Source organism: Kocuria varians, from assembly GCF_006539885.1.
In the GTDB taxonomy this organism is placed as follows: Bacteria; Actinomycetota; Actinomycetes; order Actinomycetales; family Micrococcaceae; genus Kocuria; species Kocuria varians.
Genome location: NZ_BJNW01000010.1, coordinates 57,672 through 105,229, shown reverse-complemented (window position 1 = coordinate 105,229; position 47,558 = coordinate 57,672). Strand labels below are relative to the sequence as shown.

42 protein-coding genes, 2 tRNA genes, 1 other RNA gene and 1 pseudogene (1 of these 46 only partly in view) are annotated in these 47,558 nt (G+C 71.5%); 8 read left to right on the top strand and 38 right to left on the bottom strand.

From position 1 onward, the window contains the following. Positions 1–224: 224 nt before the first annotated feature. From KVA01_RS07055 to KVA01_RS07040, 4 genes are read right to left on the bottom strand one after another with little or no spacing between them, the layout of a single operon-like run. Positions 225–878 carry a response regulator transcription factor gene (locus KVA01_RS07055; protein ID WP_068468956.1) on the bottom strand — a complete coding sequence of 218 codons (654 nt, stop codon included), beginning with the start codon at positions 876–878 and terminating at the stop codon, positions 225–227. A gap of 21 nt (positions 879–899) precedes the next feature. Further along, a complete protein-coding gene (locus tag KVA01_RS07050; RefSeq protein WP_068468936.1) occupies positions 900–1,745 on the bottom strand; it encodes a glycosyltransferase family 2 protein in 846 nt (281 codons plus the stop codon). Further along, on the bottom strand, positions 1,742–2,764 hold the full coding sequence (locus tag KVA01_RS07045; protein WP_068468935.1) for a glycosyltransferase: 1,023 nt from the start codon (positions 2,762–2,764) through the stop codon (positions 1,742–1,744). The genes KVA01_RS07050 and KVA01_RS07045 overlap by 4 nt, the downstream gene beginning before the upstream one ends. After that, the gene (locus KVA01_RS07040; protein ID WP_068468933.1) at positions 2,761–3,822 is read right to left on the bottom strand and encodes a glycosyltransferase; all 1,062 of its coding nucleotides are present in this window, start codon (positions 3,820–3,822) and stop codon (positions 2,761–2,763) included. The genes KVA01_RS07045 and KVA01_RS07040 overlap by 4 nt, the downstream gene beginning before the upstream one ends. Positions 3,823–5,186: 1,364 nt before the next feature. On the opposite strand from KVA01_RS07040, the gene def reads away from it, so the two are divergent. Beyond that, positions 5,187–5,756, top strand: coding sequence for a peptide deformylase (def, locus tag KVA01_RS07030; RefSeq protein WP_068468931.1), 570 nt, complete (start codon positions 5,187–5,189; stop codon positions 5,754–5,756). Between the two features lie 66 nt (positions 5,757–5,822). On the opposite strand, the gene KVA01_RS07025 is transcribed toward def, so the two are convergent. The 5 genes from KVA01_RS07025 to KVA01_RS07005 form a co-directional block, all read right to left on the bottom strand. After that, on the bottom strand, positions 5,823–6,605 hold the full coding sequence (locus KVA01_RS07025; RefSeq protein WP_068468951.1) for a YaaA family protein: 783 nt from the start codon (positions 6,603–6,605) through the stop codon (positions 5,823–5,825). A gap of 56 nt (positions 6,606–6,661) precedes the next feature. Next, positions 6,662–7,288 carry a hypothetical protein gene (locus KVA01_RS07020; RefSeq protein WP_068468929.1) on the bottom strand — a complete coding sequence of 209 codons (627 nt, stop codon included), beginning with the start codon at positions 7,286–7,288 and terminating at the stop codon, positions 6,662–6,664. Between the two features lie 70 nt (positions 7,289–7,358). Continuing rightward, an RNA gene (gene rnpB, locus KVA01_RS07015) (RNase P RNA component class A) lies at positions 7,359–7,734 on the bottom strand. Between the two features lie 32 nt (positions 7,735–7,766). Continuing rightward, a complete protein-coding gene (locus KVA01_RS07010) occupies positions 7,767–8,495 on the bottom strand; it encodes a zinc ribbon domain-containing protein (protein WP_068468926.1) in 729 nt (242 codons plus the stop codon). 43 nt (positions 8,496–8,538) lie between these two features. Beyond that, positions 8,539–9,423: a Nif3-like dinuclear metal center hexameric protein gene (locus tag KVA01_RS07005; RefSeq protein ID WP_068468924.1), complete on the bottom strand. Its 885-nt coding sequence runs from the start codon at positions 9,421–9,423 to the stop codon at positions 8,539–8,541. Positions 9,424–9,494: 71 nt separating this feature from the next. On the opposite strand from KVA01_RS07005, the gene msrA reads away from it, so the two are divergent. The 3 genes from msrA to epsC all read left to right on the top strand — a co-directional run bounded on the left by msrA (position 9,495) and on the right by epsC (position 11,838). Beyond that, positions 9,495–10,034 carry a peptide-methionine (S)-S-oxide reductase MsrA gene (msrA, locus tag KVA01_RS07000; RefSeq protein ID WP_068468922.1) on the top strand — a complete coding sequence of 180 codons (540 nt, stop codon included), beginning with the start codon at positions 9,495–9,497 and terminating at the stop codon, positions 10,032–10,034. A gap of 95 nt (positions 10,035–10,129) precedes the next feature. Next, positions 10,130–11,065: a cysteine synthase A gene (gene cysK, locus KVA01_RS06995; RefSeq protein ID WP_068468919.1), complete on the top strand. Its 936-nt coding sequence runs from the start codon at positions 10,130–10,132 to the stop codon at positions 11,063–11,065. 188 nt (positions 11,066–11,253) lie between these two features. Continuing rightward, positions 11,254–11,838 carry a serine O-acetyltransferase EpsC gene (epsC, locus tag KVA01_RS06990; RefSeq protein ID WP_068468917.1) on the top strand — a complete coding sequence of 195 codons (585 nt, stop codon included), beginning with the start codon at positions 11,254–11,256 and terminating at the stop codon, positions 11,836–11,838. Positions 11,839–12,010: 172 nt separating this feature from the next. Here the strand turns inward: epsC and gnd are convergent, their stop codons facing one another. Together gnd and KVA01_RS12590 are read right to left on the bottom strand one after the other, a co-directional pair. Next, positions 12,011–13,468, bottom strand: a complete 1,458-nt coding sequence (gene gnd, locus KVA01_RS06985) for an NADP-dependent phosphogluconate dehydrogenase (protein ID WP_068468915.1) — start codon at positions 13,466–13,468, stop codon at positions 12,011–12,013. Between the two features lie 112 nt (positions 13,469–13,580). Further along, a tRNA-OTHER gene (locus KVA01_RS12590) sits at positions 13,581–13,651 on the bottom strand. 192 nt (positions 13,652–13,843) lie between these two features. On the opposite strand from KVA01_RS12590, the gene KVA01_RS06980 reads away from it, so the two are divergent. Next, a tRNA-Val gene (locus tag KVA01_RS06980) sits at positions 13,844–13,916 on the top strand. Between the two features lie 324 nt (positions 13,917–14,240). On the opposite strand, the gene KVA01_RS06975 is transcribed toward KVA01_RS06980, so the two are convergent. The 26 genes and pseudogenes from KVA01_RS06975 to dinB form a co-directional block, all read right to left on the bottom strand. Next, positions 14,241–14,876, bottom strand: a complete 636-nt coding sequence (locus tag KVA01_RS06975) for a GNAT family N-acetyltransferase (protein ID WP_068468913.1) — start codon at positions 14,874–14,876, stop codon at positions 14,241–14,243. A 291-nt stretch (positions 14,877–15,167) separates the two neighbouring features. Next, positions 15,168–15,641 (bottom strand): annotated as a pseudogene (gene nrdR, locus KVA01_RS06970) (transcriptional regulator NrdR); the annotation flags it as partial. Positions 15,642–15,644: 3 nt separating this feature from the next. Further along, complete coding sequence (gene hisD / locus KVA01_RS06965; RefSeq protein ID WP_068468909.1) at positions 15,645–17,036, bottom strand: histidinol dehydrogenase; 1,392 nt, start codon at positions 17,034–17,036, stop codon at positions 15,645–15,647. Positions 17,037–17,194: 158 nt separating this feature from the next. Beyond that, positions 17,195–20,689: a DNA polymerase III subunit alpha gene (gene dnaE, locus KVA01_RS06960; RefSeq protein ID WP_233438798.1), complete on the bottom strand. Its 3,495-nt coding sequence runs from the start codon at positions 20,687–20,689 to the stop codon at positions 17,195–17,197. 115 nt (positions 20,690–20,804) lie between these two features. Beyond that, positions 20,805–21,782, bottom strand: a complete 978-nt coding sequence (locus KVA01_RS06955; protein WP_371858569.1) for an RluA family pseudouridine synthase — start codon at positions 21,780–21,782, stop codon at positions 20,805–20,807. After that, positions 21,772–22,302 carry a signal peptidase II gene (gene lspA / locus KVA01_RS06950; RefSeq protein WP_068468907.1) on the bottom strand — a complete coding sequence of 177 codons (531 nt, stop codon included), beginning with the start codon at positions 22,300–22,302 and terminating at the stop codon, positions 21,772–21,774. Before lspA ends, KVA01_RS06955 begins: the two co-directional genes overlap by 11 nt. Before the next feature lie 6 nt (positions 22,303–22,308). Continuing rightward, on the bottom strand, positions 22,309–23,091 hold the full coding sequence (locus KVA01_RS06945) for a DivIVA domain-containing protein (protein ID WP_141269476.1): 783 nt from the start codon (positions 23,089–23,091) through the stop codon (positions 22,309–22,311). 109 nt (positions 23,092–23,200) lie between these two features. Next, a complete protein-coding gene (locus tag KVA01_RS06940) occupies positions 23,201–23,497 on the bottom strand; it encodes a YggT family protein (protein ID WP_141269474.1) in 297 nt (98 codons plus the stop codon). 2 nt (positions 23,498–23,499) lie between these two features. Beyond that, positions 23,500–24,024, bottom strand: a complete 525-nt coding sequence (locus KVA01_RS06935; RefSeq protein WP_141269472.1) for a cell division protein SepF — start codon at positions 24,022–24,024, stop codon at positions 23,500–23,502. A gap of 62 nt (positions 24,025–24,086) precedes the next feature. Continuing rightward, positions 24,087–24,911, bottom strand: coding sequence for a YggS family pyridoxal phosphate-dependent enzyme (locus KVA01_RS06930; RefSeq protein ID WP_068467121.1), 825 nt, complete (start codon positions 24,909–24,911; stop codon positions 24,087–24,089). Next, entirely contained in the window at positions 24,904–25,641 is a 738-nt protein-coding gene (locus KVA01_RS06925; RefSeq protein WP_068467103.1) for a purine nucleoside phosphorylase YfiH/LACC1 family protein, read from the bottom strand. Before KVA01_RS06925 ends, KVA01_RS06930 begins: the two co-directional genes overlap by 8 nt. A gap of 215 nt (positions 25,642–25,856) precedes the next feature. Further along, positions 25,857–27,101: a cell division protein FtsZ gene (gene ftsZ, locus KVA01_RS06920; protein ID WP_068467101.1), complete on the bottom strand. Its 1,245-nt coding sequence runs from the start codon at positions 27,099–27,101 to the stop codon at positions 25,857–25,859. 242 nt (positions 27,102–27,343) lie between these two features. Beyond that, positions 27,344–28,399 carry a cell division protein FtsQ/DivIB gene (locus tag KVA01_RS06915; protein ID WP_068467100.1) on the bottom strand — a complete coding sequence of 352 codons (1,056 nt, stop codon included), beginning with the start codon at positions 28,397–28,399 and terminating at the stop codon, positions 27,344–27,346. Next, on the bottom strand, positions 28,399–29,805 hold the full coding sequence (murC, locus tag KVA01_RS06910; protein WP_068467098.1) for a UDP-N-acetylmuramate--L-alanine ligase: 1,407 nt from the start codon (positions 29,803–29,805) through the stop codon (positions 28,399–28,401). The genes KVA01_RS06915 and murC overlap by 1 nt, the downstream gene beginning before the upstream one ends. 31 nt (positions 29,806–29,836) lie before the next feature. Next, positions 29,837–30,970, bottom strand: coding sequence for an undecaprenyldiphospho-muramoylpentapeptide beta-N-acetylglucosaminyltransferase (murG, locus tag KVA01_RS06905; protein ID WP_068467096.1), 1,134 nt, complete (start codon positions 30,968–30,970; stop codon positions 29,837–29,839). Further along, positions 30,967–32,328 (bottom strand): putative lipid II flippase FtsW, encoded by a 1,362-nt coding sequence (gene ftsW, locus KVA01_RS06900; RefSeq protein WP_068467094.1) that lies wholly within the window; start codon positions 32,326–32,328, stop codon positions 30,967–30,969. The genes murG and ftsW overlap by 4 nt, the downstream gene beginning before the upstream one ends. Continuing rightward, the gene (gene murD, locus KVA01_RS06895; protein WP_068467092.1) at positions 32,325–33,887 is read right to left on the bottom strand and encodes a UDP-N-acetylmuramoyl-L-alanine--D-glutamate ligase; all 1,563 of its coding nucleotides are present in this window, start codon (positions 33,885–33,887) and stop codon (positions 32,325–32,327) included. Before murD ends, ftsW begins: the two co-directional genes overlap by 4 nt. Before the next feature lie 91 nt (positions 33,888–33,978). Then, on the bottom strand, positions 33,979–35,112 hold the full coding sequence (mraY, locus tag KVA01_RS06890) for a phospho-N-acetylmuramoyl-pentapeptide-transferase (protein WP_068467090.1): 1,134 nt from the start codon (positions 35,110–35,112) through the stop codon (positions 33,979–33,981). A 5-nt stretch (positions 35,113–35,117) separates the two neighbouring features. Next, positions 35,118–36,593: a UDP-N-acetylmuramoyl-tripeptide--D-alanyl-D-alanine ligase gene (locus KVA01_RS06885; protein ID WP_068467087.1), complete on the bottom strand. Its 1,476-nt coding sequence runs from the start codon at positions 36,591–36,593 to the stop codon at positions 35,118–35,120. After that, complete coding sequence (locus tag KVA01_RS06880; protein WP_068467085.1) at positions 36,590–38,233, bottom strand: UDP-N-acetylmuramoyl-L-alanyl-D-glutamate--2,6-diaminopimelate ligase; 1,644 nt, start codon at positions 38,231–38,233, stop codon at positions 36,590–36,592. Before KVA01_RS06880 ends, KVA01_RS06885 begins: the two co-directional genes overlap by 4 nt. Positions 38,234–38,329: 96 nt before the next feature. Then, positions 38,330–40,183, bottom strand: coding sequence for a peptidoglycan D,D-transpeptidase FtsI family protein (locus KVA01_RS06875; RefSeq protein ID WP_231860531.1), 1,854 nt, complete (start codon positions 40,181–40,183; stop codon positions 38,330–38,332). An 81-nt stretch (positions 40,184–40,264) separates the two neighbouring features. After that, positions 40,265–40,879, bottom strand: a complete 615-nt coding sequence (ftsL, locus tag KVA01_RS06870; protein ID WP_068467081.1) for a cell division protein FtsL — start codon at positions 40,877–40,879, stop codon at positions 40,265–40,267. Next, positions 40,876–41,859, bottom strand: a complete 984-nt coding sequence (gene rsmH, locus KVA01_RS06865) for a 16S rRNA (cytosine(1402)-N(4))-methyltransferase RsmH (protein WP_082810176.1) — start codon at positions 41,857–41,859, stop codon at positions 40,876–40,878. The genes ftsL and rsmH overlap by 4 nt, the downstream gene beginning before the upstream one ends. 208 nt (positions 41,860–42,067) lie before the next feature. After that, positions 42,068–42,499: a division/cell wall cluster transcriptional repressor MraZ gene (gene mraZ, locus KVA01_RS06860; RefSeq protein WP_068467117.1), complete on the bottom strand. Its 432-nt coding sequence runs from the start codon at positions 42,497–42,499 to the stop codon at positions 42,068–42,070. 276 nt (positions 42,500–42,775) lie between these two features. After that, the gene (locus KVA01_RS06855; protein ID WP_068467080.1) at positions 42,776–43,177 is read right to left on the bottom strand and encodes an SCO2097 family morphological protein; all 402 of its coding nucleotides are present in this window, start codon (positions 43,175–43,177) and stop codon (positions 42,776–42,778) included. Positions 43,178–43,230: 53 nt separating this feature from the next. After that, positions 43,231–44,469 (bottom strand): DNA polymerase IV, encoded by a 1,239-nt coding sequence (dinB, locus tag KVA01_RS06850; protein ID WP_068467078.1) that lies wholly within the window; start codon positions 44,467–44,469, stop codon positions 43,231–43,233. A gap of 195 nt (positions 44,470–44,664) precedes the next feature. Here dinB and KVA01_RS06845 point away from each other — a divergent pair, with 195 nt between their 5' ends. Further along, entirely contained in the window at positions 44,665–45,774 is a 1,110-nt protein-coding gene (locus KVA01_RS06845) for a polyprenyl synthetase family protein (protein WP_068467076.1), read from the top strand. A 21-nt stretch (positions 45,775–45,795) separates the two neighbouring features. Here KVA01_RS06845 and KVA01_RS06840 read toward each other — a convergent pair whose 3' ends face one another. Beyond that, positions 45,796–46,188, bottom strand: a complete 393-nt coding sequence (locus KVA01_RS06840; protein WP_082810175.1) for an Rv2175c family DNA-binding protein — start codon at positions 46,186–46,188, stop codon at positions 45,796–45,798. A gap of 140 nt (positions 46,189–46,328) precedes the next feature. Between KVA01_RS06840 and KVA01_RS06835 the strand changes: the two genes are divergently transcribed. Continuing rightward, on the top strand, positions 46,329–47,489 hold the full coding sequence (locus tag KVA01_RS06835; RefSeq protein ID WP_068467074.1) for a LysM peptidoglycan-binding domain-containing protein: 1,161 nt from the start codon (positions 46,329–46,331) through the stop codon (positions 47,487–47,489). Continuing rightward, a protein-coding gene (gene pknB, locus KVA01_RS06830; protein WP_068467072.1) for a Stk1 family PASTA domain-containing Ser/Thr kinase crosses the window boundary here: on the top strand, positions 47,479–47,558 show its beginning. It continues 1,732 nt past the right edge of the window; 80 of the gene's 1,812 nt are visible here — the first part of the coding sequence; its start codon is at positions 47,479–47,481; the stop codon falls past the right edge of the window. Before KVA01_RS06835 ends, pknB begins: the two co-directional genes overlap by 11 nt.

The following is a 47,558-nucleotide window of genomic DNA, read 5'->3' as shown; positions in this document are numbered from 1 at the left end:
CAGGCGGCCGCGGCCCACCCAGTTCTCCTCACCGTGGTCCGGGAAGGGCGTCAGATCCGTGGAGAGCCCCGGAGGGGTCTGCTCCTGCTCGGGGAAACCGCCCTGTTCACCGGCGAGTTCCTGGGCCTTCTTGTCTGCTGCGTACTTGTCCTCGGTCATGCCCCCATTGTGCTCCTCGCACCGGGGCTTGTCCCCCACCCGGGCGGGTGCGGAGGCGGCGTTCGTCAGGAGCTGACGGAACGATCCTCCTGGCCGCGTGGATCCATGCCGTGGTCGACACCCCACAGCACCGCCTGGCTGCGCCGCTCCACGCCCATCTTGCGGTACGCGGAACGGATGTAGGACTTCACCGAGTTGATGCTGAGGTAGCACGTGCGGGCGATCTCGTCGTTGGTCAGTCCCCGGGTGATCAGGGCGATCACCTCGGCCTCGCGCGCGGAGAGCCCCTCGGGGCGGCCGGGCCAGTCCGGGACCTTGATCTCCTGACGCGGCAGCTCGGGGCTGACCACCACCTCCCCCTCGTGCACCCGCACGAGCGAGTCCGCGAGCTCGTCCGCGGCCAGTTCTTTGGAGAGGCAGCCGTGCATGCCCAAACCGAGGGCCTCCTCCGCCTGCGTGACGCCCACGTGCCAGGTGTACATGACCACCTTGCCGCAGGCGGGATTCGCGAGCAGCCGACGGACGTCGTCGCGCCCCCGGTCCGTCGCCGCGAAGGCGTCGTAGAGGACCACGTCCGCTGGATACTCGAGCCGGTGCCCGGAGTCGAGCTCGACGACCCTCAGCCGGGGGTGGCCCTCGAACATGCGGGCGAGGCCCTCGACGACGACCGGATAGTCGTTGACGAGAGCGAGAGAGATGTCAGGGGAGCGCGAAATCACCACCCGAGCATAGTAGTAAGGTTACGAACCACTGTTCGAACGCGGTTCGACAAGATGCCACTGCGCCCCGTCCCGCGCCAGCACACCGCGCTCCTCCAGGGCGTGCAACCATCCCTCCATGGGGTCGAAACCCCAGGTGGCCCGGAAGAGGTTCGCGTTGCGGGCGATCGCCGCCGCGTGCTGCACCGGCGGGGACTGCGTGGGGTGGTACTGGTGGTGGACCGTGGCTCCGCCGAGCCACCAGAGGCCTCCACCCGCCGCCGCGAGACGCTGGCCGAAGTCGGTGTCCTCGCCCCCGTAGCCCACGTAGCGCTCGTCGAAGCCGCCCGCGGCGTCCCACGTCTGCACGGTCGTGGCCATGGACAGCGACCACAGCATCCTGGGATCCGCCTCCCGCAGCTCCCCCGGTGGCGGCAGGACGCGCGCCGCGTGGTCGCGGCCCAGCCGGGCGACACCGTCCGCGGTGTAGTCGCCCTCCGTCATCCCCTCGGGGAGGTACCGCACGCGTCCGCTCACGACGGCGCGGCGGCCGGTCAGGCGCACGAGGGCACCCCGGTAGTCGCGCAGGACGTCCCGGTGCGGGAGGCAGTCCACGTCCAGCAGGACGACGCTCTCCGCGCCCAGGTGGGCGGCGCGCGCCACTCCCGCGTTGCGCGCCGCCGCGAGGGGAAGCTCTGCCGCGGCGGGCAGTGCCACGAGCTCCGTGGGGATCCCAGGGTGCAGGGCGAGGACACCCTCGATCTGGGGGTCGCCCATGCTCACGACCACGTGGCTCAGGGGCGGATCGCTCTGCACGGCCACCCACTCCCGCTGCCTGCGCAGGTGGGTGTGCCGCCCGCTCACGATTGTCACGAGCGCCGTGCTCACGCCGCTCCCCCGCTCACCATGTCCCGCAGGGCACGCGCGGCACGCTGGGAACCGTCCCCGTGGCGCCACGCGTCCCAGCGCGAGCCGCCGAGAAGCTGGGCACGGTCCAGCAGCGCGGGCCACGCTGTGGGCTCGGGCCACTCCTGCAGCCCTACGCAGATGCCCGCACGGTCCAGGGCGGCCACCGTGTACGCCTGCTCCTCGTGGGGCCGCGGCTGCGCGACGACGACCGCGTGCGCGCCGGCCGCGGAGAGCTCCGCCACCGCGTTGTTCCCGCCGTGGGAGACGACCACGGTGGCCTCGGTGATCTCGCGCCACAGGTCCGGTGAGGGTGCGTCCGGGGTGCGCACGGTCCAGGACCAGCCGGGAGTGGCCGCCCGGGCGGCGTCGACGTCGTCCTCCCCCACCACGGTGCCGCCGCGGCCCCACACGACGAGCACCGAGCGATCAGGTGAGGCGGTATCCGCGGCGTCCCGCGCCGGCCGAGGTGCGGCGGGTTCCGGCCGGGCGCCGCCCGGGGCGTCGAAGCGCGAAATGGCTCCGGTGAACGTGGTCTTCCGGTTCCACGCCTCGGGCCAGTACGGTTCCGCGGTCTGCCGCGACCACGGCGCGATCAGAGCGGTGGCGGCGTCGTACGCGGCGCGGTGCGTCCGGTCCGTGCGGTCCCCGCGCATCGCCATGACCACGGTGGGGACGCCCATCAGGCGCGCCAGCAGCGTCACCTCCGCGGAGGTGTCCGTGACCATCAGGTCCAGGCTCCGCCGCAGGTGCCCCGCCATGATCCCCATGCGCTCGCGGTAGCCGGGGTGCCCCAGCGGCGCCCAGTGCAGCACGCCGTTCGCGGTCGGGTCCACCGGCTCGGAGGTCACGTCCGGGGGCAGCTGGACCCAGTCCCCCGGCCATCCCTCCGGCCGCTCCAGGCTGCTGAATCCCGTCACGGGCACATCGAGCTCGCGGGCGATCTGGGTGGCACGGTTGCGGTGCCCCAGCCCGTGGTGGTGGACGTAGTAGCCGATCACGATCGCATCAACTCCTGGTAGAGGGCCACGTACGCGTCCACCGTGGCGGTCAGGGAACAGGTCTCCAGCGCGTAGGACCGCACGCGCTCGCGGTCCATCGCCACCACGCTCGGCAGCAGGCGCGTGGCCCCAGCGACGGTTGCGGCCTCGTCCGCGCCCGGCTGGCTCGTCAGCCCGCCGGGTGCCCGGACCACCTCGCTGAGCCCGCCGCGTGCGACCGCGAGCACGGGAGTGCCACAGGCCATGGCCTCGGCCGCCACCAGACCGTAGGGCTCCTCCCACGCGGGCGTCACGAGGCACGCCGCGCTCTGCCCCACGAGGGTGCGCAGGGCGCGCGTCCCCAGGTGGCCCACGTGGGTGACCTGCTCGCCGAGCAGCGGGGCGAGCCGGGTCTCGTAGTAGTGCCGGTCCGAGACCGGGCCGGCGATGCGCAGCTTCCACCCGGCACGCAGCGCGATCAGCGCGGCCACGTGCGGCGCCTTCTCCGGCACGATCCGACCCGACCACACCAGGCTGTCCCCGCCCGGACCCGGGCTCCACTCCAGGGCGTCCACGCCGTTGCGGATCACCCGGGCCGGCGTCAGCGTGCTCCACAGCTGTGCCACGGAGTCGCTCACGGCCACGGTGTGCGCCGCAGGGTTCAGCCGCAGGGCCGGTTCGAGCCACGGGGTCACGGGGGTGTGCAGGGTCGTGACCAGCGGCTGCGGGATGGCCGAGGACATCACGACGGGCAGGTAGTGCAGCGTGTTGTTGTGCACCACGTCGATGTCCGGGCGCACGGCGAACGCCCGCATCACCTGCAGGTAGGAGAACGTCTCCCGCACCTGGGCCTCCGGCGGCATCGAGACGTCGCTGCGGGCGGCGTCACTGAGCACCAGCGGCTCGACGTCCAGCTCCTCCACGCCCAGGGACGGATCGGAACCCGGAGCCGCGAAGACCACGACGTCGATCCCCCGCCGCTTCAGCCCCCGCGCCAGGTGCCATGTGAAGGACTCCAGGCCGCCCGAGAAGGGTGGGGCGATGGGGAACCGGTCGTGCGCGAGCAGCGCGACCTTCATGCGACGCCCCGCCCTCGGTGGTTCCCCGACCGGCGACCGTGCGCCCGCCCCCGGTCCGCGTGCACGGCTTCCGGGCCCCGTCCGGGACGCCCTCCCGCGCCGACGACGCCGCGGCACCCGCCGCGCGCCGGTACACCTCCGCGTGGGCGGCGGCAATGCGGCGTCGCTGCCCGGTGCGCACCTGCGCGCTGGCCTGCCACGGCCGGCGTCCCGGAAGGCCCGCGAGCGCCGCCAGGACCTGGGCCCGGTTCGGTTCCCCGGAGCCCTCCCAGTCGAAGGCGAGGACCCCGGGGTGCTGGTCGTGGTAGAAGCCCACCGTGGGCGCGAGCACGTGGGTGCCCAGGTCGTGGCACAGCTCCAGCCACCCGGAGTGCGTGCCGAAGCCGTAGGTGAGCACGGAGAGGTCGAGACCTCGCAGGTAGTCCTCCAGCTCGGCGTTGTCGTAGATTTCGTGGACGTGCACCCGCACGTTCGGCGTCTGCTCGGCCTCGGCGAGGAGATCCGCAACCCGTGCGTCGAAGTGGCGCTCGCCCGGGGTCACGACGTCCGGGTGGGCGTCCAGGACCAGATGGATCTCCCCCAGTGCCGCGCGGGTCATCAGGAGCCGGGCGACAGGCAGCGGGTTCATGTTGGGCCGCATGCTCTTCAGGTGCAGCCCCACCATGGGAATCTCCCCGACGGGAGGGTGCCCGCGCCACCGGTCCAGGGGCAGCAGGTGCGGGTGCGGGATGACCGTCGCACTGCTGCCCCACCGGCGCTCGATCTCCCGCGCGGCGCCCCCAGTGAGCGTAATCAGCTCGTCCGCCCCGGGGACGAGGACGTCCAGCGCGGCGTCCTGGATGGTGGGATCCGGCTGGTGGGGGTTGCGCAGGTCGTGGACCGTGTAGACGAAGCCCTTGCCCAGCTCGTGCAGGGTGGCCACGATCTCCCGCAGCTGCTCCGGCGGGGTCTGGTCGAATCCGAAGTGAAGGTGGTAGACGTCGAACTCGTCCGCGTGCTCACGCACCCACGCGGCGTCGAGCATCACGAGCGGCCACCACGGCGCACCCGGAACGGGATGCTCCGGCACCGGGTCCGCCAGCCGGTGGACGCCGTGGTCTCCGGCGGGGTCACTGAGGTGGCGGACGTACACGTGACCGTGGGGCAGGGACGCGACCCTCACTCGGTGGAACCTCCTGCGCTCGACGGACGACGGTGGTGGGCGGAACGGTGACGACGATACACACCCTGCTGATGATCGGGACAGGATATATTGTCCTGCGGTCGTGCGGACGCACCGCGCGGCCGCGGCACAGCGTCGGACCCGACGCGTCGCCCGCACACCCCGCACGAAGACCCCTCCCGCAGACCCGAGGTACCCCCGCATGAGCATCCGTCCCATTGTGATCACCGGCAACCCCGTGCTGCACCGCCCGGCCGCGAGGGTCACGAAGTTCGACGACTCGCTGCGCGAACTGATCGCGGACATGCACGAGACCATGGACGCCTCGCACGGCGTGGGACTCGCGGCACCGCAGATCGGTGTGGGACTGCGGATCTTCACCTACATCTTCGAGAACGAGGACGGCGTGGCCCCGCGCGGCACGCTCGTGAACCCCGTGCTCACCACGGGCAAGATCTCCGAGAAGGCACCGGACCCGGATGAGGAGTCGGAGGGCTGCCTCTCCGTGCCCAGCCAGGCCTGGCCTCTCAAGCGCGCGGGCTGGATCCGGATCGCCGGTCAGGACGGCAACGGCGATCCGGTGGCGTTCGAGGCCACCGGCTGGTTCGCACGCGTGATGCAGCACGAGTACGACCACCTGGACGGCAAGCTCTACGTGGACCGTCTCAATCCCAAGTGGACGAAGAAGGCGCGCAAGGCCATCGCCAAGGAGCAGTGGGGCACGGACTCGTCCTGGCTGCCGGGCGTGGACGAGGACCCGTTCGGGCACTGAGCCAACATCTCGCTCCCGCCGCGGGTCGATCATCACGAGAGCGCGGTCCCGGCCAGTCCTCGACCTCTAGTCGTGGGCCGGCGCAAGAACGACCGTCAGGACGCCGGCGGCCCGGCTGGTGGGTTCCTTCAGCTCGACGGTCCACCGCTCGGCCAGTGCATCCAGGACCCGTTCGACCGTGTCGAGCGCAGCCCCTGCGGCCCGGGCCTCGCACAGGTCGTGCGCCACCAGTCCGCGGGTGTGCTTGGCGTGGTGGGAGACCACCGTTCGCTTCCCGTCAGCCCGCTGCTGCTCCACGCGCACGGTCACGGTCCGCGGGGCGGGCGCCTTCCAGGCGGCGGCGTACGCCGAGGACCGGCAGTCCACCACGATCTCCTCCGCCGCGAGCTCGTCCAGCACGGGCGTGAGGCGCGGCTTCCACCATGTGCTCATCTTGCCGACACCCGGAAGTGTGGAGCCCATGGACAGCCGGTAGGCGGGAATCCTGTCGGTCGGGCGCACCGCACCCCACAGCGCGGAGATCACGAGAAGAGACTCGTCTGCGACGCGCCGCGCGGCGTCGGAGAGGCTGTCCGCGTCCAGGGCGTCGTAGAGCACCCCGGAGTAGATCTGCAGCGCCGGCCCCGCCGGTGCGGTGCGCAGCGAACGGTTGCGGGCGACGTCGTCGGCCAGTGAGGGCCCCACGCCCAGCACGTCGAGTGCATCGGGCCGTGCGCTCACCTCCGCGAGCAGGTCCGCGAGATCCTGGCGGTCCGGCGTCAGCGCGGGCAGGTCCAGGGCGGCGAGGTCGAGCGGCGCACCCGTGGCGGGAACGGTCTTCGACTCGGAGGGCGGCAGGAGAATCAGCACCCCACGAGTGTAGGTGGACAGCAAGGGCTCCAGCCCGCCGTCGGATGAGGGACGACCTACTTGCCGAGGTTCTCCGTCTGGATCTCGCCGCTGGTCTTGCAGCGGCCCAGGGATGCATCGAAGCACTTCGAACCCACCTGGTACTCGAAGCCCGGAGCCACGTACCCGGTGTAGCCGTAGTACTCCTTGGCCGGCCCCACGTATCCGCTCTCGTCAGCGTCGGGCTTCTGGTACCCGGACTCGTCAGTCTCAGACTGGCCCCCGCCCATGTTCTTCGGGTCCATCGGATCGTATCCGTGGCTCCAGTCCCCGGGCTGGTGGGAGGAGCAGAAGTCGATGACCTGCTGGTGCAGCGCATCGGTGTAGGGCAGCGAGGAGCTCCACACGTCCGCGATGCACTGCCCACCGGTCTGGAAGACCTGCTGGACCTCGCCGTCTCCCGCGGGTGCCGCGGCCTGGGTCTTGGCCTCCTCGGGAGCGCTCGTCTCGGAGGACTCAGCCGTGTTCGCCGCAGAAGCTTCGGGAGTGCTCGACGCCGTGGCGGTGCGGCTCGGCGCGCTGCTCGTCGACATGCTCGCGGACGGAGATGCGGTGTTCTGCGCATCGTTGCCGCCCCCGCACCCCGTCAGGGCGAGCGCGGCGAGCGCGAAGGGAACGGCAAGAGCCCGGGCACGACGGTTCACGGGGTCTCCTGGGGGTGAGGGTGCTGGCACTCGAGAGGACCTCGCCAATGCGCGCGGAGGCTGAGTGTGGTGGACAGGTGGGCCTGTGAGCCGGGTTCTGTGCCGCGGCCGGTTGCCCGCACCGCGGTGACGACCATCCATCTAGGCCGTGCGTTGCCGCACGGCTCGAGCAGCCTACCCGGACGCTCGGGCGGGCAGCCCTCGAACGCGCCCTGCATGGCCTTGCTCCGGACGGGGTTTACCGAGCCACGCCGGTCACCCGGCGTGCTGGTGGTCTCTTACACCACCTTTTCACCCTGACCCGCTCGTGGCGGGCGGTCTGTTTTCTGTGGCACTGTCCTGCGGGTTTCCCCGAGTGGGCGTTACCCACCGTCCTGCCCTGTGGAGCCCGGACTTTCCTCGAGACGCGTCTGACGACGACGCCGCGCGGTCGCCCGGCCCACCTGTCCACCCCGATCCTACCGCGCGGGGCGGGTGGTCAGAGCACGAGCATGACCGAGCACTCGGGGCACTGCGGGACCACGGCCTCCGGGGTGGCCTCGAGGGTCGCGGCGTCCGCCGGACTCAGGCGCGTGCCGCACGCCCCGCAGGTGCCGTTCTCGTAGCGGGCCACGGCAATCCGCCCTCCACCTCGTGCGGTGCGCAGCTCGTCGTAGCGGGCGAGCAGGGCGGGGTCCGGGAACGACGCCGCCAGCCGGGCCCGTTCGGCGCTCAGCCGCTCGTGCTCGGTCTTCAGCTCGGCGAGCTCCGCGTCCCGCTCCGCAACAGCCGTGCGCGCCTCCGCGTCCGCGGCACGCAGCAGGGGCAGCTTCCGCTGCCGGTCCGCGGCCGCTTCCTCCGCGCGGTCCATCGCGGCGAGCTGCGCCTCCTCGGCGGCGTCCCGCTGGGCCACGAGCGTGGCGATCTGGTGCTGGATCCCCATCAGCTCCTTGGACGTCCCGCCCGCGTTCAACCGCGTCTCGTCCCGGGTGATCTTCGCGCGGATCTCCTCGACCTTCGCCTCCGCCGCGGTCACGCCCTCCTCGGCCGCGGTGACGACGGCGTCCAGCTCGCGCGAGGCCGCGACGGCCTGGGCACGGCGCTGCAGCAGCGCGGCCACGGACTCAGCGGTCTGCAGCTGCCGTGCACGGTTGACCGTGGTGAGCAGGCGGGAGTCCACGCCCTGCAGCTCCAGCAGGCCGGGCAGGGAGGATCGGGACGGTGACATGGTGTGCTCCTCGGGATCGACGACGACGTGCGGGTGCTGCGGTTCAGTCCTGCGGCGCCTCGACCCGGAAGTCCCACGGGTCCGTGCGCAGTTCGCTCACGCTGGTCTCCACGTGGAACCCGCGCGCGGCGAGTGCACGCTGCAGGTCCTCGGCGGCCCACGGCAGCCAGGCGGCCTCGCTGCCCCAGTGTGTCGCGTCGATCAGGGCGGGGCTGCCGTGCCCCCCGGGGCCCAGGGCACGCTCACGGGCCTCCGAGGCCGGGTGGTGGCGCAGGTCCGCCGTCACGTAGACGTCCGCCCCGTGGGCGCGGACCTCGTCGAAGAGGGAGTCTCCCGACCCGCCGCACACGGCCACGGTGCTGACTGGCCTGTGGGAATCACCGGCCACCCGCAGACCCTGCACGCCCTGGGGAATGCGCGCGGCCAGCCGCTCGGCCAGCTCCCGGAGGGTCACGGCCTCGTCCAGGGTGCCCACGCGGCCCAGCCCCGTGCGGGGGTCCGCATCGTCCGGAACCAGCGGGGCGGCGTCGTCGGGATTCACGCCGCACGCCGCGATCAGGGCGTCCGAGACGCCGCGGCGCGCGGCATCCGCGTTCGTGTGGCAGCACAGCAGCGCGCACGAGTTCTCGATCAGGTCGTGGATCGCCTTCCCTTTAAAGCCGCCTGCGGTCACGGATGTCACCCCGCGCAGCAGCAGGGGGTGGTGGGTGAGCAGCATGTCCGCACCGGAGTCCAGGGCCTCCCGCACCACGGCGTCCACCGGGTCCACTGCGAAGTGGATGTGCGTGACCGTCCGCCCCGGGCGGCCCGTCACCAGACCGGAGGCGTCCCACGACTCCTGGAGCCGGAACGGCCACAGGGAGTCCGCGGCGTCGACCACGTCCTGGACGGTGGGGTGCGGACCGCGGGCGTGCTGTTCGGTGCTCATGCGCTCCATCCTATGAGGACCGCCACGCAGCGGTCCGGGAATCTTCCGCGCGGAGGCACGTTGTACAGGACATGACTTCATCGACACCGCAGACGTTCGTGCTGGCCGGTGGCTGCTTCTGGTGCCTCGACGCCGTCTACCGCAGGGTGCGCGGCGTGCTGGGCGTGCGCAGCGTCTACACCGGAGGCCAGACCGAGCACCCCGACTACGAGAGCGTGTGCAGCGGGACCACCGGCCACGCCGAGGCCGTGGAGGTCACCTTCGACCCCGCCGTGGTTCCCGCGGACGTGATCCTAGACCTCTTCTTCACCGGTCACGATCCCACCACGCTGAACCGGCAGGGCTACGACGTGGGCACGCAGTACCGCTCCGCGATGTTCCCCGCCGACGAGGAGCAGCGCCAGGAGTTCGAGGCGGCGATCGCCCGCGCCCAGAAGCTCTTCGAGGACCCCGTGGTCACGACCGTGGAGCCCCTGGGACCCGTGCACGAGGCCGAGCACTTCCACCAGGACTTCTACAACAACCAGCCCTTCAACGGCTACTGCCAGGTGATCATCAACCCCAAGCTCGCGAAGGTCCGGAAACGTTACGCCATGTGGCTCACGGACTGACCGGGCCCCCACGGCACCGCCTACGCTGAAGAAGACTGTGAGCAGCCCCCGGTCCGCGCCGCGACGCTGCCGAACGATCGAACAGGAGAGCATTCATGGGCAAGATCTACAGCGACGTCACCGAGATCGTGGGGCACACCCCCCTGGTCCGCCTGAACAGCCTGGACGAGGGCCTGCCCGGCAACGTGGCGGTCAAGCTCGAGTTCTACAATCCGGCGAACTCCGTGAAGGACCGCATCGGCAAGGCCATCGTCGACGCCGCGGAGGCCTCCGGCCAGCTCAAGCCCGGCGGCACCATCGTGGAGGGCACCTCCGGCAACACGGGCATCGCCCTGGCCATGGTCGGCGCGGCCCGCGGCTACAAGGTCATCCTGACCATGCCCGAGACGATGTCCACCGAGCGCCGCGTGATGCTGCGTGCCTACGGCGCCGAGATCGTCCTGACCCCGGGTGCCGACGGCATGCGCGGGGCGGTGGACAAGGCCCAGGAGATCGTGGACACCGCTGAGAACGCGGTGCTCGCGAGCCAGTTCGCCAACCCGGCCAACCCCGAGGTGCACTACGAGACCACCGGACCCGAGATCTGGGAGGACACCGACGGCGCCGTGGACGTGTTCGTGGCGGGCATCGGCACCGGCGGCACGATCTCCGGCGTGGGCAAGTACCTGCGCGAGCAGAAGCCTGACGTCCGCATGATCGCGGTGGAGCCCTCCGACTCCCCGCTGCTCACGGAGGGAAAGGCCGGCCCGCACAAGATCCAGGGCCTGGGCGCCAACTTCGTCCCGGACGTCCTGGACCGGGACGTCTACGACGAGGTCTACGACGTCACCGTGGAGGACTCCGTGCGTGTCGCCCGCGAGCTCGGTTCCCAGGAGGGCATCCTCGGCGGCATCTCCTCCGGTGCCATCGTGTGGGCCGCCCTGCAGGAGGCGGCCAAGGAGGAGAACCGTGACAAGCTGATCGTCGCCGTGGTGTGCGACTTCGGCGAGCGCTACGTCTCCACGGTCCTCTACGAGGACATCCGCGGCTGATCCGAGCGCACGCCTGACACCGTGGGTGCCCGGGGGCGCGTCGACAGCGACGCGCACCCGGGCACCCGTTCGTCACGGACCCTGCGGGCGCACCCCCCGGGCCTTCCCCGGTGTGCCCCGGCCACTGCCCCTCCACGACCTGGGACAATGGACCGGTCCACCGGCCCACCACAGAAGAGGAAACCCACGTGAGCTTCTGGCGCCGACTCCGCGAGGACATCGACACGGCCCGCACCCACGATCCCGCCGCCCGCTCCGCGGTGGAGATCGTCCTGAACTACTCGGGGCTGCACGCCATCTGGGCGCACCGGCTCTCCCACCGGCTGTGGCAGGACCCGGACCGTCGCCTCCTGGCCCGCACGGTCTCGCAGCTCGCCCGCTTCGCCACGGGAGTGGAGATCCACCCGGGCGCCACGATCGGGCGGCGCTTCTTCATCGACCACGGCATGGGCGTGGTGATCGGCGAGACCGCGGAGATCGGTGACGACGTGATGATCTACCACGGAGTGACCCTGGGTGGCCGCTCCCTCGAACCCGTGAAGCGCCACCCCACCATCGGGGACCGGGTCACCATCGGCGCCGGGGCCAAGGTCCTGGGCCCGCTCACCGTGGGGCACGACTCCTCGGTGGGCGCCAACGCCGTGGTCGTCAAGGACGTTCCGGAGGACTCGATCGTCACGGGCATTCCCGGCAAGGTCCGGCGCAGGACCCCGGAGAAGCAGGAACCGCTCGTGGACCCGGCCACGTACATCGATCCCGCCATGTGGATCTGACCGGAACACGGCAGCGCTGCGCAGCAGCACGACGACGCCGCGGTTCCCCGCCGTGCCGAGGGGCCACGCGGCGTCGTCGTGGTCCGAGAACACCCCCCGCAACGACGAAGAGCGGGCGGCTCCCCCCGGGGAACCGCCCGCTCTCCTCACGCGGACACGCCGATCCGTGGGATCAGGACACGACCTCCGAGCGGTCACCGCTCCACAGGACGTGGAAGCTGGACTCGGGGTCGTCGATGCGCTTGTAGGTGTGCGCACCGAAGTAGTCGCGCAGGCCCTGGGTGAGCGCGGCGTTCAGGCGCGGGCGGCGCAGGCCGTCGTAGTACGCGAGCGCCGAGGAGAACACCGGGGCGGGGATGCCGCGCTCCACGGCGCGGGCGACCACACGACGCCATGCCGGGAGGGCGTCCTCGATGGACTTCACGAACTCGGGTGCGAACAGCAGGTTCAGCGGAGCCTTGTCCCCCTCGTAGGCCTTCATGATCACGTTGAGCAGCTCGGCGCGGATGATGCAGCCGTTGCGCCACAGGCTCGCGATCGTGGCGAGGTCCAGCGTCCAGCCGTACTCGCGCCCGGCCATGGTCAGCATGTCCAGGCCCTGTGCGTAGGCCACGAGCTTCGAGGCGTAAAGCGCCTTGCGGACGTCCTCCACGAAGCCGGGGTCCTTCACGACGTCCTCGGTGGTGCCGCCGATGCCGGCGGGCAGGACCTCCTGCGCCTCCCTGCGCATCTCGGGCTCGGAGGAGGACAGTGCACGGGCGAACACGGACTCCGCGATGGCGGTGACCGGGGAACCCAGTTCCAGGGCCTCCTGCACGGTCCAGCGGCCGGTGCCCTTCTGGCCCGCGGCGTCCGCCACGATGTCGATGAAGGGCTTGCCCGTCTTCGGGTCCACCTGGCGCAGCACCTGGGCGGTGATCTCGATCAGGTAGGAGGACAGCTCGGTCTTGTTCCACTCGTCGAACACGTCCGCCTGCTCCGCGGGCTCCAGCCCGGCCACGGAACGCAGCAGCTCGTGGGCCTCGCCGATGACCTGCATGTCCGCGTACTCGATGCCGTTGTGCACCATCTTCACGAAGTGGCCGGCACCGTCCGTGCTGATCCACGCGCAGCAGGGTGCGCCGTCCTTGGCCTTCGCGGAGATGTCCTCGAGCATGGGGCCGAGGGTCGCGTAGGACTCCTCGGAGCCGCCGGGCATGATGGACGGGCCGTTGAGCGCACCCTCCTCGCCGCCGGAGACGCCCACACCCACGAAGTGCAGGCCCTTCTCGGCCAGCTCACGCTCGCGGCGCCGCGTGTCCTGGAAGTAGGAGTTGCCGCCGTCGATGATGATGTCGCCCTCGTCCATGAGGGGCACGAGCTGCTCGATCACGGAGTCCACGGGCGCACCCGCCTTGACCATGATCATCACGCGGCGGGGCTTCTCGAGGGAGTCCACGAGCTCCTGCATGGTCTCGGTGCGGACGAAGTCGCCCTCGGACCCGTGCTCTGCGAGCAGCGCGTCCGTCTTGCCCACCGAGCGGTTGTGCAGCGCCACGGTGTAGCCGTGGTGTGCGAAGTTGCGGGCCAGGTTGGCGCCCATCACGGCCAGGCCGGTGACACCGATGTCTGCTTTCTTTTCTGCTGCCATGCGTCCTAGCCTAGCCACCCCCTCCGACTCGACGCAGCCGGCCGGGGTGTCATCAGCCACTGGCGAATGCACGGAACCCCCAGGAGCCGCAACTCCCGGGGGTTCCGGTGTGTGGTGGAGACCGACGGAATCGAACCGCCGTATCTGTCACGCCCGAAGGCGAGCCAGCGCACCAGCGTCCCCTGATGTGTTGATCTCGACAACGCATACAGCCTAACGCATGGGATCCCCGAGGTGTCAACTCTGGCGGCATGGGCAGCCGGTGCCGAAGATCACCCCGGGACGGTGACGCCGGATTGGGTGCCGTCCGGTGCCGCCGGTAGGCTGGGTCCATCGGGTGCTGGCAGCTGGTCCAGTCGTGCCCACCCGATTCCCGGGCCTTTAGCTCAGCTGGTAGAGCGCTACGTTTACACCGTAGATGTCGTCGGTTCGATCCCGGCAGGGCCCACTGCTCTTCTCCCCGGTCCCGTCACCGCGCTGCTGCCCGTCGTCCTCTGCCTTCGCGGACCAGATGGCCGTGACCGGTTTCCACTGGTCCGTGCTCTGCGCGCCGCTCGCCGTCGTCGCGGCCGCGGTGGAGGTCTGGTTCGCGTGGCGGGCCCCGCGCCTGCCCGGGCCACGGTGGCCCGGGCGCGCCGACCAGTCGCCGCGCGACGGCCGGTCGCTGCCCGGAAGGTTCACCGTGCGCGCGTCCCGGGGGCAGCGCCGGCGGCCCGCAGGAACAGTCACCCGGCGGCGCTCACCGGATGTCCCGCCCAGCGCCGCCCCCGGCTCAGGCCGCCGCGGGGCGCAGCATTCCCACGGCCGGCACGGTTCCCCGGCACGGAACGGGTCCGCGGGAGACGAACCCGAAGCGTGAGTAGTACGGCACGAGCGACTCCGTGGACGCCTCCAGGTAGGCCTCCGCGTGCTCGCCGTCGATCACCGGGAGCCGCTCGGCGAGCAACCGCGTGCCGACGCCCTCTCCCCGCACCTCCGGCGCCGTCGCCAGCGCCTTCAGGTACCAGTGAGGACCGTGCGGGTGAGCCTCGTGGGCGAGGTACTCGCTCACCGCGGCGTCCGGCAGGCGGTGCTTGAAGACCCCCAGGTAGGAGGCCAACCCCGGGGCCATCTGCCGCAGCGACACCTTGTAGCCCGGTGCCTCCCACAGCGCGACGCCCAGGATCTCGGGGTGGCCGGGACGCTTCGCCAGATACGCGTGGCCCCCTGCCGAGAGCGTCTCCTTCAGGATGCGACGCCACAGTCTCAGCAGGGCACGGGACACGTCCCCGCGTGGCAGCATGCCGATGACGTGCGGGTCCTCGGAGAACGCCTGTGCCAGCACCTCTGACGCGGCGCCGACGTCCTCGGCGGTGGCGCGGACGATCTCGTAGTCGTCCGTGGATTGCTCAGATGTGTTCCACTTCATAGACACATGGCGAGGCTAACAGTCTGCGCGCCCCCGTGGCTGCCCCCTCCCCGCGTATGACCCGCAGTGACGGGGAAAGCGCTCCCCTCAGAGCAGACGGGGCTGCGTCACCGACTCCTGGCTCTTCTTCGCCCGACGACGACGCGGCTCGGCCGGCTTCTTCTCGGAAGCCTCCTCACCGCTCGCACCGTTCGTCGTCTCCGCCGCGGCGACGGGATCCGCGGGTTGGGCAGCCCGGCGGGCCGGACGGCGTCGTGCGGCAGCGGCACCGGAGGGCTGGGACGCCGGCGGCACGAGCGTCTGCTGCCCGGCCAGCTCGGCCTGCTGGTCCCTCAGCACGTCGATCGCGCGCTCGAAGTCCTCGAGGTCCTCGAACGCCTGGTAGACCGACGCGAAGCGCAGGTAGGCCACGACGTCCAGGCGGCGCAGGGGCGGCAGGATGGCCAGGCCCACGTCGTGCGCCTCGACCTCTGCGCTACCCGAGGCCCGGATGGACTCCTCGACCTCCTGAGCAAGCATGGCGAGGTCGTCCTCGCTCACGGGTCGCCCCTGGCACGCCTTGCGCACACCGTTGACGATCTTCTGCCGGTCGAACGGCTCGGTGACACCGGAGCGTTTGATGACGGAGATGGACGTGGTCTCCAGCGTGGAGAAGCGGCGGCCGCACTCGGTGCAGCGGCGGCGGCGTCGGATGGAGGTGCCGTCGTCGGAGGTGCGGGAGTCCACGACCTTCGAGTCGTTGTGGCGGCAGAACGGGCAGTGCACGGTTCAGCCTCCCGCAACGGTGTCGGAGGGGCGCTGCTCGCCCCGCAGCGTGACCGCGCGGCCGTGCGCGGGCAGGTCCTCACTCGTGGCCAGTGCCACGATGTCGTCCTCCAGCTGCGCGAGCGCCTCGGGCGAGTACTCGATGACCTGCACGGCCTTCATGAAGGACGCCGCCTGCAGACCGGAGCTGAACACCGCCGTGCCCCCGGTGGGGAGCACGTGGTTGGAGCCCGCGGCGTAGTCGCCGAGCGGCACGGGGCTGAACGGACCCACGAAGATCGCGCCGGCGTTGCGGATCCGGGCCGCCACGGCACTCGCGTCGCGCGTGTGGATCTCCAGGTGCTCGGCGGCGTAGGCGTCCGCGACGGCCACCGAGGCATCGAGGTCGTCCGTGAGCACGACGCCGGACTGCGGACCACCCAGCGCGGCGGTGATCCGTTCCCGGTGCTTGGCCTCGGGCACCTGGCACGCGAGCTGCTCCTCGACCGACCGAGCGAACGGCTCGGAGTCGGTGATCAGCACGGAACCGGCGGCCGGGTCGTGCTCCGCCTGGGAGATCAGGTCCGCGGCCACGTAGCGCGGGTTTGCGGAGTCGTCCGCGAGCACGGCGATCTCGGTGGTCCCGGCCTCCGCATCCACGCCCACCACGGAACGCAGCTGCCGCTTGGCCATCGCCACGAAGATGTTTCCCGGCCCCGTGACGGTGTTCACCGGTTCCAGGACGTCCTCGCCGTCCGCGACGCCGTACGCCATGGCCGCGAGGGACTGCGCGCCGCCCACGGCCCAGACATCGTCGACACCCAGCAGACCGGCCGCACCGAGGATCACGGGGTGCGGCAGGCCGCCGAACTCCTTCTGCGGCGGGGAGCACAGCACGACCGACTCGACGCCGGCCGCCTGCGCGGGAACCACGTTCATCACCACCGAGGACGGATAGACAGCGAGTCCGCCCGGGATGTAGAGGCCCGCGCGCCGCACCGGGGTCCACCGGTGGTGCAGGGTGGCGCCCGGCGCAACCTCCACGGTCACGTCCGCCGGGCGCTGGGCCTTCGCAAAGGCACGCGTGCGCTCGATGGCCGTCTCCAGCCCGTGCCGCACGGCGGGATCCAGCGCCTCGACCGCGCGCTCGATGTCCTCCGGAGCCACCCGGATGCGCTCCTGGGCCACGCCGTCGAAGCGCAGGGCCAGCTCTCGCAGCGCTTCCGGACCACGCTCGCGCACGTCGGCGATGATCGCACGGACGGTGTCCTCGGCGTCCACGACCGACGACGCCGTCTGGCGCGGGACCGCAGCCCGCAGCTCGCTCCAGCCCAGGTGCGTTCCGCGCAGGTCGATGACGCGCAGGTACGAGCCGGGTGCGTCCGTGGATTCCGGGATCAGGGGTTGCTCAGTCACGTTTTCAGTCTACAATCGCGCGTCAATCGCACCGCGCGGCCGCAGGCTGCGGCACGCAGAGCATTCCACGCGAAGCGCCGCGCCGCAGCTCGCCGCGTCGCACAGCCGACGTGCCCCGCACGCGCGGCGGCACGCCGAAGCGAGGGGCAGCTCCCCGCTCAGGCCTCCAGGCAGGCAGGACCCAGCAGCACCTTCAGGTCCCCGAACAGCGCCGGCGAGGGGTTCACGCGGTACTCCGGACCCAGCCGCATGACCTGCACGGCACGTCGGGTGTCCAGGTGGATGCGCACCTCCGAGTCCCCCTTGTGATTGCGCAGCACCTCGCCGATCAGGCGGATGGTCGCCTCCGTGGCCCGGTGCTCGGGCAGTGCCACGCACACCGGCCCCGAGGAGCCGTCCACGCTCAGCTCCGGAACCGTGAGCTCCTGCGCGGAGATCGAGATGGAGCCGTCGTCGCGGCGCTGCATGCGGCCCTTGATCACGCAGATCAGGTCCTCGGTGAGCACCCCGGCGATCGGTGCGTACGCCTTGCCGAAGAACATCACCTCGATGGACCCCGACCGGTCCTCGAGCTCCACGCGGGCGTACGCGTTGCCCGAGCTCTTCGCGATCCGTCGCGACAGGGAGGTGATCATGCCGCCGATGGTGACCACGGCGCCGTCGGGCCGGGTGTTCTCCTCGGTGAGCAGCGGCGCGATGGCCGTGTCCGTGTACTGGCCCAGGGCGTCGTCGAGACCCCGCAGCGGGTGGTCCGAGACGTAGAGGCCGAGCATCTCGCGCTCGAAGGCCAGCAGGTCCTTGCGCTCCCACTCGGGGACGTCCGGAACCTCCACGGAGAAGGTCTCCTGCTCGGCGTCGTCCGAGCCGCCCATCGCGAAGATGTCGAACGTGAACTCGCCGTTGTCCTCCTTCTTCTTCTGGGCGACGACGTCCTCGACCGCCTGCTCGTGGCACATCACCAGGCTGCGCCGCGTGTGGCCCAGCTGGTCGAACGCACCGGCCTTGATCATCGACTCGATGGTGCGCTTGTTGCACACCACCGCCGGGACCTTCGCCAGGAAGTCGTTGAAGGAGGTGAACTTGCCCTCCTCGTTGCGGGCGCCCACCATCGCCTGGACCACGTTCGCGCCCACGTTGCGCACCGCACCCATGCCGAAGCGGATGTCCGAGCCCACAGGGGTGAAGTTCAGCTCGGACTCGTTGACGTCCGGCGGAAGCACGGTGATGCCCATGTGGCGGCACTCCGTGAGGTACATGGCGAGCTTGTCCTTGTCGTCGCCCACGGACGTGAGCAGGGCGGCCATGTACTCGGCCGGGTAGTGCGCCTTGAGGTACGCCGTCCAGTAGGAGACCAGCCCGTACGCGGCGGAGTGCGCCTTGTTGAACGCGTAGTCGGAGAACGGCAGCAGGATGTCCCACAGGGCCTTGATCGCGGCCTCGGAGTAGCCGCGGTCGACCATGCCCTGGTGGAAGCCCTGGTACTGCTTGTCCAGCTCCGCCTTCTTCTTCTTGCCCATGGCACGGCGCAGGATGTCCGCCTGGCCCAGGGAGTAGCCGGCAACCTTCTGGGCGATCGCCATCACCTGCTCCTGGTAGACGATCAGGCCGTAGGTGGTGCCCAGGATCTCCGCCAGCGGTTCCGCGAGCTCCGGGTGGATGGGCGTGATCTCCTGCGCGCCGTTCTTGCGCAGCGCGTAGTTCGTGTGCGAGTTCGCGCCCATGGGCCCCGGGCGGTACAGCGCGATGGTCGCGGAGATGTCCTCGAAGTTGTCGGGACGCATCAGCTTGAGCAGCTGGCGCATGGGACCGCCGTCCAGCTGGAACACGCCGAGCGTGTCCCCGCGGGCGAGCAGCTCGTAGGACCCGGCGTCGTCGATCGGCAGGTGCTCGAGGTCCAGCACGAAACCGTCCCGGTTCAGCGTGATGTTCTCCAGCGCGTCCGAGATGATCGTGAGGTTGCGCAGCCCCAGGAAGTCCATCTTGATCAGCCCGAGCCCCTCGCACGTGGGGTAGTCGAACTGGGTGATGACCTGCCCGTCCTGCTCGCGGCGCATCAGCGGGATGATGTCAATCAGCGGGTCCGAGGACATGATCACGCCCGCGGCGTGCACGCCCCACTGGCGCTTGAGCCCCTCGAGGCCCTGCGCGGTCTCGAAGACCTTCATGGACTCGGGGTCGTCCTCGAGGACCTCGCGCAGCTCCCCGGCCTCGTCGTAGCGCTTGGCGTCCTTGTCGTAGACGTCCTGCAGGGAGATGCCCTTGCCCATGACGTCCGGCGGCATGGCCTTGGTCAGCCGCTCCCCCATGGAGAACGGGTAGCCGAGCACGCGCGAGGAGTCCTTCAGCGCCTGCTTGGCCTTGATGGTGCCGTACGTGACGATCATGGCCACGCGCTCGTCGCCGTACTTCTCCGTGACGTAGTGGATCACCTCGGAGCGGCGGCGGTCGTCGAAGTCGACGTCGAAGTCCGGCATGGACACGCGGTCCGGGTTCAGGAAGCGCTCGAAGATCAGGCCGTGGGCCAGCGGGTTGAGCTCGGTGATGCGCATGGCGTACGCGACCATGGAACCGGCACCGGAACCACGCCCCGGACCCACGCGGATCCCGTTGTCCTTGGACCAGTTGATGAAGTCCGCGACCACCAGGAAGTAGCCGGGGAAGCCCATCTGGATGATGATCTTCTTCTCGTACTCCGCCTGCTCGCGGACGTCGTCCGGGATGCCGCCCGGGAAGCGGTAGTGCAGCCCCTTCTCGACCTCCTTGATGAACCAGGAGGTCTCGTCCTCCCCCTCCGGGGTGGGGAAGCGCGGCATGTAGTTGGCCTCGGTGTCGAAGTCCACCTCGCAGCGCTCGGCGATGTCCAGGGTGTTGTCGCACGCCTCCGGGAAGTCCCGGAAGATCTCACGCATCTGCTCCGGGGACTTGAGGTAGAACTCGTCCGCGTCGAACTTGAAGCGCTTGGGGTCCTGCAGCGTGGAGCCGGACTGCACGCACAGCAGCGCCGCGTGGGACTTGGCGTCCTCCGCGTGCGTGTAGTGGAGGTCGTTGGTGGCCACGAGCGGCAGGTTGAGGTCCTTGGCGAGGCGGATCAGGTCCCCGGTGACGCGCTTCTCGATGCCGAGCCCGTGGTCCATGAGCTCGCAGTAGTAGTTCTCCGCGCCGAAGATGTCCCGGAACTCCGCGGCGGCCTTGACCGCCTCGTCGTACTGGCCCAGGCGCAGGCGGGTCTGCACCTCGCCGGAGGGGCACCCGGTGGTGGCGATCAGCCCCTTGCCGTACTGGTGCAGCAGCTCGCGGTCCATGCGCGGCTTGTAGAGCTGGCCCTCCAGGGACGCCTTGGTGGAGGCGCGGAAGAGGTTCTGCATGCCCTCGCTCGTCTCCGCGAGCAGCGTCATGTGGGTGTAGGCACCGGCACCGGAGACGTCGTCGCGGCCGCCGTCCGCGAATTTCACGCGCGTGCGGTCCTGCCGTGCCGTGCCGGGCGTCAGGTACGCCTCGACGCCGATGATCGGCTTGATCCCGGCCGCCCGGGCCTTGTTCCAGAAGTCGAAGGCCCCGAACACGAACCCGTGGTCCGTGGTGGCCAGAGAGTCCATGCCCAGCCGGTGGCACTCCTCGAAGAGGTCGCCCAGGCGGGCGGCACCGTCCAGCATGGAGTACTCGGTGTGCACATGGAGATGGGTGAAGCCTTTTTTGCCGGTCGCCGAAGTCACGGGGACAGTCTAGATCCCGCCTACGACACCCGCGCGAGGGACCGCGAGCGGTCCGTCACGGCCGCGGCCCGCCCTCCCGCAGGGTCTCCACGGCGTAGGCGAGATCCGTGGGATAGGGGCTCTCGTACTCCACGTGCTCCCCCGTGACCGGGCTCGCGAAGCCCAGTCGCTTGGCGTGCAGCCACTGCCGGGTGAGGCCGAGCCCCGCGGAGAGCCCGGGGTCCGCGCCGTAGGTGAGGTCCCCGCAGCACGGGTGCTGCAGGGCACTGAAGTGCACGCGGATCTGGTGGGTGCGCCCCGTCTCCAGGTGCACCTCCACGAGGGATGCGCGTCCGAAGGCCTCCAGCACCTCGTAGTGGGTCACGGACCGGCGTCCGTCCTCGAGCACGGCGAAGCGCCACTCGTGGCCCGGGTGGCGGCCGATCGGGGCGTCGATGGTGCCCTTGAGCGGATCCGGGATGCCCTGGACCACCGCGTGGTACACCTTGGTGACGGTGCGCTCCTTGAACGCCCGCTTCAGCCGCGTGTAGGCGTTCTCGTCACGCGCCACGACCATGAGCCCGGAGGTCCCCACATCCAGGCGGTGGACGATGCCCTGCCGCTCCGGCGCACCGGAGGTCGACACGGAGATCCCGGCCCCGGCAAGGGCACCCACCACCGTGGGACCCTTCCATCCGGGAGAGGGGTGCGCGGCCACACCGGCGGGTTTGTCGACCACCACGTAGCTCGGGTTCACCTCCACGAGGCGCAGGTCCGGCACGTGCTGCGGGGCGATCCGCTCTGGGTCCTCGGGGACCGGAACCTCCACCGTGTAGGTCTCGGACGCCGCGACCCGGTGCGACTTCGCCACCGGGCGGCCCCTGTGGCTCACACGGTCCTCGGCACACAGCTGGGCCGCCGCGGAACGGGACAGCCCCGTCCAGGCGGCCACGGCGGCGTCGAGCCGGGCGCCCTCCAGCTCGGGGCCCGCCGTGAAGCGTTCGCTCACGAACTCGGGCTCGGAGCCCGTGGGGCGGGTGCGCTCACCGGTCACGATCGCCTCCCATCTCGCGGCCGCGCAGGATCAGCACCAAGAGCAGCCCGATGCCCACCACCACGCCGCAGTCTGCGACGTTGAAGATCGCGAAGTGCGGCACGGCGATGAAGTCCACCACGTGCCCGCGCCCCACGCCGGGCTCCCGGAGGAGCCGGTCCGTCAGATTGCCGAGGGCGCCGCCCAGCACGAGGCCCAGCGCGAGCGCCCACAGCCCGTCACGCACGCGGCGCAGGTTCCACAGGATCCCCACGACCACCACGGACATCACCACCGTGAAGATCCACGTGGACCCGGCTCCCAGCGAGAACGCGCCGCCGCTGTTGCGGATGTGCTCCCACCACAGCAGACCGGGGACCACCGGGTACTCGCGGCCCGGCACCAGGTTCTGCACGACCCACAGCTTCGTCAGCTGGTCGCCCGCGTAGAGCAGCGCGGCCGCGAGCAGGGACAGCACGACGCAGCGGCGGCCCGTCCGGGTGGGGACGGCCGCCGCTGCGGGGGTGGAACGATCGGTCACAGGCGCTTACTTGGTGCCGGGACGCTTGCCGGCGGGCGCTGTGGCGTCCGCGGGCGCGAGCGATCCGGTGCTGTCCAGCTCACGCAGCTGACCGTTGATGAAGCTCTTGAGGTTGCTGCGGTAGTCCTTCTCGAAGGAGCGCAGCTTGGCCACGGAGTCCTCCAGGTCCACCTTCTCGCGCTCGAGCGAGGAGAGCGTCTCCTCCTTGGTGCGCTTGCCCTCGGCCACCAGGTGGTCGGCCTGCGCGCGGCCCTCGGCGATGAGGCGCTCACGCTCCTGCTGACCCTGGGTGACGTAGTCGTCGTGCAGCTTCTGCGCCATGGCGAGCACGGCGGCAGCGGACTGGGCGGACTCGCCCGTGGCCGCGCCGGAGGCCTGGGCCGACGACGTCGTGCCCGCGGTCCCTGCCGTGGCATCCGTGGTCGCGGCACGGGGCGCGGCCGCGGGGGCCGGCTGCGCGACGGGCTCGGTGGCCCGCTGCTCCTCCTCGGAGGTGACGGTCTTCGTGACGGCGGCCGAGTCACCCGCGTGCGAGCCGGAACCGGTCGCGGCGGAGGTGGTGGTGGTCGACTCGGTGGTGTCCGTGACGCTCTCGGCGGCGGCGGACTCCTCCGGGTGGCCGCCGAGGGTCTCGACCTGCTTGCGCAGGGTTTCGTTCTCCTGCCGAAGGCGGCGCAGCTCCACGACGACCTCGTCCAGGAAGTCGTCCACCTCGTCCTGGTCGTAGCCCTCACGGAACTTGGTGGGCTGGAACCGCTTGTTGATGACGTCCTCGGGTGTCAAAGCCATGGATCTTCTCACTCCTCGTGTTGTACCGGTCCGCCGCCGGTGGACACCTCGCATGGCGTGCCCGTGCGGCGGTCCGATGTCTTCCGCTCCAGAATAGCGTCGAGTGGGCTCAGGCGCGCAGCAGCAGGTTCGCCACCACCGTCTGCAGGATGCTGATGACGAAGACCAGGATCAGGAATCCCAGGTCCAGCGCCACCCCTCCGAAGCGCAGCGGCGGCACGAGCCGTCGCAGTGCGTTCATGGGCGGGTCCGTCACCGAGTAGACCGTGGACGCCACCACCAGGGCGAGGCCCTTGGGGCGCCAGCTGCGCGCGAACATCTGCACCCAGTCCAGGACGAGTCGTCCCAGCAGGGCGATGTAGAGCACGTGGACCACCAGGTAGACGATGGACAGCACCAGGCTCATGCTCAGCCCTCGACCTGCTCGTGGGCGGCGGGTTCCTCGTCGATCTCGTCCGTGTGGCCCTGGTCCCGGACCTCCACGAAGGACGGCGTGAGCAGGAACACCTTGGCGGTGACCCGCTCGATGGAGCCGTGCAGCGCGAAGACGAGCCCGGCCGCGAAGTCCACGAGCCGCTTGGCCTCCGCCTCACCCATGTCCGAAACGTTCATGATCACGGGGGTGCCGTCCCGGAACGCCTCACCGATCGACTTGGCGTCGTTGTACGACCGGGGGTGCACGGTGGTGATGGTGCGCAATTCGTTGTCGTCCTCTCGGGAACTGGGAGCCCGCTTGATGGGGGTCACGGGGGCTCGGTACTCGGGGCTCCGGCGGGAGACCGCGGTGCTGCCGGAGTCGTTCGCGGCAGCGGTGGTTCCGTTCGAGGCGGGGTGGGGGGTGTCCCGGGGGCGGGGGGTGTCATCGGAGATGTACTCGTCGTCGCTCTCGGCCAGCCCGAGATACACCATGGTGCGACGCAGCGCTCCGGCCATATTCTCTCCTCAATCACTGAACGGGCCGAGGTCCATCGGCCCGCGAATCGTCGGTCTTTACGCTACCGCACGGCGGGCCGGGGCCCGAGGACATCCGATCCGATGCGCACGTGCGTGGCACCCGCCGCCACGGCGGCCTCGAGGTCCCCGCTCATGCCCGCCGAGACCACACGCGCCTCGGGGTGCTCCTTGCGCAGGCGCTGGGAGATCTCCCAGAGTTTCTCGAACGCCTCCGCGGGATCGGCGTCGCGCGGTGCCACGGCCATGACGCCGCCCAGCCGCAGTCCCTCGGCGGCGGCGACGGCGCGGGCCAGCTCCGCGACGTCGTCCGGGTGGGCGCCGCCCCGGGAGCTGCCGGGGGTGGCCTCCGGGTCCAGGTCCACCTGGACCAGGCACGTGAGGTCCTCCGTGGCGCACGGCCCCGGCACCGCGGTGTCCTCCGCGACCGCCTGCCGGTGTGCACGCACGGCCTTGCCGAGGGCGGTGACCAGTGAGAGGCGGTCCACCGAGTGCACCCACGAGGCGTAGCGCACCACGTGCTTGGCCTTGTTGGACTGCAGCTGCCCCACGAAGTGCCACGCGGGCGGGGAGACGGGCGGATCCTGGGACGCGAGCACCTCGGCGACCTCCGCCGCCTTGGGCCCGGCCTCCTGGTCGCGGTTCTCCCCCACCGCGCGCACACCGAGGTTCCGCAGCCGCAGGACGTCCTCGGCGGGGAAGAACTTGGTCACGACCACCAGGGCCGGCAGCTCTCCGCCGTGCCCCCGGTCCTCGCTGCGTTGCTGCGCGGCGTCCAGGATCCGCTGGCGCACCGCCGAGAGCCGCTGGGCCAGCTCGGCCGTGCGCCCGGCATCCGCGTGCGCCACGTCCACGGTGGTCTCACTCATCACGTCCACTTCCCTCCCGGGCCCACACCACGCCGGCGAACCTGCCGGTGGTGCGGTCCCTGCGGTACGAGTACAGGTCCTCGTGCTCCAGCGTGCACCACGCGGAGTGGTCCAGCGTCTCCGGGCGGACCCGCACCCCGTTCGCCTCGAGCAGGGTGCGGGCGGCACCGGGCAGGTCCAGGCCGGTGGTGCCCCACGAGGTCGTGGACACGATCCCGGGCACCAGTGCACCGGCCTCGCGGGCCATCTCCTCGGGCACCTCGTAGCACGCACCGCACACGGCCGGGCCGATCCACGCCTCGATCCCGTGCGCGCCGTGCCCGCGCACCGAGTTCACGGCGGCCTGCAGGACGCCGCTCAGCAGACCCTTTCGTCCGGCGTGGGCCACGGCCAGGACGGGGGTTCCTCCGGGCACCTCGCCCACGAGCACGACCGGCAGGCAGTCCGCCGTGAGGATCCCCACGGGCCTGCCGTCCGCGCTCACCACGGCGTCCGCCTCCGGGGCGGCGGCGGGGTCGCCGTCCTGGGCTGCCGCGCCTGTGACGTCGTGCACCACGATCCCGTGCACCTGCCGCACGTAGCGCACCGGTCCCGAGCCCAGCTGCTCCTCGAGCCGACGACGCCGCCGCGCCACCTCCGCGGGGTCGTCACCCGTGTGCGCGGCCAGGTTCCCCTCGCACGCGTCCGTGAACGCGACGCCCACGCCGCGCTCCTCGCTGCGGTACCACATGCGGTCCTCCTCGAAAGTGCTGCCGTCCCGCGCCGGGGACGTGGAAGGGGGTGGCCACCTGTGCGGTGGCCACCCCCTGTCGCGATGATCCGCGGGTCACCGGGTGCCCGGCCCCTCACGGGGAGCGTGCGACCACGGTGCTCACGGGCCGGTCCTTCCCGTCCCCCGGCCCTGGTACGGCCCGGGGGACGGAGGGGCGCGCTGCGCCCCTCACCTCACTTCAGGAAGTCGGGGAAGTCCAGCGAGTCCTTGCGGGAGGACGAGTTCGAGGAGGACGGCGCGTCCGCCTCGGCCGGCAGGTCGACGTCGAAGCCGGCGTCGTCCGGGATGTCGTCGTCCGCGTTCTGGCGCGAGCCGAAGCCCGTGGACGGGGCGGCGTACGAGCTGCCGCCGCGCTGCGGGGAGCGGCCCAGGCCGGAGGGACGGGACGCGTCCCCGCCGAAGGTCGCGCGGGTGTTCTCCGCCTGGCGCTGGGCCGGGGAGGAGTTGTTCGCGTTGGTCTCCTGCGAGACGGAGTCGAAGCCGGCCGCGATCACGGTGACGCGGGCCTGGTCGCCCAGGGCGTCGTCGATCACGGCGCCGAAGATGATGTTCGCCTCCGGGTGAGCGACCTCCTGCACGAGGCGCGCGGCCTCGTTGATCTCGAACAGGCCGAGGTCCGAGCCGCCCTGGATGGACAGCAGCACGCCGTGGGCGCCGTCGATGGACGCCTCGAGCAGCGGGGACGCGATGGCGAGCTCCGCGGCCTTCACGGCGCGGTCCTCACCCTGCGCGGAGCCGATGCCCATGAGCGCCGAGCCCGCACCCTGCATCACGGACTTGACGTCCGCGAAGTCCAGGTTGATCAGGCCCGGGGTGGTGATCAGGTCCGTGATGCCGGAGACGCCCGAGAGCAGCACCTGGTCCGCGGACTTGAACGCGTCCAGCATGGAGACGTTGCGGTCCGAGATGGAGAGCAGACGGTCGTTGGGGATCACGATGAGCGTGTCCACCTCGTCCCGCAGGGTCTCGATGCCGTTCTCCGCCTGGTGGGAGCGGCGACGACCCTCGAACGTGAACGGGCGGGTCACCACACCGATGGTCAGCGCGCCGAGCGAACGGGCGATGCGCGCCACGACGGGGGCGCCGCCGGTGCCGGTGCCGCCACCCTCGCCCGCGGTCACGAAGACCATGTCGGCGCCCTTGAGCACCTCCTGGATCTCCTCCTCGTGGTCCTCCGCCGCCTGGCGTCCGACGTCCGGGTTCGCGCCGGCGCCGAGGCCGCGGGTCAGCTCGCGGCCGACGTCGAGCTTCACGTCCGCGTCCGACATCAGCAGGGCCTGGGCGTCCGTGTTGATCGCGATGAACTCGACGCCGCGCAGGCCCTCCTCGATCATGCGGTTCACGGCGTTGACGCCACCGCCACCGATGCCGACCACCTTGATGACGGCCAAGTAGTTCTGGGGGGTTGAGGAGTCCATATGCACCTAACTCGCGTGGTCTTGCGGGACCTGGGGATGATTCGCTGGCAAAGTCTAAAGTTTTACGTGAAGCTCACGTGAAGTGCGGCACCGGGAGGTACGGCATTCCGTTGAACGTAAGGATAACAACCATGACCGCGTTCTCCCTACCATACGAGGCCGTGTTACCCGGCTGTACCGCATGTCCCCAGGTCACACCCAGGGTGAATCCTTCGAGTCTCACGTGAGACTCGGGGGAAACGTCACTTCACGACCGGGTGCAGCGGGGCCGACACGTCGATCTCGCTCGCGTCCGCCGTGGCCTTCGCCTTCACGAACGCCGCGACCACCTGGGACTTCAGTTCGCTCTGGGAGGCGTCCCCCCACAGCACCTTCTTGCCGTCCTTGAAGGTCAGCTCCACCGCCGAGCCGGACGGCGCCGCGGCACTGTCCAGCCGGGACAGGACGTCCGCGGGCAGTGCGGCAAGGACGTCCGAGACGTCCGTGAACTTCTGCGAACTCAGCACCTTTCGCCCACCGGCCACCAGGGGGACGTCCGGGCGCTTCGCCTTCGGGCCGGTCGAGAGCTGCTTGCCCTCCGAGTCCACGAGCACGAAGGAGTCGCCGTCCTCGACCACGGCCACACCCACGCGCTCGTGCAGCTGTACGGCAATCGTGTGCGGCGGGTGGAAGACGACGTCCACGGACTTCACCTGCGGGACGTCGCCCAGGGAGTCCTTGATGTCCTGCTTGGAGATCCTCGTCATGGGCACCCCCTGGAATCCGGAGAGCGCCTCCTGCACGGCGTCCGGCGAGGTGAGGGTCGCCCCGTCCACCTCGATCGTGCGCGTGGCGAACAGCGGGGAGAAGAAGACCACGAGGGCCAGCACCACGAGCACGAGGAGCGAGACCAGCAGGCCCGTGAGCCGACGGCGTCGACGGCGCCGGTGGCCGCTGGGCGGGAACGGCACGACCGTCGAGGACTCGTCGCCCTCGGCCGGCTCGGCTGCGGCGGCCTCCTCCGCGCGTGCGGCCCGCCGCCGGGCACGCCAGGTGGAGAACCTGCCGACGGCCGCGGGCACGGCCTCGAGCTGACCGGTGTCCACCCGACTGACCTTGCTCTCGTTGTTGACACGGACCTCGGGCGCCTCGTCGTCCGTGACGGCGTTGTCGACGTCGTGCCACCGGGGGTCCTGGCCGCGGACGCCGAGCCCGTCGCGGGGGTCCACGACGCCGTCGTCCTCCCCGCCGTCGCCCTCCCCGGATCCGGGCGTGCGGCCGGCGAGCGGCGGCTGGTGCGGGGGCAGCGAGCGGGCCATCAGCGACGCGCCAGACCGGCGAGGATCTCGGGACCCAGCGCGGTGACGTCCCCGGCACCGACGGTCAGGACCACGTCGCCCGGGGCGGCGGCGGCCACCACGGTCGCCACGGCGTCCACCGTGGCGGGGGTAGAGACCACCTGGGTGCCACGGGCGAAGCGCGTGATGCTCTCCCCCGTGATGCCCGGCTCGGGCTGCTCGCGCGCGCCGAAGACGTCCACGACGCACGCGAGGTCCGCGAGTTCCAGGGCACGGCAGAACTGCTCCGCGAACTCGCGGGTGCGGGAGTAGAGGTGGGGCTGGAAGACCACGAGCACGCGGTGCTCACCGGCGACGTCGCGCGCGGCCGTCAGCGCGGCGGCGACCTCCGTGGGGTGGTGCGCGTAGTCGTCGAAGACGCGCACGCCGTGCTCCTCGCCGCGCAGGTCGAAGCGGCGGGCCGAGCCGTGGAACCCGGCCAGTCCGGAGAGCATGCGGATCGGCTCGGCACCGGCGGCCAGTCCCGCGGTGAAGGCGGCCGCGGCGTCGGCCACGTTGTGCGCACCGGGGACCGCGAGGCGCAGCTCGGCGCTGCGGCGCTCCCCCGCGACCGGGAACTCGATCCGGCACGTGGAGCCCGTGCCCACCGGCACGACGTCCGAGACGACCACGTCCGCGGCGGGGTCCGCGCCGTACGTCAGCACGGCGGCCGAGGCCTCACGACGGCGTCGGGCGAGCCGGGCGGCCCCGGGGTCGTCCGCGCAGGCGACCAGCGTGCCGCCGGTGCGGATGGTGTCCGAGAACTCGTCGAAGGCCCGGAAGAACGCCTCGGCGCTGCCGTAGTGGTCCAGGTGGTCGGGCTCGATGTTCGTCACCACCGCCACCGTGGGGTGGTAGGCCATGAAGGAGCCGTCCGACTCGTCCGCCTCCGCGACGAACCAGCCCCCGTCCGCCACGCCGGCGTTCGCGCCGAGGTCCGCGACGTACGCGCCGATCGCCCACGACGGGTCGAGCTCCGCGGCGCGCAGGGCGACCGCCGCCATCGAGCTCGTGGTCGTCTTGCCGTGCGTGCCCGCGACCGCGATGACGTCCCGGCCGTGCATGGCCGAGGCCAGCGCCTGGGAGCGGTGCAGCACGCGGATCCCCGCGGCGCGCGCGGTCGCGAGCTCGGGGTTCTCCTCCTTGATCGCTGTCGAGACCACCACGGTCCCCGCGCCCGCCACGTTCGCCGCGGCCTGGCCCACGAACACGGTGGCGCCCAGGGCCTCGAGCTCGCGCAGCCCCGGTGAGTCCTTGGCGTCCGAGCCGCTGACCGTCACGCCGCGGGCCAGCAGCAGCCGCGCGACGGCTGACATGCCCGCCCCGCCCATGCCGATGAAGTGCACGCGGCCCAGACCGTGGGGGTCGAGGGGTTGCTGGGTGTTCACGGTGATCTCCTGTGAGGCGGGGAAGCGGGGGTCAGTCGCGGGCGGTGTCGAGGGTGATCCGGGCCATCACCTGGGCGGCGTCGCGCACGCCGTGCCCGGCCGAGGCACGGGACATCTCCTCCAGGCGGGCCGCGTCCGTGACGAGGGGCGCCACGGTCTCCCGGTAGAACGCGGGGGTGAACTCGGCGTCGGCCACGAGCTGCGCGCCGCCGGCCGCGACGAGGGAGCGGGCGTTGAGCGCCTGCTCGCCGTTGCCGATGGGCAGGGGGACGAACACCGCAGGCAGTCCCACGGCGGCGACCTCGCACACGGTGGCGGCACCGGCACGGGCGACGAGCAGGTCCGCCGCGGCGTAGACCTTCTCCATGCCGTCCACGTACTCGGTCTGCACGTAGTGGGGCGCGCGCAGCAGCTCACCCTCCGGGGTGCGCAGCTCCTTGCCGCGTCCGGTGACGTGCAGCAGCTGGTAGCCCTGCTCCCCCACCTCGCGGGCAATCGCCTCCACCGTGCGGTTCATGGACTGCGCTCCGGAGGAGCCTCCCGTGACCACCACGGTGGGCAGATCCGGTTCGAGGCCCAGGGCGGCGCGCGCGGCCGAACGCTGCGCGGCGCGGTCCAGGGTGGCGATCTCCCGCCGCATGGGCATGCCGACGACGCGCGCACCGCCCAGGGGCGTGTCCGGGAACGCGGTGGCCACCGCGGAGGCGAAACGTGCTCCCACGCGGTTGGCGATCCCGGGCTTCGCGTTGGCCTCGTGGATCACCACCGGGATCTTTCGACGGGCCGCGGCGAGGTAGACGGGGGTGCAGACGTAGCCGCCCACGCCCACGACCACCGTGGCCTGGCGGGAGTCGAGGATCCGGCCCGCCTGGTGCACGGCGGCGGCCATGCGGCGCGGCAGCCGCAGCAGGTCCACCGAGGGCTTGCGCGGCAGCGGCACACGACCGATGAGTTCGAGGTCCACCCCGGCGGCGGGGACCAGACGGGTCTCCATGCCCGAGGCCGTGCCCACGGCGCACACGGTGGCGTCCTCGCGGGCCTCGCGGATCGCCTCGGCGATCGCCAGCAGCGGGCTGATGTGCCCGGCGGTGCCACCGCCGGCGAGGACGACGCGGGCCGAGCCCGCGCGCTGTCCGGAGGGTTCGCGGTCCTGCGTGGAAGTCATCGTCGTCCCTTTCCGAGCCGTGTGGTCATGCGCCGCAGCCACGCCCCGCGGGAGGTATCCCCCGCGCCGTCGAGACCGCGTTCGTGAGCCTCCTGGGCGTCGAGGATCTGCGGCCCCGCGACACCTCGTGCGCCGACGCGCACCGAGCGCGGCACCCGGGCGAAGGACATCACCACGCCCACCGCGGCCATGGTCATGAGCAGCGCGGAACCACCGTAGCTGATGAACGGCAGGGGGATGCCGATCACCGGGAGCAGACCCGTGACCATGCCGAGGTTCACGAACGCCTGGCCCACGAGCCACGTGACGATCCCCGCGGTGGTGATCCGCACGAACACGCTGCGCGTGCGGGTCAGGATCCGGGCCATGGCGATCACCATCACGATGAACAGCACGAGGATGATGGTGGTGCCCACCAGGCCCAGCTCCTCGCCGATGATCGAGAAGATGTAGTCGTTGTGCGCTTCCGGCACGTAGTTGTACTTCAACCGGGACTGGCCCAGGCCCACGCCCCACCAGCCGCCGGTGGCCAGCGCGTTGAGACCCTGCTGGGCCTGCCAGCACGCGTCCGTGGCACCGCACTCCCCGAAGAGCCAGCCGGTGATGCGGTCCAGGCGGTGCGGGGAGGTGACCACCAGGAACAGGCCGCCCGCCGCGGCCAGGGCGAGGCCGCCCCCGAAGATCTTCAGCGGCGCGCGCACGAACCACAGCGCGGCCGCGTAGATCAGGCAGAACACGATCGCCGTGCCGGCGTCACCGCCGGCGAGCACGAGCCCGGTGGGCACGAGGAAGCCGAAGGCCGAGGGCCACAGGGCCCGCTTCCAGTCGTGCTCGACCTCGTCCCCCTGCTTGGCGAACATCGCCGCGAGCCACAGACACAGCGCGAGCTTCGCGAGCTCGGAGGGCTGGAAGGAGAAGCCGCCGAACACGAGCCAGTTGCGGTTGCCGTTGACCTCGTGCCCCAGCGGGGTGAACACCAGCAGCGAGACGAACACGCTGAGCCCCCACAGCGGCCAAGCCAGCTTTCGGTAGAAGCGCACCGGGAGGACGGAGAGGACGAACATCGCGACCAGACCGAGCACGCCGAAGAGCGCCTGCTTGGCGAACAGCGCGTAGGCGGAGCGGCTGTCCGAGATGGACTCCACGGCGGACGCCGAGAGCACCATCATCACGCCGATGCCCGTCAGCAGCACCACGCAGCCGGCCAGTGCGTAGTAGGAGTGGAACAGCGGTCCGTCCGTGAGCTGGTGCCACAGGGAGCGCAACCGGGTGGTCAGGGCGGTTCCCGCGGGGCGCGGTGCCGCCGCGGATCCGATGTCGTGGCGCGACGACGGCGGTGTGGGTGTGCGGGTGCTCATGCCAGCCCCAGCTCCTCGCGGACGCTGCGGGCGAAGGCGTCCCCGCGGTCCGCGTAGTCGGTGAACTGGTCCATGGACGCGGCGGCCGGCGCCATCAGCACGGTGTCGCCGGGGGTGACGCGCTGCGCCGCGAGCTGCACGGCGCGCCGCATCACGGCGTGGCCGTCGGCGGGGTCGATGCTCGGCTCGTCGAGCGTCGTCTCCGCTGACGTGCCCTGGCCGGGTGTGCCCGCCAGGACGGGGACCTCGGGGGCGAGGCGCGCGAGCGAACCCAGCAGGGCGGCGTCGTCCGTGCCGATGACGACCACGGCCTTCAGGCGAGCGGCGTTGGCCCGCACGAGCTCGTCGTAGTCCACGCCCTTCGAGAGGCCGCCGGCGATCCAGACCACGGGGTCGAACGCGGAGAGGGAGGCCTGCGCGGCGTGCGGGTTGGTGGCCTTGGAGTCGTCGATCCAGCGCACGCCGTCCGTCTCGGCCACCACCTCGATCCGGTGGCCGCCGGGGTGGAAGGCGCGCAGGCCGTCGCGCACGGCCTCGGGCTCGACGCCAGCGGCGCGCGCGAGTGCCGCGGCCGCCAGCGCGTTGGCGACGCCGTGACGCGTGGGCAGCGGACCGGTGTCCGAGACGGCGCCGATCTCCGCGGCACTCGTGGCCCGGTCCTCCACGAACGCGCGGTCCACGAGCAGCTCCTCCACCACGCCGACCATGGACAGCCCGGGCATGCCGGTGGTGAAGCCCACGGCACGGCAGCCCTCGACCACGTCCGCGGCCTCCACGAGCTCCTCCGCGCCCTCCTGCTCGGCGTTGTAGACGCATGCGATCCGAGTGTTCTCGTACACGCGCGACTTGTCCGCGCGGTAGTTCTCGAAGCTGCCGTGCCAGTCCACGTGGTCCTCCGCCACGTTGAGCACCGCAGAGGCCAGCGGGGAGAGCGAGTGGGTCCAGTGCAGCTGGAAGCTCGAGAGCTCCACGGCCAGGACGTCGTACTCCACGGGATCGCGCAGGGCGTCCAGGATGGGGGTGCCCACGTTGCCCACGGCGATCGCCTTCAGCCCTGCGGCCTGCAGGATCGAGGCGGTCATCCCCACCGTGGTGGTCTTGCCGTTGGTGCCGGTGATGCACAGCCACTGCGGCGTCCTGCGCCCGCGCCGCTCGCTCACGCGCCACGCCAGCTCCACGTCCCCCCAGATCTGGATGCCTTCCTCGCGCGCCGCCTCCAACAGCGGGTTCGTGGGCCGGATCCCCGGAGAGGTCACCACCAGGTCGGGACGCTGCCCGCGCACGTCCGGGACGCGCGCCATGGCGTCCGCTCCCAGCACGACGTCGACGGCGCCCACGATCTTCAGCGTGTCCGCGGACTGCCGGTTGCGCTCGCCGTCCCCGGAGTCCACGACCGTCACGAGGGCACCGAGCTCGATCAGCGTGTCCGCCGCGGCAAAGCCGGAGACGCCGATGCCCGCGACCACCACGCGCAGTCCGGACCAGTCCGCGTCCCAGCTCGTGAGCCCGGCCAGGCGCGGGTTGTCCAGGACGGGGTTCTCGTTGCTCGCGTGCCTCATGGCCGGTCTCTGCCTCTTCCTGTGTTCCTCGGGTCGTTCGTGGGTGGGGTCGGCGCTCGTGGCCGACCCCGGGACGCGGTGCGTCAGTGCGTCAGTGCAGGATCTCGGTGCCGGGGAACGCTCCCCCGTTGTGCAGCAGCCAGTCACCGTAGAAGACCCCGAGGGCCGCGGCCACGAAGAGCCCGGCGATGATCCAGAAGCGCACCACGATGGTGACCTCCTGCCAGCCCTTGAGCTCGAAGTGGTGCTGCAGCGGGGCCATCTTGAAGATCCGCTTGCCGTGGGAGAGCTTGAAGTAACCCACCTGGAGGATCACGGACATCGTGATGACCACGAACAGCCCCGCGATCAGGATCAGCAGCAGCTCGGTGCGGGAGAGCACGGCGAACGCCGCGAGCGCCCCGCCCAGGCCCAGGGAGCCGGTGTCGCCCATGAAGATCTTGGCGGGCGAGGTGTTCCACCACAGGAACCCGATCAGGGCCCCCACGAGGGCGGCGGCCACGATCGCGAGGTCCATGGGGTTGCGCACCTCGTAGCACGCGGCCTGGTCCACGGTGTCGCACAGGTGCCCGGCCTGCCACAGGGAGATCAGCATGTAGCCGCTGAACACCAGGATGGACGCGCCGGTGGCGAGCCCGTCCAGGCCGTCCGTGAGGTTGACGGCGTTGGTGGTGCCGGTGGCGATCAGGTTCACCCAGATCACGAACAGCACCGCACCAATCAGCGGACCCGCGAAGGCGAGGTCGATCCCCGTGTCCCGCGTCCAGGAGATGGCCATGGACGCCGGGGTGTGTCCGGACTCGTCCGGGAAGAACAGCACGAGCAGCGCGAACGCGGTGCCGATCGCCCCCTGCAGAATCATCTTCCCGGCGGCGGTGAGCCCCAGGTTCTGCTTCTTGGAGATCTTCTTGAAGTCGTCCAGGAACCCCACGAGCCCCATGCCGAGCATCAGGCCCAGGGCCAGGACGCCGGAGAGGGTGATGCCCCCGTTCTCGGGCCACGCGAGGACGCTGATCAGGTGGGTCACGAGGTACGCGGCAACCACCGAGAGCAGGATCGCGACGCCGCCCATCGTGGGGGTCCCGCGCTTGGTCTGGTGGGAGGTGGGTCCGTCGTCCCGGATGTACTGGCCGTAGCCGCGCCGCGCCAGGAGCTTGATCAGCGCGGGGGTGCCGAAGATGGAGAACACGAGGCCGAGCCCCGATGCCATGAGCAGCTGGATCATGCGATTCAGCCCTCCTTGTCGGTGGTGTCGGTTGCCGCGGCCGCGATCCGGTCGCCCAGGTGGTTCAGCCCGGCGGCGTTGGAGGACTTCAGCAGCACGATGTCCCCGGGGCGCAGCTCCCGCGCGAGGTACTCCTCGGCGTGCTCGACGTCCGGGACCCAGGCGGCCTCCTCACCCCACGAGCCCTCGAGGGTCGCGGCGGTGTAGACCGGGCGGGCGACGTCGCCCACGGCCACCACGTGCGAGATGTTCATCCGCACGAGCAGCTGGCCGAGGTCCGCGTGAGCCTGGACGGACTCGTCGCCGAGCTCGAACATGCCCCCGAGCACCGCGATGGTGCGCCGCGCGGGGTGCTCGGCGTCCCCGCGGCCCAGCTGGGCCAGGGTCTGCAGGGCAGCCTTCATGGACTGCGGGTTGGCGTTGTAGGCGTCGTTGATGACCGTGACGCCGTCTGCCCGCTCCGTGCGCTCCATGCGCCAGCGGGACCGGGCGCCGCCCTTGAGCCCCGCCGCGATCCGTGCGGGGTCGACCCCGGCCGCCCAGGCGACCGCCGCCGCGGCGAGCAGGTTGGTCACGTGGTGCACGCCGATCAGCCGCGACCGCACCGGGTGGGCGGAGCCTTCCGGGAGGTGCAGGGTGAACGCCGGGCAGCCGTCCGCGCCCGCGGTGACGTCCTCGGCCCAGACCCGGGGATCGCCCGTGGCGGGGTCGTGGGCCTCGGGGCCCTGACCGAAGGACACGATCTGCGCCACGGTGCGCTCGCGCATGGCACGCACGCGGGCGTCGTCGTCGTTGAGCACGGCGGTGCCCTCCGGGGACAGGGCCTCGACCATCTCCCCCTTGGCGCGCGCGATGTTCTCGACGCCGCCGAACTCGCCCGCGTGCGCGGAGCCCACGCACAGCACCGCGCCCACGTCCGGGCGCACCATCTCGCACAGGTAGCGGATGTTGCCGATGTGCGTGGCGCCCATCTCGACCACGACGTACTCGGTCTCCTCCGTGGCGGTGAAGATCGTGAGTGGGACCCCAACCTCCCCGTTGTAGGAGTTGCGCGGGGCCACCGTGGGTCCCTGCGCGCTGAAGATGCCGTGCAGCAGGTCCTTGGTGGTGGTCTTGCCCACCGATCCGGTGACCGCCACGACCGTGACGGCGTGGTCCGCGCGCAGCTGCTCGAGCACGTGGGAAGCCAGCGCCCCCATGGCGAGCACGACGTCCTCGACGACCACCGACGGGTAGGGCGTGCCGGACTCGTCCGTGACCTCGCGCTCGGTGAGGTTCAGCACGGCCCCGGCCTGCGCGGCCTGCGGCACGAAGCGGTGGCCGTCCGTGGCCTCACCGGGCTTGGCGACGAACAGCGTGCCGTCCGTGACCTCGCGGGAATCGGTCGTCACCGAGGTGACCGTCACGGCGGTGGGCTCGGGCACGCCCACGAGCGTGCCGTGGACGGCCTCTGCCACCTGTGCGGCGGTGATGGCTATCATTTCTGCTCCTTCGTGTGCGCGTGCAGCGCCTCCAGTGCGTTCCGCAGCTCCACGCGGTCATCCAGCGGGACGTTCACGCCGTTGACGTCCTGGGCGGTCTCGTGCCCGCGCCCGGCCACGATGATCGCGTCCTCCGGCCGCGCCATGCGCACCGCGGTGTGGATCGCGGTGGCGCGGGGCTCCACGACCAGCACGTCCGTGGCGCGCGCGCCGTCGGCGACGGCCTCGCGGGCACCGGCGGCGACCTGCTCGCGGATGGGTCCCGGGTCCTCGCCGTGGGGGTCGTCGTCCGTGACGATCACGACGTCCGCCTCCTCGGCGGCCACACGACCCATGATCGGACGCTTGGTGGTGTCCCGCTGGCCGGTGGCGCCGAAGACCACGATCACACGGCCCTCGCCGTTCTCGGGCCGCACGGAGCGCAGGACACGCACGAGCGCGTCCGGGTTGTGGGCGAAGTCCACGAGGGACGTGGGCGCGGTGCCCACCAGCTGCATGCGCCCGGGGACACTCGTGGTCAGCGGGTCGTGCTCGTCGAGCGCGCGCTGCAGGGTCTCCAGGGGCACTCCGGAGTCCAGCACCATGAGCACGGCCAGTGCCGCGTTGGCCACGTTGAACTCTCCCGGCAGGCCCGTGTGCACGCGCAGCTCCCGGCCGTCGGCGTGCGTCAGCGTGAACGCCGTGCCAATCCCCCGCCGCTCGAGCGAGCGCAGGGTCCAGTCCGCGGCGTCGGCGTCCTCGCCGGAGTCGCTGCCGCGCAGGGCCACGGTCGAGACGCGCTCCGTCCCCAGGTTCTCGCGGGCGCGCTGCGCCATCGCGGCGCCCCAGGGGTCCTCCTCGGAGAGCACGACGACGGCGCGGCGCGTGCGGTCCGCGGTGAACAGCTGCGCCTTGGCCTCGAAGTACTCCGCCATGGAGCCGTGCAGGTCCAGGTGGTCCTGGGTCAGGTTGGTGAAGCCGGCGACGTCGTAGCGCACGCCGTCCACGCGGTGGAACTCCAGCGCGTGGGAGGAGACCTCCATGCCGGTGGCCGTGATGCCGCGCTCACGCATCAGCGCGAGCAGCGAGTGCACGTGCGGCGCCTCCGGCGTGGTGAGGTGCGACGGGATCGGCGTGTCGCCGGCGAGGATCTCGATGGTGCCGATCAGCCCGGTGGTGTGTCCCAGCGCCCGCAGCACCGACGTGATGAAGTACGTGGTGGTCGTCTTGCCGTTGGTGCCCGTGACCGCGAAGAGCTCCTGGCCGGAGCCGTCCGCGGGCTGCGAGTCGTAGACCGCGCGCGCCACGGGACCGACCCACGCCCGGGGGTCCGCGCACACGAGCACCGGCAGGTCCGTGCCCGCCCCCGCGAGAAGCCGTGCGCCCTCGGGGTCGGTGAGGACGGCCACAGCACCGGCCGCGGCGGCGTCGGCCGCGAAGCGCGCCCCGTGCACCCGCGCACCGGGCAGCGCCGCGTAGAGGTCACCGGGCTGCACCTCGCGCGAGTTCAGCACCACACCGGTCACCGGCTCGGCCGCACCCGAACGGGCGGGGACGGACTCGGCCCCCGTGAGCGCCGCGAGCTCCGCCACGGTGTGGGAGACGGGACGGGAGGGACGCATGCTCTGCGCGTCGCCCCCCTCGTGGGCAGATGTCGCCATGGAAGTCCTTCTCGAAACTGGCTGCGAACGGTCCCCGCTCACCCGGGCCGGCACGTCACCGGAAGATGTGCACGCTGTGTGCTCCTGCATGGGAGTTTAGCCCTGGGACTCGTCCCTGCTCGGTTCGGGCCAGGTCTGCTCGAGGGCGTTCTCCGGGGTCACGTCCCGCTTGATGTTCTCCGGGACCTGCATGTCGAACCTCGGGCCCTCGGTGGTGGAGGGTGCCACGTTGTAGTGGTGGAGCACCTGGGACATGATCGTGGAGAACGTGGAGGTGACCCCGACCGTGTGGACGTCGCCCTGGGGGCGCTGCATGGTCACGGCCACCAGGTACTGCGGATCCTCCATGGGCGCCACGCCCACGAACGAGGTCGTGTAGCCGTCGTAGCCGCCGTTGTCGCTCGGGGCCTCGGCCGTGCCCGTCTTGCCGCCCACGCGGTAGCCCGGCACGGCGGCCTCCTTGGCACCGCCCTGGGTCACCACGTTCTCCATCACGTCCAGCGTGTCCTGGGCCGCGGACTCAGAGAGCACCTGCTTGGGTTCGGGGCTCTGCGGGGTGCTCACGGTGCCGTCCGCCGCCGTGACGGAGTTCACGATGCGCGGCTCGATCTGACGGCCCTTGTTGGCCACGGCCTGGAAGATCGAGGCCGTGCGAAGCGGGGTCTGGGAGACGCCCTGGCCGAAGAGCACTGTGTACTCCTGGCGGGCGTCCCACTGGTCCGCGGGAGCGAGGATGCCGGTGGACTCGCCGGGCAGCTCGATGCCCGTGGCCTGGCCCACCCCGAAGTTCGCGAGGTTGTCGTGCCGGGTCTGTTTGTCCATCTTGGAGCCCATGATCACCGTTCCCGTGTTCATGGAGTCCCCGATGATGCCCGCGACCGTGCGGTTCTGCGCCGGGTGGTCGAACGCGTCCGTGATCTTCTCCGAGCCGATCTGCAGGTAGGAGGGCACCGTGATCTGGGTGGACGGGGTCACGATCCCCCGGTCCAGCGCACCGGCGAGTGTGGCGATCTTCTCGGTGGAGCCCGGCTCCACCGACTGCGTCACCGCGCGCACCCCGAGGTCCTCCGCCTTGGCCTCCCCGGGTGCGTTCGGATCCACGGAGGAGGTGTCCGCCAGCGCCAGCACCTTTCCGGTCTTCACGTCCATCACGACGGCCGTGCCCCACTCTGCCTTCAGGGCCTTGGCGCGCTCGCGCACCGCCTGCTCGGCGAAGAACTGCACGTCGCTGTCCAGGGAGAGCTGCACGTCCGAGCCGTTCTGGGCGGCCTTCTGCTCCTGCGGGGCCACGGGGATGCGCACGCCGTCGCCCGAGATCTCGAAGCGCCGCTCGCCGTCCGTGCCGCGCAGCGCGGAGTCCTGGGTCTGCTCGATGCCGCCCAGCGCCTGGCTGTCCCCGCCGAGGAAGCCCACCACCGAGCCGCCCAGGGAGCCGTTCGGGTAGCTGCGCTGGAACGTGGGCTGGCCGTAGATGTAGGGCAGGTTCAGCTCCCGCAGCTTGTTGTACTGCTCGGGGGTCACGCCGCGGGCCACATAGTTGAAGGTCTTGTCGCCGTCCAGTGCCTTCTTGACGTCGGTGTCGCTCATGCCCAGGGCGTCGGCGATCTTGTACACCGCCTGGGTGGGGGTCACGGTCTGGGTGGAGCCGTCCGTGCTGGGGACGTCCACCGAGGTGACCGCCGTCTGGTCCACCGTGATGTCGTAGCGCTGCAGTGTGCGGGCGAGCACCGTGCCCCGGGAGTCGGTGATCTCACCGCGCACCGCCGGGATCGGTTCCACCAGGGTGCGCTGCTGCGCGGCGGCCTCCGCGCGTCCGGTCGGGTCGAGTCCCTGGACCCAGAAGAGCTTGCCCACCACCAGCAGCAGCAGCACCAGCAGGACGGCGATGCCCACCTGCATGCGCGAGTACGGCCGGAACAGACGGTTCCTGCGCGGTGTGGATGATGACACGGTCTTCCTCGTTTCCTGGACTCCGGCGCGGTGCGGCTCCCTCCGACGGCTGGTGGACACGGGCCCGGCGGGCCCCCTGCGCTACTGGCCCGGGGCGCGCTGCGACGGCGCCGGGATCGACCCGCCGTTGAGGTCGCGGGCGTCGTCCGCCTTCTGGGCGGCCTCGCGCTCGGCGGTCTTCTTGTCCGCCTCCTCCTTGGCGCGCTTCTCCGCGCGCTCCTCGGCGGCGGCCCGGTTCTTCTCCGCGGCGTCGGAGCCCTTCATCTTGGCCGGCGGCACCAGGATGTTCTGGCTGTCGGTCTTCTCGGCGACGGCGGACGGCGCGGTGACGCTGCCCGAGGCCAGGTCCACGCTGCCCACCTCCTTGGCGCTGACCATCCCGAGGTCGTTGGCGCGCGCGGCGAGGTTCTGGGGTGCCGAGTTCGCCTCGATGTCCTGGGTCAGGGCCTCGTTCTCCTGGGAGAGCGCACGCTCCTGCCCGGTGAGGTCGGTGAGCTCGTACTGGCCTTGCGTGATCTGGATGTTCAGCAGCAGGATGCCGACCAGCGCCGCGGCGAGCGCGAGGGCACACATCACGCCGGTGGACACCCGGCTGCGGCCGCCGGCGCGGCGAGGGACCACCGAGAGCGGTCTGCGGTGGCCGACGCCTGATCCCGGGGGGAACTCGTCGGGGGCGGTGCTCGCCGCGCTGCTCATCGGACGCTCCCGGGGGTCGTGGTCTCACGGAGCTTCTCGACGGCCCGCAACCTCGCCGAGGCCGCCCGCGGGTTGCTCTCGGTCTCGTCCTGCGCGGCCCGCTCGGCGCCCCGGGTGAGGACGGTCAGCGTGGGCCGGTGCTCGGGCAGCTCCACGGGAAAACCTCTGGGGGCCGTGGAGCGGGCGCCACGGGCGAACTCCTGCTTCACAATTCTGTCCTCCAGGGAGTGGTAGCTCATGGCGACGACACGCCCTCCCACCCTGACAGTTTCCACGGCCGCGGGGACCGCCCGCTCCAGGACGTCGAGCTCCTCGTTGACCTCGATCCGCAGCGCCTGGAAGGTCTGCTTCGCGGGGTGGCCCTTCTTGTGCTGGGCGGCGGCGGGCACGGCGGAGCGGACGACGTCGACCAGCTGGGCAGTGGTGCGCAGCGGCTCCTCGGCGCGGGCGGCCACGATGGCGCGCGCGATGCGCGGCGCGAAGCGGTCCTCGCCCCACCGGTAGATGATGTCCCGCAGCTCGGACTCGTCGTACTCGTTGACCACGGTGTACGCAGAGAGCTCCGCACGGGAGTCCATGCGCATGTCCAGGGGCGCGTCGAAGGAGTAGGCGAAGCCGCGCTCGCGCTCGTCGAGCTGCAGGGAGGAGACGCCCAGGTCGAAGAGGATGCCGTCCACGCGCTCCACCCCGGCGAGGGCCGCGGCGTCCGCGACGTGGTCGTAGGTGGTGTGCAGTGCCTGGAAGCGGTCCCCGAAGCGGGCGAGCCGCCCACCGGCCAGTTCCAGCGCCTGGGGGTCGCGGTCGATGCCGACGACGCGCAGGGCGGGGAAGCGTTCGAGCATGGCCTGCGTGTGACCGCCCATGCCGAGCGTCGCATCCACCACGACGGGCTCCGGGGTCTCCAGCGCCGGGGCCAGCAGGTCCAGGCAGCGCTGCAGCATCACGGGGATGTGCCGTTGCTCGGCGGGGGTGTCGTCCATGCCGGGCTCCTGGTCCGTCGCGGGTGTTACCTGGGGGTGGGCCCGGCCGCGCGGCGCCGAACGGCTGCCGGTCACCAGATCCCCCTCCGCCGCTCGTCCCCCGAATCCGGCCTGACTCGGGGGAAGTCGAGTCAGGACGGTGACGTGGGCGGCTGGAGATCTCATGACCGGCAACGCGCGGAGCACGTGCCCGGGTGGCCCCCGGTCCCTAGAAGAGCCCGGGGATGACCTCGTCCTCCGTGTCGGAGAAGGCCGCTTCCTTCTCCGCGAGGTACTGCTGCCATGCGGTCGCATCCCAGATCTCGGCGCGGCTGCCCGCCCCGATCACCGCCAGCTCCCGGTCCAGGCCCGCGTACGAGCGCAGGGACGCGGGAATGGTGATGCGACCTTGCTTGTCCGGGATCTCGTCCGAGGCCCCGGAGAGAAAAACGCGGATGTAATCCCTGGCCTGCTTCGACGACAGCGGTGCCGCTCGCATCTGCTCGTGCACCCTGGCGAACTCCTCCGCGCTGAACACGTACAGGCAGCGTTCCTGCCCGCGTGTCAGCACGAGTCCGTCCGCCAGTTCAGCCCGAAACTTGGCCGGAAGGATCAGCCGTGCCTTGTCATCCAGACGCGGCTCGTATGTTCCGAGAAACATCGCCACCGCCTTCGGATAAAGGCCAGCCCGACCCTCGCTTCTCTACCGTCCTCCACTTTACTCCACTCCCCTCCCCCGTCAACGCAGATCCGCTCCACCTCCCTGCGCCGTGGCGTGCGCAGCCCCCGCTCCTGTGCGGCGCGGGCCCGCTCTGCGAGCCCGGAAAACCGGGGCTGACAAGGGGGGGAGAACGCGACGAACCCCCCGGCAGTGTGCCGGGGGGTTCGTGGTGAACGTGGTGCGGACCGGCGGGCCCGACGTGTCGTGGGGCGGTGCTCAGCGCCCGCCCTGGTTGCGCCTGTCCCACTTCTCCTCGAGGTTCTGGAGGAAAGTGGAGGACTTCCGGGGCCCGGCGGAGTCACCACGGGGAGCGCGCGGCGCGCGGCGCTGGGAATCGAAGTCCCCGGGAGCAGCCTTGCTCCGCAGCGTGGCCACGTACGCACCGCCGGCCATGACGGCGAACCCGAGCACCCCGACGACGATCAGGTGGGTGGAGACACCGGCCAGCAGGACGCCCAGTCCCACGACGGCGATGACCACTCCCAGCACGACGTTGCGCATGGAACCGCGACCCCGCACCGACTCGGTGTGCATGCTGGATGCAAAGCGGGGGTCGTCTTCGTGCAGCTGCTTCTCGAGCTGGGCGAGAAGCTGCTGTTCGTGCTCGGAGAGCGGCACGATTCCTCCTGTGGGGTTGAGAGTGCGAGGTGTCCCCCGGTGCCGGGCGACCCTCACGTGTCGTCCAGAATATCCCGTGCCGGGCGGTTTGGCACCGTGGGTCCCATGAGTCTGGCGGGGCGCACGGTGCCGGGACCGAATTTGCTATGCACGCGGTCCATGGCCTCCTCCGCGGAACCCCACTCGGCCTCGCGCCCGTCGAGGCTCAGCTGCAGCGCGTGCTCGCTGCCCGTGAGCTTCTCCGCGCGCACGCCGAGCAGCCGCACGGGCTGGGGACGCGGGCCCACCGCGTCCAGCAGCGCGCAGGCCTCCGTGTAGAGGTCGTGGGCGGAAGTCACCGGGTGGCCGAGCGTGTGGGAGCGGCTGATGGTGGTGAAGTCCGCGTAGCGCAGCTTCAGGCCCACGCGCCCCGCACGCAGGCCGTGCCGGCGCAGCCTCGCGGCGGTGTCGTGGGCGAGGCCCAGCAGCACGCGCTTCAGGGCGGCGGTGTCCGCGACGTCGCGCTCGAACGTCCGCTCCGCACCGAGGCTCTTCTCCTCGCGCACCGGTGTGACGGGGCGGGGGTCGTGGCCGTTGGCCAGCTGGTGGAGGTGGCTGCCCACCGCGGTCCCCACGAGCGAGTGCAGCCGCGGCAGCGGTGTCCGGGCGATGTCACCCACCGTGGGAAGTCCCGCCGCCTGCAGGGTCTCCGCGGTGCGCCGGCCCACGCCCCACAGCTTGTTCACGGGCAGTCCTGCGAGGAACGCCAGGGTATGTTCCGGCGCCACCACCAGCAGACCGTCCGGTTTGCAGTACGCGGAGGCGATCTTGGCGACCGTCTTGTTCTCCGCCACACCCACCGAGGCCGTGAGTCCCGTGCGCTCCTGGATCTCACGCCGCAGCCGCCGGGCGATCGCCACCGGGGGCCCGCAGCGGCGGATCGCACCGGAGACGTCCACGAACGCCTCGTCCACGCTCAGCTGCTCCACGCGGTCCGTGACCGAGCGGAAGATGTCCATGACGATCCGCGAGTAGTGGGTGTAGGCCTCGCGGTGGGGCTCGAGCACCACGGCGGAGGGGCAGCGGGCGCGGGCCTGCATGAGCGGCATGGCGGAGTGCACGCCGAACTCGCGGGCCTCGTAGGAGGCGGAGAGCACCACGGAGCGGGGACCGGAGCCCGCGACGATCACGGGACGGCCCCGGTGCTGAGGAGCGCTCAGCAGCTCGACCCCCACGTAGAACATGTCCATGTCCACGTGCAGGATCGCGCAGCGCCGGTACTCGGCGAGCTGCTGCGCACTCGGTCCCGCCATGCTCCGCGCCTCCCCCGGTTCTCGTCTCCCGCGCACCACGGCGTGCCCCGCGTCCGAGCCCCCACGATAGGCGCCGACTCCGACACGCACAGCGGGGGTGGGCCGCTAGGCTGGACGGGCGCGGAAGGCCCCGCGCGACGTCGTCCGCGCCGAGACCGCGGGCCCCGACCCACCGAAGCAGAGGTGCAGCGCCGCATGACCCCCACCGACGCGTCCGCGACCGCAGCGGCCCAGGACCGCGAGTTCTCCGAGCGCCTGGACTCCCGGCTGCGCACGTTCTTCGCGGCCGAGCGCGAGCAGGTCACGGGGATCTCCCCCGCCGCCACGGACCTCGTGGTCGCCATCGAGCGGCTCACCCGGGGCGGCAAGAGGCTGCGGGCCCGGTTGTGCCACTGGGGGTGGCGCGCCGCGGGTGGCCCGGCGGACGCCTCCGCGCCGGTGGTCGCCGCCGCCGCCCTCGAACTCTTCCAGAGCGCCGCGCTGATCCACGACGACATCCTGGACCGCTCCGACACCCGCCGCGGCAGCCCGAGCGTGCACCGGGTCTTCGAGGCCCTGCACCGTGACTCCGCGTGGGCCGCGGACGCCGAGCACTTCGGCGTGAGCGCCGCCGTGCTGACCGGGGACATGAGCCTCTCCTTCGCGGAGCAGCTGTTCGCCGGGGCCGCCGCGGAGGTTCCCGCCCCGGCCGCCGCGCGCGCCCGGCAGCTGTTCTCGACCATGAACACCGAGGTCATGGTGGGCCAGTACCTGGACGTCCACGCGGAGGTCGCACCCGCCCCGGAGGACCCCCGGGAGCAGCTGGAACGGGCCATGACGGTGCTGCGCTACAAGTCCGCCAAGTACTCGGTGGAGCACCCGGTGACCATCGGTGCCGCGCTCGCCGGGGCCTCGCCCGAGTTCCTGCAGCGGTGCTCCGCGTTCGCCCTGCCCCTGGGTGAGGCGTTCCAGCTGCGCGACGACGTCCTGGGGGTCTTCGGCGACCCGGAGACCACGGGCAAGCCCGCCGGGGACGACATCCGCGAGGGCAAACGCACCGCGCTGATCGCCCTGTGCGCCGCCGGCAGCGCACCGGAGCAGGTCACCTGGCTGGAGTCGGTGCTGGGCCGACCGGACCTCTCCGAGCAGGAGGTCTCCCGGGCGCGGGAACTGATCCGCTCCAGCGGCGCGCAGCACCGCTCGGAGGAGCTCATCGCATCCCTCGTGAGCGCGTCGGACGACGCCCTGGACGCCCTGGAGACCGACGACGTGAGCCGCGCGGGGCTGCGCCGTCTGGCGGACGCGGCAGTGCGGCGCACGCGCTGAGGGCGGCCGGCCGGGAGCGGGCTACCAGCCGAGGGCCTGTGCCCGCCGGCGCACCTCGGTCTTCTGACCGCGCCGCAGGGCGTCGATGGGGCGACCGGGGAGGGACTCGTCCTCGGTGAACAGCCAGCGGATGGCCTGCGCGTCCGTGAACGCGGCATCCCGCAGCACGGCGATCGTGCCCTTGAGGGAGTCCAGGGGGTGGCCGTCCTCCAGGAACTCGCCGGGCACCACGCGCACCCGGTCCTCCGGGCGGCGCACCTCGAGCAGCGCACCCGCGTCCATGAGCCGGTGCACCTTGGTGACCTGCACGTCCATGGCCTCGGCGATGTCCGGCAGGTAGGTCCACTCGCCCACGAGGGTGTCGAGTTCGGAGAATTCCTCGGGTGTCAGATCCGTTGCATAGTTCACGCCCACTACTCTGCCACGCCCCACTGACGTGCTCACACACCCTGGGAGGGGTGGAGAGGGTCGGGTAATCTGGGGGCATCCGCGTTGCGCGCGAGTGCGCTGCGGTGGCCCCCTTCTTCCCCCACACCGAGGCAGGAATCCCGATCATGCCGGTTGAGCCGCCCCACGACCGCCCCTCCCCGCGTCCCGCCTGGGGGCGCCGCGCCGCGCAGGGTTCGGCCGCCGCGCTGGCGGCCCTGACCGCGCTGGGCACGGTGGGCACCGCTCACGCCGCGCCCGCCGCCCCGCACAGCATCCACGCCTCCCAGGAGACCGGCGCCTCGTCCCTGACCGTGCGCCCCGGGGACTCGCTGTGGTCCATCGCGACCAGCCACGGCGTCACGGTCGCGGACCTCGTGCGGACCAACGACCTCCCGGCCCACGGCATGCTGCGCCCCGGCCAGCGGCTGTCCCTCCCCACCGCCGAGCGCGCGGGCACCGCCGCGCCCCGTCCGGAGCAGAGCGCCGCCCGGACCGCCGGGAACGACGCCGCCCGCGGCACCTCCGCGCGCCCCGCCGCCGCGCCGTCATCGGACGCCCCCGCCGCGCGCCACACCGTGGTTGCCGGCGACACCCTCTGGGACCTCGCCCTGCGCCACGGTGTGAGCGTTGCGGAGCTGGCGGCGGCCAACGACCTCGCACCCGGCGCCGGACTGCGCCCGGGACAGAAGCTCACCGTGCCCGCCGCCGCTGACGGCGGGGTGACGGCGTCGCCGACGGCGGAGAAGTCCACGGACGCGAGCCGGACCTCGCAGGGCGGCGCCGCGGGCTCCCCCACCCACGACGCCACGAAGGACACACCGCGCGGCTACCCCGACGCCGTCGTGGCCTCCGCCGCCGAGCACCGCGCCCAGCTCGCGGCCCGCAGCCACCCCTCCCCGGACGCGGTGCGGGAGCTGGTGCGCGGCACCGCCACCGAGATGGGCGTGGACCCCGCCCTCGCGCTCGCCCACGCCTCGCAGGAGTCGGGCTTCCGGCAGGGAGTCGTCTCGGACGCGGACGCCGTGGGCACCATGCAGGTGATCCCCTCCGCCGGGCAGTGGGCCTCAGAGTTGGTCGGGCGCGACCTCGACCTGCTGGACGCCCGGGACAACGTGACCGCCGGCGTGGCGATCATCCGCGAGCTGCAGGACAGGGCGCCCAGCAAGAACGTGGGCATCGCCGCCTACTACCAGGGTCTGCACGGCGTCCGGACCTACGGTATGTACCCGGACACGAAGGCGTACGTGAAAGCCGTGAGCGCACAGGAACGGAACTTTGCCCAGTAGCAGCACGCACGACCCCCGCGAGGGGACCCGGCTCGAGGACCGCTACACGGTCCTGCGCAGGATCGCGCG

Bases quoted from the DNA above. Each gene is read 5' to 3' on its own strand.
- KVA01_RS07040 (WP_068468933.1), bottom strand. From the start codon at position 3,822: ATGAAGGTCGCGCTGCTCGCGCACGACCGGTTCCCCATCGCCCCACCC.
- def (WP_068468931.1), top strand. From the start codon at position 5,187: ATGAGCATCCGTCCCATTGTGATCACCGGCAACCCCGTGCTGCACCGC.
- KVA01_RS07010 (WP_068468926.1), bottom strand. From the start codon at position 8,495: ATGTCACCGTCCCGATCCTCCCTGCCCGGCCTGCTGGAGCTGCAGGGC.
- KVA01_RS07005 (WP_068468924.1), bottom strand. From the start codon at position 9,423: ATGAGCACCGAACAGCACGCCCGCGGTCCGCACCCCACCGTCCAGGAC.
- msrA (WP_068468922.1), top strand. From the start codon at position 9,495: ATGACTTCATCGACACCGCAGACGTTCGTGCTGGCCGGTGGCTGCTTC.
- cysK (WP_068468919.1), top strand. From the start codon at position 10,130: ATGGGCAAGATCTACAGCGACGTCACCGAGATCGTGGGGCACACCCCC.
- gnd (WP_068468915.1), bottom strand. From the start codon at position 13,468: ATGGCAGCAGAAAAGAAAGCAGACATCGGTGTCACCGGCCTGGCCGTG.
- KVA01_RS06975 (WP_068468913.1), bottom strand. From the start codon at position 14,876: ATGAAGTGGAACACATCTGAGCAATCCACGGACGACTACGAGATCGTC.
- dnaE (WP_233438798.1), bottom strand. From the start codon at position 20,689: ATGCTGGACGGTGCCGCCCGCCTGGGCGACCTCTTCGAGGAGTGCCAC.
- KVA01_RS06945 (WP_141269476.1), bottom strand. From the start codon at position 23,091: ATGGCTTTGACACCCGAGGACGTCATCAACAAGCGGTTCCAGCCCACC.
- KVA01_RS06940 (WP_141269474.1), bottom strand. From the start codon at position 23,497: ATGAGCCTGGTGCTGTCCATCGTCTACCTGGTGGTCCACGTGCTCTAC.
- KVA01_RS06935 (WP_141269472.1), bottom strand. From the start codon at position 24,024: ATGGCCGGAGCGCTGCGTCGCACCATGGTGTATCTCGGGCTGGCCGAG.
- KVA01_RS06930 (WP_068467121.1), bottom strand. From the start codon at position 24,911: ATGAGTGAGACCACCGTGGACGTGGCGCACGCGGATGCCGGGCGCACG.
- KVA01_RS06925 (WP_068467103.1), bottom strand. From the start codon at position 25,641: ATGTGGTACCGCAGCGAGGAGCGCGGCGTGGGCGTCGCGTTCACGGAC.
- ftsZ (WP_068467101.1), bottom strand. From the start codon at position 27,101: ATGGACTCCTCAACCCCCCAGAACTACTTGGCCGTCATCAAGGTGGTC.
- KVA01_RS06915 (WP_068467100.1), bottom strand. From the start codon at position 28,399: ATGGCCCGCTCGCTGCCCCCGCACCAGCCGCCGCTCGCCGGCCGCACG.
- murG (WP_068467096.1), bottom strand. From the start codon at position 30,970: ATGACTTCCACGCAGGACCGCGAACCCTCCGGACAGCGCGCGGGCTCG.
- ftsW (WP_068467094.1), bottom strand. From the start codon at position 32,328: ATGAGCACCCGCACACCCACACCGCCGTCGTCGCGCCACGACATCGGA.
- murD (WP_068467092.1), bottom strand. From the start codon at position 33,887: ATGAGGCACGCGAGCAACGAGAACCCCGTCCTGGACAACCCGCGCCTG.
- mraY (WP_068467090.1), bottom strand. From the start codon at position 35,112: ATGATCCAGCTGCTCATGGCATCGGGGCTCGGCCTCGTGTTCTCCATC.
- KVA01_RS06885 (WP_068467087.1), bottom strand. From the start codon at position 36,593: ATGATAGCCATCACCGCCGCACAGGTGGCAGAGGCCGTCCACGGCACG.
- KVA01_RS06880 (WP_068467085.1), bottom strand. From the start codon at position 38,233: ATGGCGACATCTGCCCACGAGGGGGGCGACGCGCAGAGCATGCGTCCC.
- ftsL (WP_068467081.1), bottom strand. From the start codon at position 40,879: ATGAGCAGCGCGGCGAGCACCGCCCCCGACGAGTTCCCCCCGGGATCA.
- rsmH (WP_082810176.1), bottom strand. From the start codon at position 41,859: ATGGACGACACCCCCGCCGAGCAACGGCACATCCCCGTGATGCTGCAG.
- mraZ (WP_068467117.1), bottom strand. From the start codon at position 42,499: ATGTTTCTCGGAACATACGAGCCGCGTCTGGATGACAAGGCACGGCTG.
- dinB (WP_068467078.1), bottom strand. From the start codon at position 44,469: ATGGCGGGACCGAGTGCGCAGCAGCTCGCCGAGTACCGGCGCTGCGCG.
- KVA01_RS06845 (WP_068467076.1), top strand. From the start codon at position 44,665: ATGACCCCCACCGACGCGTCCGCGACCGCAGCGGCCCAGGACCGCGAG.
- KVA01_RS06835 (WP_068467074.1), top strand. From the start codon at position 46,329: ATGCCGGTTGAGCCGCCCCACGACCGCCCCTCCCCGCGTCCCGCCTGG.